This window comes from Paenibacillus sp. ALJ109b, from assembly GCF_010747435.1.
GTDB classification, from domain to species: Bacteria; Bacillota; Bacilli; order Paenibacillales; family Paenibacillaceae; genus Paenibacillus; species Paenibacillus taichungensis.
The window spans coordinates 1-57671 of sequence record NZ_JAAIFP010000038.1 but is presented as its reverse complement, the minus strand read 5'-3'; the positions used below and the strand labels follow the sequence as shown (position 1 = coordinate 57671).

Genomic DNA, 57671 nt, shown 5'->3' with positions numbered 1-57671 from the left:
ATCCGCATAGTTACTCCAGATCCATTCCGTAGGGAACAAGGACTCCGCAGTTACGAAGATGGTACGACTTTCTTTGAATGAGCTGAAAAGCATCCATAGAACGGGATAAAGCATCAGGAGGGCCAAAGCTGCAACGAACAGGTGATAGATGGGCCATTTCACATTTCTCCAAACCATCGTTACTTCCCTCCTTCGGATTCATAAAACACCCAGAACTTGGATGTCAGGAACACCGCTACTGTGAGTATACCGATCATAATAAGCATGATCCAGGCCATGGCCGAAGCATAACCCATGTTGTTAAACATAAACGCCTGACGGAACAGATACAGCGAGTAAAGCATCGTACCGTCCATTGGACCGCCCTCGCCTTTAGAGATGATATATGCAGGTACGAAGGTCATAAATGCACCGATCGTTTGCATAATCAGGTTGAACAGAATGATTGGACTGAGCAATGGTAAGGTGATACCAAAAAATTTACGTACCGGGTTGGCACCATCCACACCTGCTGCTTCGTACATCTCGGGAGAGATATTTTTCAGACCGGCGAGGAAAATAAGCATGGAAGATCCAAACTGCCAAACAGACAGCGAAATCAACATAACCAGAGACGCATTCGGGTCACCAAACCAGCTGATAGGCCCGATTCCGATTGCTGTTAATGCACTGTTGATGACACCCTCATTACTGAAAAGGTTACGCCACATAATCGACACGGCCACACTACCACCGATAATGGACGGCAGGTAGTACAAGGTACGATACGTTCCGACCATACGGGATCCCGTATTCAGGATCATGGCTACGAAAAGCGCGAAGACCAGCCTTAGAGGGACACCAATAAACACATACAGGAACGTTACTTTAACCGAATTCCAGTACTTCGGATCATCAAAGAACATTTTGGTGTAGTTGTCCAGCCCGATCCACCGCGGAGAGGTGAACAGGTTATAACTCGTAAACGACATGTATAGGGATACAAACATCGGAATCAGCGTAAAGCCCAGAAAACCGATGATGAAAGGACTAATAAAAGCATACCCGGTTAGGTTTCTGCGCAACGACGAATATTGCCTCAATGGAACGAACCTCCTTTATTGATCTGCTTGCTTACCACAGCCTTACTTCGGGCTACTGGACGGGGAAAGGCCCTCGCGTTATGCGAGTAGCCCTGTTCCCGTCCATCCCGTTAATGGGATGAGCAAGCGATCATTCAACTGTTATTTATTGTTGGCAAGAACCGCCTCGGCATTTTTGCGGAATGTCGCTGCTGCTTGTTCTGGTGTAACCTTACCAAAGTTCAGTTCCTCTACGACATCCGCAAGAGATGCGATTACTTCAGGTGAACCAACTGGTGGAGGCGGGCTCATTGGCGAAGCCTTAGGCTCCATGGCCGCTACGAATTCAAATACCTGCTTCGTTGCATCACTCAGCTCAGGAGCGATAGCTTCCTTGATTTTGCCCGAGATCGGCACACCGCGCTCGCCTTTGATCAGTTTGTTAGCTTCCACATCGTTCACCCAAAAATCGATGAATTTCGCCGCTTCTTCCTTCACTTTTGAATTCGAAGTAACAGCCCAGTACATACTTGGTTGCATGTAAAGTCCTTTTTCCATGTCAGGTCCAGGCATAGGAGCGAATTCCAGTGGACGATTGGCAACCTGTTGTACGGCTACGAATTGGTTGGACCATTGCCAAATACCAACTCCTTTTTCCTTGACCAAATCGGATTCCTCGATGATACCTTTGGTTTGGTTAGCCAGATCCGGTGAAGGCGCTGCGCCCTGCTCGATCATCCGGCGCATGAGTCCGAAGAACTCCACGAATAGTTTGTCGTCATCATAGCCAAGACCCGTTCCTTCAGCATTGTAGAGGGACAATCCTTTGGTACGCAAGAAATAGTGGAAGAAGATATCCGGCGCTACTCCCCCGTCCAAAAAGAGTCCTTTGGCAGCCGTTTGTTTGCCAAGCTCTTCATACGATTCCCAAGTCATATTTTCGGGAATGGCATCCACACCCGCTTTTTTGAGCAGAGCCGGATCATACTGGAAACCCAGTACGTTAACACCAGCAGGTACTCCATATTGTTTGCTGTTGATAACGCCTGTGCTGATTACGTTCTCAGATACATCGTCCACTTTAATCTGGTTTCCGAGGTACGGGGACAGATCTTCGAGCTGTCCATTCTGTGCATATTGGCTAATGTAGGAAATATCCATCTGAACAATGTCCGGCAGTTGATTCGCTGCAGCTTGTGGAGCGAGCTTTTTCCAGTAGTCATCGAATGAAGCGTATTCCACATCAATTTTGACGTTCGGGTTTTTCTCTTTGTACAAGTCAATGACCTTCTGTGTATATTCGTGACGTGCATCCGATCCCCACCACGCGATACGAAGTGTTACCGAACCATCCCCAGATGATTCGCCCGATCCTCCGCTGCTGCTGCATGCCGTTGTTAATACCAGCAATGCCGCCATCATCAGGAATATTGCCTTCTTCACCATGCCAATCTCCCCTTTTATGTTGAAATGGTTGTGTGAACGAGTTATCTCCCACTTTCTGATAACGCTTTCACGAACTTTATATTGTCATTTTCGCAAATGTCGGACCATAGTTGAATACACAAAACCGTCTTGTTGGTTCAAAAAACAGAGGAGGACAACTGCACCTCTATCGGCACTGTTAGTCCCCCTCATATATCGAATACATGATCGTCAGTCAATTGTTATAAGCCAGTTCTGCGGAATTCGGTAGGTGTCATACCGGTCCACTTCTTGAACACCTGACTGAAATATTGTGAGTTCCCCCCAAAACCAAACAATTCGGCAAGCTCAAAAACCTTCACATCTCCACCTCTGCGAATATGGTCGCAGGCACGCTCAATGCGCAAACGATTCACATAATTGGAGAAGTTTTCTCCCGTCACTTTCTTGAAAATCTTGCCGAGATAATCCGGATTCATATATAACATCTGATGGGCGACCCCGTTAAGTGATAGATCAGCTTCGCCATAATGGCGATCCACGATATCCATCATCTTCTCTACGGCAGAAGATTGACGACTAATATGATTTTTGTAATAACCGGAGGTTAACCGGGCTGCGCTGCTGGCAACAAAAGATTTTAAGCCAGACAATGTGTCGATATGGGGCAGCTCTGCCATACGCTGGGTAAATTCCGTCGCCTCTTCAGGAGGACAGACATGAATCATTGCTGAGTACAACTGCACTACATACGAACGAGTAATCCCGATTTCAAGCTGCTGACCTGACAAAAGGTCGAACAGGCGATCCACTTCAGCTGCAGCTTCTTCGGTATTGCCTGACTTAATCAACTGGCACAACTGCTCTGCATCTTTTTCAACATGTACACCATCACATTCCCCGGCCAGCTCCAGATCACTATTGGTAATCAGTTTGCCTTCACCGATAAAAAAGCGATGATTCAGGCATTGCAGTGCCTCACGGAACAGACGTCGGGACTGGATCATTCGATCTGCTTCGCTTAGGGCAGCCGTAACTTCCAATTTATATAATCTGGTGAAAGCAGCCCGCACTTCCTCAATGCTCTCCTTCAGACCAACCGGATCGGCAGAGTCCCCCAGCAAAATTAACAGTTTACCTTCAATGGTAGTGCTTAGCAGAACATGGGGCAGCAGATCACTGGCAATATTTTTGATTGCAAATAAATGACTATAATCATGTTCATCTGCAATCCGGAACAGCAGCAGCCGAACTTCGTTATCCTCCAGCTCCAGGTTAAACAGCTCCTGATAATACTCCAAATCGACCGGACCATAGGTTTGGTTCGTCATAAACTCCAGCAGGAACTGCTCCTTGACATGTGGCAGCACCCGCTGCAGCCGCTGTTTCATCTCTCCGGCGACATGTTCCTTTACCTGGGCATCCTGGTGTTCTTGAAGCAACTCGGACAAGGCATCGTGAATCTGGTTCTCGTTACACGGTTTAAGCAGATAATGTTTCACTCCATATTGCATGGCCCGGCGAGCGTATTCGAACTCTTTGTAGCCAGACAACATGATAAAGCGAAGTCCAGGGTAAGCTTCGGAAGCTTTTTCAATGAGTCCAAGACCATCCAGGCCCGGCATTGAAATATCTGTAATGATAATATCCGGTCTGGAATGACCTATTTTATCCAATGCTTCAATCCCGTTTCTCGCAGTATCCACCAGTTCCGTTCCCGCTGCAGCCCAATCCACAACTTGCGAAATCCCCTCCAGAATGACACGTTCATCATCTACGAGCATCACTTTGTACATCGTCATCGTCCTCTCTAATCCAAGGTATTCTGATCGATACTACGGTCCCTGATCCGGGATTGCTGCTCATGATCATTTCGCCTTCTTCGCCGAAGGTCAATCTGATCCGTTCTTTGATGTTCGACAGTCCGATCCCCTGTCCCCTCGTCTGTACACGTCCCTCTTGCAATTGCTCCAGAAATTCGGGAGTCATACCCGGACCATCGTCCTCTACCTCAATTACAACGTTGTCTCCGTCTGCTCTCGCCCGAATCCGAATACGGCAAGGTTCTATGCTTGGCTCCAATGCATAATGAATGGCGTTCTCTACCAATGGCTGCAGGGTTAACTTTGGAATACGTGCAGTTCCCACTTCAGGCGCAATATCCATGTCAAAATCAAGTCTTTCCTCGAATCGGGTGTGCTGGATCGTCACATAACTGCGGACAATATCCAGTTCCCTTTCCAAAGTAATCCACTTCTCGGACATGTTCACTGAGCTTCGCAGCAGAAATCCGAGAGCCTCAACCATTTCAGAGATTTGATGCTGCTTCTGCACTTTGGCAAGCCAGTTGATTGATTCCAGTGTGTTATATAGAAAATGTGGATTAATCTGAGCCTGAAGCGCTTTCAATTCAGTCTCTCGGATCACGAGCTGCTTCGCATAATTCTCGTCAATGAGTTCGCGTATACGCTGTACCATCATCTTGAACGTGCGATGTAACAATCCCACCTCGTTCTGCGAAGATGCCGGGACATTGCCTAGCGCTGCTTCCTCCAGCTTATCCAGATCGCCTTTTTCAATATTGCGCATTTTCTTGATCAACTGGGCGATGGGCTGTGTAATGCTGCGGGAAAACTTGGCTCCAAATATAAGCGCCGCCAGGAATATCATGATAAAAATGACGGTCACCAGCTGTTTGACAAACTGGATCTGCTTAAACATTTGGTCAAAGGGCGTCATGTACAGATAAACCCAATTGGTATACGGAGAATTCGCACGGGCGACAAAATTCCTTCCCTGCTCAAACATGGCTATCCCATAAGGCTGAGTGCGCTTCAGTTCAGACTCAATTTCAGATTTACTGACCGTCGACTCTGTTGGGTAGATTACTTCACGCCCATCTGTAATTAATAGCTGTGAATCCTCTGCCGGGTGCTGCATCTGGTCCTGAACAATTCGATCCAGTCGTACACGAATAACCAGAGTGCCCAGCTTCTCCAGCGTGAATGCTCCACCGGTAAAAGACTTTACCTGTCTAACCGACAGTAATCTTGCTTGTTGGTCCCCGCCTGTGTACCAGGCATTGGAGCCTGAATTTTGCTGTCCCAAAGCAACCAATTCTTTTTGCTTCTTCTCGGAGATCCCTTCACGGTTTCCAGCTGCCATAATGTTATTATCATTATCGATAAAGATCATGGAATAGACGTATTTCTCTGAACCTGCATATGCCACCAATCTGTTGGTAATTTTTTTGCGCAAGCCATTTTTCTCATATCCTGATTCAGCCTTATCCAACTGAAGTAGGTATTGCTGAAGAGGCTCGTCAGACATGACCTTGAAGGATAGATTGGAGATCTCACGCAGTTGGTTCTCGATACCCACCGAAGACATATTAAGCACCTGTGAAGATTTCTCATAGATTTGTCGGTCATAAATACCGAACACATACCCCAAGACAGATACATAGAACGTGAAGCTGATCATCATCAGTAATCCAATGAGGAGAATGGTTTTATGATGAATTGGTAATTTCGTGAAAGCATTTTTAATTCTACTCATCCAAAGCGCTCCTTTGGCTCGCGAAGGGTGCTGTCATTCGAAACTGTTTTCGATCTACTGTAAGTTATTTTCATATTTACACATCCATGGTCAGATGACAAGTCATATTTATGCAACATTTTAGGTTGTTTCCGAAGATTGGGCTCATTGGTTTGGAATGAAAATAGACAGAAAAACAGCCAGGTTCCCTGAAAGGATCAAGGAATCTGGCTGTTCGATATCATGCTAAATAGTGTATAAAAGTACTACTTATCGTTATGGATTTACAAATACCGTTTTTAACTTGGCTACATACTGGACATCAAAGCCAAGACCCTCAGCTACCATGGCGAGAGGTACATACGTTTTGGATTCTGTACCCACTTTGTTCAGGAATGCAGGTGTATCCACAGCTAGGGATGCACCATTCACCTGAACAGCCGTTGCACCAATTTTCACGGCAACCTTCCGATCTCCGTATGTAATCGTTGCGGTTGAGGTTTTGTTATCCCATACCGTGGTTGCGCCAACGGCGTTCACGATATCCTGGATCGCCACAAAGTTTTTGCCATTGCGGTTGATTGGTTTGTACGGCGTATCCAGCGTTTTACCACTGACGATGATATTCATTGGTTGGCCTGCAACAGGAGCCGTCAGCTTGGTGTAATCGCCCCAGATTGTTTCTGCGAATACTTTGGCAATCGCTTCATATCCGAACTGATTCGGGTGGAAATCGCGGTCTTTAATCATGTGAGTCATCGTGCCTTCACCGCCAACAAACTCCTTGGCGACATGAGCCACTTTTACATCAATCCCTTTAGCGGAAAATTCAGTCGCAATTCCATCAATGGTCGCAGTAAACCCTTGGGAAGCTTCCATCAGTTTCGCATAGAGCGCTTTGCCAGCTACTTCAGGCATGGGTTGGTACTGGTCTGCGATTACGATTTTGGCATTAGGATTAATCTCATGAATATCATTGATAACTGCGCTAACATTGGCTGTATAAGAGGATAGCAATTCCTTCACTTTGGCTTCCAGTTCTGCATCACTCAACTTGTCTGCTGAACCGAGCAACTCGGATACATCGTTCCCTCCAATTGTGATGGCAACGAGATTAGCTCCAGCTACACTCTCCCGGATGGCAGCAATATTGGCTCCAACTTGTGCCGCTCTTGGAGCAGGAAGGCTCGGCTGAATAGCTTCGGAAGTGAGCGCTTTCCCTTCTTTAATCGCATCTGCAAAGTTTTTCAAACCACTGCTCTTCAATCCGGCAATACCATAGTTGTCCACCTGAGTACGTCCGTGAAGCAGACCTTGCTCCTGCAACCGTTCTACATAACCGTATGGCAGTTCTTTCAGGTTCGGCTCATACCCTACGGTGATGGAATCCCCCAATGTGACGAGGCGGAATTCCTTGGTTACCGCTACCGCATCTTTCTGTAAAGGCAACGATGATGTTACGCTTCCCGCTGGTAACGTATTGCTATCCGCAGCATGAGCAGACTGTGCGGATGATGCCAAAATCAACATCCCTGCCAGCATACTTGCCGTTAATCCCGCGGCGGTACTTCTCCATATACGTCTACGCTTCATTCTTGGAACACTCCTTTTTTCTCGTATCTATATAATAAGATATAATTACATATTACACTGTTCACTCCGATGACAGAAGTTCGTGTAACTCTATTCTAACATTATTAAAGGGGTGCTGTCGTCTGCACTCCATATCCACACGAAAAACAGACTCCCCTAATAATTAGGTAAGTCTGTTATCCGTTGAGTATAAGCAAGATGTCCACTTGTTAAGACTTTGATTTATTCGCGTCTCCTGAATCAGAACCATACGGGTCGGTATCCGGTTTGTTCCCGGCAGAACGTTCTAGGTATCGATCGTAGCGATCGTCCACCTCACGTGCCATGTCCCGGTACTTCAACGTTTCTTCGACAATCGGGTCCCGTTCTGTCTGAATGCGCACCTCGTACTTGGGAGGAATCAGCTGACGTTCACGTTTGTCAGCATCGCCGGACTCCTCCATGTCCCCTTCAGTCAGCATATCACTCAAACGTCGTTCCAGTTCTTTGGATTCATCCATTGTTGTTCGCTCCTTAAGTAAATTTTTACTCCAAACCAGTTGCGTTTGCTTCCTTCAGCACACCTGTCAGTGCATCATGAATCTTGCCGTTGCTGGCAACCACATGACTCACGGACAGTTGGTAAGGGGTTCCCACGGTATCGGTAACCTTGCCGCCGGATTCCTCAACCAGCAGTGCACCTGCGGCGATATCCCATGGCTTCAAACCAACTTCGGTATAAGCGCTGAGGCGCCCCGCTGCAACATATGCCAAGTGCAGGGCGGCAGAACCACCTGCACGCAGACTGCGTACTTGCGGTGCAAGCGCCTGAACAGCGACCATATTGATCGGCAACGCGTAGGTTGTATCCGCTGGGAAACCAACCGCGATCAGGCTCTGTGCCAGCTCCTGTTCACCCGATACAAGCATCCGGTTTCCGTGCACGTAAGCGCCTTTTCCTTTTTCCGCAACAAACATCTCGTCACGGGAAGGATCGTAGATTACCCCCACAATCACCTCACCGTTATGGGCCAAGGCAATGGATACGGAGTAGAACGGAAAACCGTGTACAAAGTTCGTCGTTCCGTCCACCGGGTCCACAATCCAGAGAAACTCTTCTTCCTCAGCTTCTTTCAGTGCCTTCGCTGATGCTTCCGGTCCCGGTTCCACGCCTTCTTCACCCAGAATGGCATGATGGGGAAAATGCGTCAGAATCAGGCGGCGGATCATCTGTTCCGCACCTTTATCGACTTCAGTAACAAGATCCTGCGGCGAATACTTGGTTCCGGGCTCCCCCACAGTTCCGAGACGGCTCTTGATCCACTCTCCAGCTTTGGAAGCTGCATTAATGGCGACGGCAGTATAGCTTTTGCTTGTCACGACATAAGGTGTTTTTTCCTTCTCATTCAAAGCGTTCACTCTACTTTCTATATCAATCTACGAAAAATTAAAATACTTGTTAAAAGTATACGCCCCGAGGGTCGTAAAGTTTCTCGTTGCCCAGGCCCCTTTTGGCGCTACGGATGAATGATAACCGTTGACTCGTCCACCCACTCCACACCCTCTTCGTGATAGAATGCTAGTTTCTGCATCAACTGCACCAGAGCTTCATCCTTGCGTTTGGCCTCAATCATCACATCAAGAGCGGGCGTATCTGCTGCAATATGACGTAAAAAAGTGAGCAATGGTTCCACCTCAACACCATCAGCATGTCCTCGCAGGTCCTTCTCACTCTTTGGACTGGAGACGTGAATTTTGGGCGGTAACGGCTTGTCTGAGAGTGAATCCGCTTGAGCAAGCGGGGACTCCCACGTCTTCAATATATCCGGCCAGAGATCCCACGGCTGTTCGCCTTCATTGTTCACCCATTGATGGTGGATATCCAGCACCATGGGCAGCCCCATACGTTGACATACCGAAAGGGTTTCGGGTGCATTGAACGTTTTGTCATCATTTTCGAGCGTCATCCGTTCCTGAATATCCCGATCCAACTTCAGAAAATTTTCTTCAAAACGCAGCGCTGCACTAGGCTTGTCCCCGTATGCACCACCAATATGTATATTGTTCTTGGCAGTAGCATTCAGCCCCATGGCATCCAGCATACGTACATGATGACGAAGGTCGCGCATGGAGTTGCGCAGCACTTCCTCCCGAGGCGTACTGAGGACCGTAAAATGATCCGGGTGGAAAGACACACGCATCTCGTTCTCCTTCACAAAATCGCCAATCGCGGCAAAATCCTGCTTAAGTGCGGGAAACGGGTCCCAATCACTGAGATCCTCATGTGTTGCCAGCGGAATTAATTTGGAAGAGAAACGATATACATGAATATGGCTTCCTTTGTTGTGTCTGAGCAAGCGTAATGTATTATGCAAATTCTCGGCCGCAATCCGTTCAAGCTTGCGAATTGCCGCTTCCCTATCATCAATTTTCTTAAAGCTGGACATAGTCATCGTCCGGGAAGGTGAAGCATTCTCCACAAGCACAGACATTGCCACATAGCCAAAACGTACGAGCATGAGTTTCTTCCTCTCTATTAGGGCGGGATTCCTTCCCGGCATATGAAGCCGGCAGTCTTCCCTTCACTTTATATAACCAAGTTTTACCCTAAAAGAGTGACCATAATCGTGATTTGGACAAATCCGTCCATTCGTTCGGGTACACATGTAACAAACTACCCCTGTGCCTGTTCACCAAAGAACATCTCGTCCGCGAGAGCAGTCTGAATGCGTGATTCTTCCTCGTTCAGTTTACGGATCAATTGCATCTCCACTTCGGTCACTTCTTGACCCTGAAAGTTAATCTCAGCAATGGAGACTACGATTTTCACGATGGCTACGGCCACGTTATCCGGTGTGTAAGCAATGACTTTCTGTCCGGTAGGAAATACACGAAAACCTTGTTTGACCATTTTGCCACGGCCATATTCAAGCAATTCAAACAGCTCTTGTTCATTCTTGAACTTGCACACGGAATTGAATTCGGTCTGAAATCCCATTCATACCCCTCCTTATAATGTCGTCCTTAGGCTACGCCTGTACGCCGTTCTCGTAGTTCAGCGCCTGCTTGCGGTTGTAGCGTTCCAAAGCCAGCTCAATCATACGATCCAGCAGTTCGGCATACGATACGCCCGTCTCACGCCACAAGAGCGGGTACATGCTGTATGGTGTGAAACCAGGCATGGTGTTCACTTCATTAATAAGCAATGCCCCATCCGATTTGCGGATGAAGAAGTCTGCACGGGAAATCCCATTGCCTTCAATCGCACGGAATGCCTGCAATGCGGCCTCACGGATGCGATCTGCGGCTTCAGGGTCTAGCGGAGCAGGGATTAGCATCTGAGACTGTCCATCGATGTATTTGGCTGCATAGTCATAATATTCACCGGAAGATACGATTTCTCCTGGTACGGAAGCCATCGGTTCGTCATTACCGAGCACACTGACTTCAACTTCTCGTGCCTCTACAAACTCCTCAATGACCACCTTTGTATCGTAACGGAGAGCGAACTCCACGGCTTTCTTCAGTACATCCCGATTACGCGCCTTCGAGATGCCTACGCTGGAACCGAGATTGGCCGGTTTAATGAAACACGGATAGCCCAGTTGATCTTCCACCTGTAAGATCATTTCATGTTCGGTCTGCTTCCATTGAGTTGCGTTAAAATACGTGAAGGCACATTGGTCGATTCCGGCCTGCGCGAACAGTTTCTTCATGACCACTTTGTCCATGCCGCCTGCCGAAGCGAGTACACCTGCGCCAACATAAGGCATATCCGCCATCTCGAACATCCCTTGAATCGTGCCATCCTCACCAAACGTACCGTGCAGCAGCGGGAACATGACGTCCATCGCCTCTTCTCCACCATATAAACGGCCGAACAGCGCATTCAGCGCTTCCTGAGTTCCACCCGCCGCCTGCTCCAGCTTCAAATCTTCAATCTGCGCGAATGGCGTGTGCATGACGGATCCTTTTTTCCACGTCCCCTGCTTGGAGATATAAAAAGGAACCAGTTCATACTTCTCATAATCAAATGCGTTCGTTACAGCAAACGCCGTTTGCAGCGACACCTCATGCTCGCCTGACTTTCCGCCGTAAACGACGCCTACTGTTAATTTATCCATACTCATGCGTAACCTCCGATTATCTGTGCAATGATACTGCCATGTCTAACATGTTCAGCACCACTTTTTATTCTGTTATCTAGACTTATTTTACACGGAACCGGATGTCCACGTCACCGAATCCCGTAAAATCTTTGACCATCAAAACTCATCTGCAATGTGAAAAAGCCGGTACACCGTCCGCTCGTTCCAAGCGTAAGAATCCCGGTAATCCCAAAAACGGTGGCGACTGCTGACTGTATGTGCGTTCACAAGCGGCATACCTCCCGCATCAAAAGCGGTCACAACGGTACTGTGCTGAAACCTGCCGTCCCCGTCCCAGTCGTAAAGGATTACATCTCCAAGCATTAACTGCTCTGGACGATCCACTTCGGTTGCAGACAATCCCCAGCTGCTGCCGGATAAATAACGCTCTAGACTATTGGACACGGCCCAACTGTAACTCCACATTTCAGAGCCATTTACATAGCCTTTGTACCACCATCCTGCTTCTCTTTTACCAGTATAGTGGATGGGTGCTTCCCCTGCAAAGAGACATTGGGACACATAATTGGTGCAATCTACTTCGAATTCCTCAAATGCCGGGTTTCCCGCATTCCACCACCGGTCCGCGTAGGCGACAGCCAGATCTCTGCGGTACAGCTGCTGCCTCGATCTCCTCCCCTGTCCCAATACTTCTCGGTTAAGCAGTGGCCGATTCATCGCCTGTACAAAATCGGCTTGTTGAAAAGGACGACCCTCTCCTACCGGACGACGCTCCGGCACTTCACGTTCTACACGTGCAATGGTCCAAACTCCACCTTGCCTAAGAAAGGTCAGTCGTTCCCGTTCAATCCGGTCTTCCCGATGGGTCAAACCATTCTTCTCATAGAACAGCCTGCTGTACAATTGTACATCGACAATCGATTCATCTGCCCCATCCATAAGTGTCCGCACAAGCTTGGCGCTGGTCTCACTGCGAAGAGGCACGGCCCGCCGCTTGCGGTACCATTGGTCCAGTCTGGCCATCCGCTCTCCCCGTTCCATCACAAATTCCGGATCGGTGACAATCCGTTCGCTTGTCTGTGGACGGTAGTCGATCTCACAGCGATTATACTGGTTCACGTAGGTATATAAGGCGCTCTTCCATTCGCGTTCCAAGCCTGTGTCCCCCTTTGGCATGAGTTCTGTCCGGAATGATCCAATGCATGAAAACTCTTTTTTATTTATATGAGAGAATTTCGGTTGTATGTGTCTGGTTCTGTTTTGAAGCCTTATTATGGGGGATAATGCGTACGGAAGAGATCGCGTCCGTTCTCATTAATTGAGAACGCATTCAATCTCTCAATAGCTTGGCTGGACAGGCAAAAAGCCCTTTACGTACGGAGCTGAAAACGTTATACTTAAAACTAAAGTTACGATTATGAAATTACGTTTCACCTAATGAAACTATCGAACAAGGACACGGAACGATGAAGGCCTGTTCTTCACCTAAATGAACGTTTTCTTCATCTCACCGACACATTTTAAGGAGGTACATGTATGTCAGCCAAGAATCATTTCTCCGCGGCCCGCAGTCTTGAGGTCGGAGGCAAGTCTTATCGCTACTACAGTTTAGATGCTCTTCAGGAAGGCGGCTACGGCGACCTTTCCAAGCTTCCTTTCTCCATTAAAGTGCTGCTCGAAGCAGCTATTCGTCAATTCGACGGACGTGCTATTACCGAAGAACATGTAAAACAACTGACCGGCTGGGCAGAAGGCCGTGACAATAACAAAGAAATTCCATTTATCCCTGCACGTATCGTTCTGCAGGATTTCACCGGTGTACCCGTGGTCGTTGACCTTGCTGCAATGCGCGATACCGTGAAAAAAGCAGGCGGCGATCCAAAACAGATCAACCCACTCGTACCTGTCGATCTCGTTATCGACCACTCCGTTATGGTTGATGCATTCGGAACGAACGATGCACTCGACTACAACATCAAGGTTGAGTTCGAGCGTAACGAAGAGCGTTACCGTTTCTTGCGCTGGGCGCAAACGGCATTCAACAACTTCCGTGCAGTTCCACCATCCACAGGGATTGTTCACCAAGTTAACCTGGAGTACCTGGCTTCCGTGGCTGCAACCAAAACCATTGATGGCGAAACTGTTGTATTCCCGGATTCCCTCGTAGGAACGGACTCCCACACTACCATGATCAACGGACTCGGCGTTGTTGGTTGGGGTGTTGGCGGGATCGAGGCTGAAGCAGGTATGCTGGGCCAACCGCTTTATTTTGTTACACCGGACGTTATCGGTTTCAAATTGACAGGCAGCCTGAGCGAAGGCGCAACGGCAACGGATCTGGCACTCACAGTTACCCAAATGCTGCGTAAAAAAGGCGTTGTCGGTAAATTTGTCGAGTTCTACGGACCGGGTCTTGGCAACATCAGCCTGGCTGACCGTGCAACGGTAGCCAACATGGCACCAGAGTACGGCGCAACAATTGGTTTCTTCCCTGTTGATAGCGAAACACTGAACTATATGCGTAATACCGGCCGTACCGATGAACAGGTGGATCTGGTTGAAGCTTATTACAAAGCTCAAAACATGTTCCGTACTGCGGATACGGTTGATCCTGAGTTTACAGACGTGATCGAACTGGATCTGGCATCCGTTGTTCCAAGTCTTGCCGGACCAAAACGTCCACAGGATCGCATCGAGCTGACTCAAATGAAAGAAGGCTTCAACAGCATTATCCGCACGCCGATCGACAAAGGTGGCTATGGTCTGAGCGACGAGAAAATCGCTGAGAAAGTGCCTGTGAAACACCCTAACGGTTCCACTAGCGAACTGAGTGCTGGTGCTGTCGTTATCGCGGCAATCACTAGCTGCACCAACACATCCAACCCTAGCGTTATGGTCGGAGCGGGTCTGCTTGCGAAAAAAGCTGTTGAACGTGGTCTGACTAAACCTGGCTACGTGAAAAGCAGCTTGACTCCAGGTTCCCTCGTTGTTACCGAGTATCTGGAAAAAGCAGGTCTGATCGAATATCTCGACAAACTCGGATTTAACGTTGCCGGCTATGGTTGCGCAACTTGCATCGGTAACTCTGGCCCACTGCCAGACGAAGTAAGTGAAGCAATTGCCGAGAATGATATGACGGTAGCGGCTGTATTGTCCGGTAACCGTAACTTTGAAGGTCGTGTGCACGCGCAGGTCAAAGCCAACTATCTGGCTTCTCCGCCACTCGTTGTGGCGTATGCTCTCGCGGGTACCGTTAATATTGATTTTGCAACCGATCCAATCGGTTATGATACCAACAACGAACCTGTATTCCTGAAAGACCTCTGGCCTAGCTCCGAGGAAATCAAGGATACCATCGCTAGCTCGCTGAATGCACAGATGTTCCGCAACAAATACGAGAACGTATTTACAGCTAACGAACGTTGGAATACGATTCCTGTACCGGAAGGCGAATTGTATGAGTGGGATCCAAACTCCACGTACATTCAGAATCCACCATTCTTCCAGGAGCTTGGCGACAAGTTGACTGATATCGCAGATATTCGTTCCGCACGTGTTATGGCATTGCTTGCTGACTCCGTAACAACGGATCACATCTCGCCAGCGGGTAATATCGCACCATCCAGTCCAGCTGGGCTGTACCTGAAAGAACACGGCGTAGAACGCAAAGACTTCAACTCTTACGGCTCCCGTCGTGGTAACCATGAAGTTATGATGCGTGGTACGTTTGCCAACATTCGTATTCGTAACCAAGTGGCTCCAGGTACTGAGGGTGGTATTACGAAATACCTGCCAACAGACGAAGAAATGTCCATCTACGATGCTTCCATGAAGTATCAGGACGAAGGACAGAACCTGATCGTTATCGCTGGTAAAGAGTATGGTACAGGAAGCTCGCGTGACTGGGCGGCAAAAGGAACATTCCTGCTTGGCGTCAAAGCCGTTATCGCAGAAAGCTTCGAGCGTATTCACCGCAGTAACCTGGTGGGCATGGGCGTAATGCCATTGCAATTCCAGGAAGGTCATGGCTGGTCCAGCCTCGGTCTGAATGGTCGTGAAACGTATGACATCACAGGTCTGAGCAATGATGTGAAACCAGGACAAGAACTGACGGTTACCGTAACTCGTGAGGACGGCACCAAGTTCGACTTCCCTGTTATCGCTCGTCTGGACAGCATGGTTGATGTGGACTACTACCATAACGGTGGTATCCTGCAAACCGTATTGCGTCAAATGATGAAAAAATAATTTTAATCGCATTGATATTTAATGCAATTAAGTTATACAAAAAGCTCCCCGCCACGTGCGTCTGCACGGTGACGGGGAGCTTTTTTTGATTAATATGACAAAGGCTGTATTGCACTACTAGACTTCTCTTCAATGTCCAATGTAATGTGATGCTTGATCCAGTGATTGCAGTGTGGCCATGACCACAAACAGACAGGACATTATGATCAGTGAGTACCCAATCCATCTGGAGGTAATTTGATTGTTGTTGGCTCCATCCTCTGACGAAGAATGAGTAACATAACGTGGACGAACGATAAATACCATTCCTGTGCCAATCATTAGAACAACCAAAAAAATCATCAAATGCTTTCCCTCCTTACACCCGACTCTGATTGGAATTATACTCTTTTTTCGCAGTGCTTGCTGTTCCTCCCACAATCATACGTTTCAGACCGATAAGCATGGTATATAGAACATAACCAACCATTCCACCAACAGTGTTCAACATAAGATCATCCACGTCGAATATGCCCATGCCCGTCAATAGCTGTGTCGCTTCAAAGGCAAAACTTAAGAGCAAGGAAAGTACGAGTACCTTGGCCCCTGACAACAGCTTGTTCCCCATCAACACTGGAATGAAAATACCCAGTGGGATAAAGGCCATGACATTGCCTAACAGATGAATCGCGGTACCTGGACGATGTAACGACAGGCTATGCCAGTCTCTCGAGATTTCCTGAAATGGAGTCAGGTTAACGGTTCGCGTATGAATCAGATCCGGCTGCTGCGCGATCGCCATAAGTTGAACCCTCACGATGTTCCAATCCACCGTGTGTCCCTTGAATAATATCAGCTTGGTTAGCAGATACAGATAGACGATCAATGCCGCGACCGATATCATCTTCATGTTGAACTCTTTTGGTTTCATATATGAACCTCCACGTATTTCTTGTTGTTTATTCCTCCACCGTTACGACAACTCCCTTCATGTTGTCTCCCGATATCTCATATTGACCATGCTCAGGTATTTTAATGGTCTCATCTTTGGATGCATCGTAATAACGTATAAAATAGTGCTCGCCCCCGACTTCAGCGGAAATGCTCTTTTTCTGCTGCAGCAGCTCCAAATATTGCTCCAGCACCAGATGATTATGATACATAATGGCGCTGTGCGGCAATCCCACATAGCGGAAATGCCATGGTTCGAATTGGATGCCGGTGATGTCCACTTTATCCTTCGGGTAACGCAAGATGAATCCGAATTTCCATGCATTCTTTTCAAGCCAGGCTCCTTCTGGTGCTTCACTCATAGCAGCCAGCGTAGAGCCAATATCCATGGACAAGCCCAGGTTATGTTCACTATGACCCGCGGGAAGCGCATAGTCCGATCCCTTTTCCTCATAAAGCTGCTCCTGCTTCGTAAAGTCCCGATAGCCACTGCTAATAATGAAGTATCGTACGTCATCTTTTCCAGCTGCTTCAACCATCTTCTGGAACGCTTGCGCTACGTACTTTGACAACATAATATTCTGATCCAGCAATCCGTATCCCCGGACCAGTTCATGTTGTTCAGCCAGATTAACAATATCGGTTCTAATCCCCTCCGCATGAACGGGATACTCCGAGTTGACGAGCAATAGATTCCCTTTATGTACTTTATTCTGCATATCCACATGAATTGTTTTGGTATATCCTGCACGAATTTCACCCGTATCCTGAACTTCCAGATTCGCCTCTTCCTTCTGTTCAAACAGTGCGGGTGACTTGGAAAAGATATATCCCAGTACAATGATACATATCAAAAATCCCCACTTTTTCATTCCATGCTCCTCCTTTACCTCGTAATTCAAGGATAGAGAAAACTAGTTAAAAAAAAGCAGGGCAATTCTAAAGTTTTTCTTAAATTATATAAATTGAACTAAAGAATATTTACACTTACCACTCCGATGACAGAACAACCTTCCGATCACTGTTATCCCCAGATTTTTTTGGATTCCCTTATTCAAAGGGGAAAATCCGGGGATAAAGGCGAAGCGTATGCTTTCGATGCAGCTTTCTTTCAGAAAGCTTTTAGCTCCGCTTCTTCAGGTTATTTCTGTCCTCTCCGTTCTCGTGTAAATGTTTAGTTCAATTTATATAGCCTTTTACTTCATTCTAGTGCTGGCAACCGCACTTCAAATACGGTCCGTACGATATCACTTTGAGCCGAAATGGACCCATCATGCTGCTCCACAATATTTTTGGCGATAAACAGGCCTAGACCTGTTCCACCTTCCTGAGGTGTCCGCGCACGATCTCCGGTATAGTACATATCAAAAATATGAGGCAGATCATCCGGATGAATATGTCCCCCGTAGTTCATGATCTGAATGATAACCTGTCCTGCATCACGGTGCCCATGGATATCCACATAAAGACCATCCGTTCCGTGTCGCGCTGCATTAATCAACAGGTTCTCAAACACGCGCGCAAGCACCTCACCATCGCCGGAAATGGTTAACTCGGAATCGATATGCAGTCGGGTGACCAGGTGGTTCTTTTCAAAAACAGGGTACAGCTCTTCGTTCATCTGCCTTAGCAGTTCACTAAGATCAAGTTTCTTTTTCTCAATCGACAACATACCATAATTCATCCGTGTAATCTCAAATAAATCATCGATCAGTTTCTCAAGACGCTGGGATTTGGCAAAAGCAATCGCTGTAAAGTGTCTGACCTGCTCCTCCGTCAGCTGATCATCCTTCATCAACAGATCCAGATAACCCAATACTGATGTTAGCGGGGTACGCAAATCATGCGCCAGGTTCACAACCAGTTGGTCCTTACTGCTCTCCGCAAAATCTCCCCGTTCTACCGCTTCCCTCAGTTTCAGACTCGCCAGATTGATATCCTCAGCAATCGCGCCCAGCTCGTCCTTCGTCGAAATTTGCACACGGTGCTGGAAATCACCACTTGCGAGTTGCCGGATACCTGTGGAGATATTTTTGAAGTAGGTAACATATGGCTTGGTAAACCAGAAGAAAAATAGGATGGCAAGCGGTATAAACAAGATGAGGAAAAAGTAAATATCCCCTATACTCCTCATAAAGTGACGATATTCCGCTAACTGATCTTCCGCACGCACACCAGTGTAATAGTATTGCATCAATTTATATACTCCAAAGGTAATCGCGCCAGATGCCAGCATGCTTAAACCAAGCAACAGAATCATGGTCGTTCGAAAACTTCTGCGTTTATTCATTAAACGTGTACCCCACACCCCAGATCGTTTTGATAAACTTGTTCTTACCCACATCTTCGCCCAGCTTCTTGCGCAGGGTCCGAATATGAACCATCACGGTATTGCCGCTCTCATAATAAGCCTCTCCCCACACTTGTTCAAAGATGCTCTCCGCACTGAACACCTGTTTGGGATGACTTGCGAGCAGATACAGGATGTCAAACTCCTTCGGTGTTAACTCTACTGGCTTGCCATAAAGGGTGACACTATGTTGATCTGGCGAAATAATGAGCCCGCCTTTCTCCAGAATGGAGCGCTGAATCGGTACAGACTGGCTGAATTGAAGTGAACGGCGCAGCTGGGAATTGACCCGCGCAACCAGTTCCATCGGGTTAAATGGTTTCGTCATGTAATCGTCTGCGCCCAGCACGAGCCCGGTGATTTTATCCATATCTGAGGTTTTGGCGCTTAGAAAAATGATAGGCAGGTGATACTGCTCCCGAATTTTGCGGGTCACCTCATATCCGTCCATACCAGGCATCATAATATCCAAAATGGCCAAATCTATTGCTTGTGTCTGAACGGCTTGGACCGCCGCTTTCCCATCAAATGCCTTGATGATGTGATATCCTTCTTTTTGCAAGTGCAATGCAACCAGATCAGCGATCTCAACTTCATCATCTGCGATCAAAATCGTAATACGTTTCATTGCTTATTCCACTCCTATATGTGATGCTCAACAATATAACATATCTGAATCCAACTTATAAATGATTGAAGGGAATCCAATATATGAAACTCGACCGTTTATTAGCCATTGTTGTGCTGTTAATCAATCGTGGCCGGGTGCAGGCCAAGGATCTGGCTGATACGTTTGAAGTATCCATCCGCACCATCTACCGGGATATAGACACGCTGGGCCAGGCGGGTATTCCTGTCGTCACCTATCAGGGCGCAAGCGGTGGTATTGGCCTGGCAGAGGGCTACCGGCTTGACCGAAATGTACTGACCGACAAGGATCTGGCCTCCATAGTCACTGCGCTGCGCAGTGTCTCCACCTCCCATACGAATGTAGCACGGGATCTGTTAATGGAGAAACTCAGCAGTATCGTGCCTGAAGCCAAAAATGAGGATTTCCAGGCCAATACCAGCCGCTTCATTGTGGATTATTCGATGTGGACCCATCCCGAAGCGCTGCAAATGAAACTTCAACTCATTGAACAGGGCATGGATCAACTGCGGCCTATTACATTTACCTATTGTAGTGCAGAAGGTACTCAAACTCATAGAACGACCGACCCACATACTCTTGTGCTCAAAAAGCATTCCTGGTACCTCTATGCATTCTGTCACGAACGCAACAATTTCCGCATGTTCAAGCTGGTCCGCATGCGTGACGTCGTCCTTGCCCAAGGAAGCTTCGAACGCAAGCCGATCAACCTGCAGGACAGGCCCTGGCAGCAGGAATGGGCAACTCCGGATAATAAAGTGGCACTGAGCCTGAGATTCCATGCTCGTATCCGTCACATCGCAGAGGAATGGTTTGGCATAGAGAACGTCGTTTCTGATGGTGAGGGGTATTATATGAGCCAAGTCGCATTCCCGGAGGACAACTGGTTGTATGGGTTCATTCTTGGATTTGGCGCGGATGTCGAAGTGCTGGAGCCTCTGCATATTCGGGAAGAGATTCTTAGAATTGCTGAACAAATTGTACAAAATTATAAAGCCCCACCCCTAACCTGACAGACAGGTGTCCAGTTCCTCACGTTATACTTCTACTATATTCAAGTTGTACATAACGAGGAGGAATTGATGATGAACGTCACAGTATGCCAAAGCTGCGGAATGCCACTTACTACCCCTGCTCAATTCGGAACAGAAACGGATGGTACTACAACCCGCGAATACTGTATCTATTGTTATAAAGAAGGCCAGTTCGAGCAGTCCGATATTACGCTGGAGGGCATGATTGAAATGTGCACCGCCATTCTGAACCAGGAAGGTATGGACGAGGAATCAGCAAGGGCGATGCTGCGCAACCAGCTTCCTTTTTTGAAAAGATGGAATGCCTCCGGCTCAGAACGGAACGTAACATTTGGGGCAGAAAATTCGGATGAGCCCGTTGACCTTAATCAAGGAACTCGCGACAATCGGCTTTCCACAGAGCCCATTCGGTACGTCACACTGCCAGGAAAGCGCCTTGCAGGTGTGTCCGCCAGAACAACCAATTCCATTGAGATGAGTGGCAAAGGCTGTATTCAGGGACTCTGGAACAGCTACTTCGCCTCAGATTATCAGCCTGCCCCTGAAGCGAACCGCTATGGCTGTTACGCTGATTATACAGATGGCATAAATGGAGAATACACCATATTGGTGGGTCATGAGGTGGGTCCGGATGAAGCGTTGCCTGAGGGAGTGAGTTCCGTTGACCTGCCGCCTGCAACATATGCGGTATTCACCTCCAGAAAGGGCCCGATGGGCGAGGTCGTAGGTGAGGCCTGGGGTGCGGTGTGGGCTTGGAACAATCGGGGGGAGCGCACGTTTACTGGAGATTTCGAGTTGTATGATGAACGAAGCCTCGATCCTGAGAACGTACAAGTGGACTTGTATATCGCTGTTCGCCAAGAAAAACAAGAAAAAAAGTGATTATGGTCATTTCTTAATTCCAATTGGACCGTTTCGATCTATATCTCAGCAATGGAATACCGCTCCCGGATTTATGCAAAATGCTGTTAGGCTGTCAGGTTTTCCTGACGGCTTTTTTGGCGTTTCCCCTTTGTCTGTCCGTTCAAAATTGCCCTAATATGCACCCGACAACCGACCATGGTACCAAGTTAGCTAGCTTGCGCCGTACCTATACAACCAGACAATATGTCTTAATTTCGACACAATTGGCATTCCGAAAACTGGGTCTATTCACTTAACAACCGCTTCTATCCTCCCATACGAAACCTCACATATGCGGTCCTTTTCTCCTGAATTTACTTAAAAACGTTTACATCTCCTGAATACGGGGTAAAATCACTACAATCCAATTGGAATTACACCTTAAAGTTGCCTGTTTCGTCTAACAAGTCACATATACCTACTTGCGTAACAGAGACGATAACCCGTCGGAATACATAACCTAATAATAATCACATATGCATATTCGAAAATGCATTAAAGGAGGAACCAAGATGATCCGCATGCCTATTCAGCAAATGATCCCGTACCACCATCAATATCCGCGCAACACGGCGACCACTGCTCCCAAAAAGGAGAATGAGAACACTCAAGGTCTATCCTTTCATGAAATTTTGCAACAAAAAATGGCTAAAAAGAATGCTACCCCTTCTATGCGATAAATGAAAAGACGAGCGAATTGAGAAACGCTTACGTGGTTTGCGCCGTTCCTCTGCGAAGTTGTAGATGAACGGTTATTCGCGTTTTCACGATAAATGTTGTTACCTCAATATTTTAAATATGTACAGTCTATTGTCACATCCCTATAATGGGTTAAATATCTGCGGAACTTATATGAGACATAATCCATTTCAGGGGGCAAGTATGATGATGACCATTGGCTGTTTTCACGCTCACTATTCCAATATTTCACTGATTGAAGAAGCTCTCGCTCCTTATGAGGTTGAACTTGTACATTATGTCGATCCGGGGCTGGATCGCCTCAAACATGATGCTGATTTCACCGAGGCAGTTACGCATGAGAAAGTATCACAAACGCTGCAATGGATCGCACATTGTCATGCAGATGCCATCCTCGTCACCTGTACTCTGTTTGCGGCCGTACTTGAGAAGGAGGCACAGCATGTTCCCATCCCCGTGATTGGAATTGATGATCCATTACTTCGGGAAATGCAGCAGAATCCTGGCGAGTACATTCTAGCGTTTACCAACCCAGCAACTATTGAGGGAACGATGGCGCGGGTGAATCTGGCTTTGCAGCAAGATGATGAGGATGAGCAGCGACACGAGGCCGTGACCATAAAGACTGAAGCAATACTGATCCCGGGCACATTCGAGTTAATTATGCGAGGCGATAAGGAAGGCTATCTTGCATCGGTGAGCACCGGACTACAGCAACTTGCTGAGCAGTATCCAGATAACACGGTAGTCGCCGCTCAACTGTCGATGGCTCCCGCAGCAGTACGGGTCACATCAGATACAGGCATGGCGATCTATAGCCCGCTGGCATCGCTTGCAGCTTATTTCGAGAAGAAGTTGAACATAGTTCGGCGTTGAGTGTTTGAATCCGAGATGTAAGCCATTCAAATCATCTACGTCTACAATTAACGGGAGGAATAAGCGTGCGTTTTCTTTATGTTGTTATATTATTTGTAGTTGGATTTGCCTGTTCGGCATTTTTACATGGAAGTAATCTCAAACTCAGTGATGCACTGTTATTTGTTATTGCGGGGATTTTATATAAAATGTGGAACAAGAAAAATCAAGAATCTCATCCTGATGAGAACTGAACGTTTTTCAGATGATGTACACATACAAGAACTCAGAAAAAGGGCCGTTCCTCTCCGCGATCACGGAGAGGAACGGCTTTTTACCATGTCAGGCTGCCCAGATTGCGCTGTAACGGCGCCTAAGAGCGTGTCCGGTATTCCTCAGCCTTTTCCTGCATACCCGCTGCCACGGCCTCATTTTCGGACAAACCTTTGTCTGCGGCAAAAGCACGAATATCCTGCGTAATGCGCATGCTGCAAAATTTCGGCCCGCACATGGAGCAGAAATGAGCTTCCTTGGCCCCTTCCGCCGGCAACGTCTCATCGTGGTAGGATAGCGCACGTTCCGGGTCCAGCGAAAGGTTGAACTGATCGCGCCAGCGGAACTCAAAACGTGCTTTGGACAGCGCATCGTCCCGTCGCTGGGCACGCGGGTGACCTTTCGCCAGATCAGCGGCATGAGCAGCGATCTTGTAGGCGATAACGCCTTCCCGCACATCATCCTTATTGGGCAGGCCCAGATGTTCTTTTGGCGTAACATAACAGAGCATCGACGTGCCGAACCAACCGATCATTGCTGCTCCAATTGCCGAGGTAATATGGTCATATCCTGGTGCAATATCGGTCGTCAGCGGTCCCAGCGTATAGAACGGCGCCTCTTTACATATCTCCATTTGCAGATCGACATTCTCCTTGATCTTGTGCATCGGCACATGCCCCGGACCTTCAATCATCACCTGCACATCATGCTTCCAGGCGATTTGTGTTAGTTCTCCAAGCGTAGCCAGTTCCGCCATCTGGGCTTCATCATTGGCATCATAGATGCTTCCTGGGCGCAGTCCGTCTCCGAGCGAGAATGCCACGTCATACCTCTTCATAATCTCGCAGATTTCTTCAAAATGGGTATACAGAAAATTCTCCTGATGATGCGCAAGGCACCATGCTGCCATGATGGACCCGCCCCGTGACACAATGCCCGTCATACGTTTGGCGGTCAGCGGAATATATCGCAGCAGCACGCCTGCATGGATCGTAAAGTAGTCCACACCCTGCTCTGCCTGCTCAATGAGCGTGTCACGATACAACTCCCAGGTCAGTGCTTCAGCTTCTCCATTGACCTTCTCCAGCGCCTGATAGAGCGGTACTGTTCCAATCGGCACAGGTGAATTGCGGATGATCCATTCCCGGGTCGTATGAATGTCTTTGCCTGTGGACAGATCCATCACGGTATCCGATCCCCAGCGTACCGCCCAGGTCATCTTCTCCACCTCTTCCTCGATGGAGGAGGATACGGCAGAGTTACCGATGTTCGCATTGATCTTCACATGAAAATGACGCCCGATCAACATCGGCTCACTCTCCGGGTGATTAATATTCGACGGCAGTATGGCCCTGCCACTCGCTAGCTCCTGCCGCACAAATTCCGGTTCCACACCCTCACGAATGGCGGCGAATTCCATCTCCGGCGTGATCATTCCCTGCCGTGCATAGTGCATCTGGGTCACGCAGCGCCCTGCCTGTCCCCGTAACGGTTTACCACGCAAGCCCGGATACTTCTCGGCTCCAGTTCGCTTCCCTCCAGCTTTCAATCCGTTATCCTCCGGTTTTACCGTTCGTCCCTGGTAGGCTTCAACATCTTCACGCTCCGTAATCCAGCGGGTACGCAGCGCTGGCAGCCCTGCCCGGATATCGGCATGAAATTCGGGATCGGTCATCGGTCCGCTCGTATCGTAGACACGCAGCGGTTCGTTATGCTCCACTCCTTGAGGAGTATTGGTGTCATGAAGGGCAATTTCACGCTCCGGTACTGCAATGTCCGGTCGTGAGCCATGAATGTAAACTTTGCGGCTGCCCGGGAAGGGCTGAACCCGCCCTGCCGTACCTTTTTCCTTTGCCAACTGCTGATCCTGCTTGTCCTGTCCCATCGTTCGATTTCCTGTACTCATCGCTCTTGTCTCCTCCTCATTGGTGTTTGCCTGGGTTGAAATGCTTGCGCACGGATCCAAACCATCCACAACATAGAAAAAGAAAGAGCGACCATACAACACAAAATAGAGACATACAATTCAAGTAATACAGACATTCGAGGCAAAAGATATCGGAACCCGATGCTCGCCAATGCTCCCAGCTCTTTATCCAAAAGCAGCTCTGACACCAGCTTTCGCCTGTTTACTGTATAAAAAAAGCCGGTTCCCAAGGGAACCGGCTTATCTCCATCACCAATAACACACCTTATAGAGACTCCTTAGTGGAGCCTATCCATAGGTCAAATTATATGGTGTTCGTGATCGTATCGCCGATTACTTCCCTACGCTGGTATGATCCAGATCAGGTGCAAAGGGTCCGGAATCTCATGCGATTCCGTCTCAGTCCGGACAATTCGGACTCCCCCAGTAACGTTAACAAGTTGCAGCATCTAGGCCGCAGATTCATATTCAATTATCCTGACCCCGTTGGGCCATCCATTACAGAGTAGCGCAACCGAATCATAAAAACAACCTTTAAATTCCAGAAAATAAGATCAGGATAACATAAGTCCCATCTGTGTCGCAGCTTCCTTCAGCACAGGTGCATATTCATGCAGCGTCTCCTGTGAGAGACGACTAACTGGCCCGGATACTGACAGAGCAGCAGCGATGTTGCCTTTCCGATCCATAATGGGTACAGATACAGCGGCGGCTCCCGGTTCACGTTCCTCATAACTTGTTGCGTAGCCATATTCCAGAATGTCTTTCATCTGTGCCAAATATACTTTGGGATCGATAAATACCGGCCATTCCGGTCCATTCATCAGATCTTCGCGGTCCTCTTCGGTGGCAAAAGCCATCAGCACTTTGCTGGAGGCTCCCACGGATAACGGAAGTCTGACGCCCACCGGAGCTACACGACGAATCGCCTGATCACTCTGCACGGCTTGAATTCGAATCCGCTCACTGCCGTCACGCAGATATAAGCTCACGGTTTCGCCCAGTCGATCTCTCAGCCGCTCCATCGCAGGAAGGAGCAAAATGGCAGGATCATCGCTGCGAGACATATGGGCAGACAGTTCCCAGATGCGTATGCCAAGTCGATACTTCTCGGTGGCCGCATCCCGGATCACGAACCCTTTGTCCTCCAAAGTAGCCATTAGACGATGGACTGTACTTTTGTGCAGACCGATCTGGCTGGCAATTTCCGTGAGTCCCAGATCACTGCGGGTTGTAAAACACAATAATATATCCAGCGCCCGTTCTACAGCCCGGACGGTTAACTTTCGGTCTTCCATGGCAAGTTGCCCTCCTCATGTTTCATCACATGAAACTTGGTTACATAAATTATATGAGAAACGGTCTCATCTGTAAACCAAAAAGCGCCAATTGGAATAGGGATATTTGTAAATATTTTCTTTTTATAAATTAGAATCCCCTGCATTTTGCACCCTAAGGAAATGTTACCCATATATCTTCAGAACTATATAACAATTGCGTAACAAATGGTCTCAATCAATTGACTTTGACTATATTGGAACATACGATAAAGATATATTAAATTAAGATTTTGCTTCATAAGTAGTCAGAAAAATCATTTATCCGCTCTGTTCGTCTCGTTGTTATCTTCATTTGATTTTTAAAGGAGGGGCAATCATGTATCCGACATCCCAGAGCGAAGCCCCGCTGCAAACGAAAGTGTCAGATCTGCCTTCTTCGTTATCACCGAGGCTGATCCGGTTCAAACATATTGTCGTGGCGTTGTTGCTCTCCGTTGTATTTTTTCTGCTCTTTTGTTTCATTGCACTGCACGGTTATATTGCTTGGGTATTATCCAATCCAACTGTAGCGCCTGTATTCTCCAATCCCATGCAGGCGAAGAACATGAAGTATCAAGACATCACGTTCCCGGCAGCAGACGGCAGTCGAACAATGCAGGGTTGGTATATTCCGGCTGATGATAATGCAAACAAAACCATCATATTCAGCCATGGATATGGTGCGAATCGTGAAGAAACCTGGGTGCCGATGTATGACCTGGCCCATTATGCTCACCAACTCGGCTTCAATGTGGTGATGTTCGATTACGGTTTCGCTTCACAGGTGAACAAAGCTGTCGCCACAGGCGGCAAAGCCGAGTCCCAGCAGCTGCTTGGTGCTATCCAGTTTGCGAAGCAGCGCGGAGCGCAGGAGCTTGTCGTATGGGGATTCTCCATGGGTGCAGGTACAGCCCTGCAGACTGGGCTGATTACCAAAGATGTGGATGCTATGATTCTGGACAGCACGTTCCTGCTCGAGCCGGATACGCTGTATCACAACATCCATAACCAGATTGATCTTCCGCGGCAGCCTACGCTGGAGATTATGAACCTGCTGTTCCCGATTCTGAACGGGACCGGATTGCAGCAGATTCCGTATCAAGAAGTGAAAAAAGAAGATTATCCTTTCCCGATTTTCTTCATCCATGGTACAGAGGATGAGAAAGCTCCTTACCCCATTGCAGAGCTGCTTGCCGGCAACCAAACCAATTCAAATTCCGATGAATGGATTGTGGACGGGGCGCATCATGAGCTGATCTTCCGGGAGCATCCGAAGGAATATCTGCGCCGTGTCTCCACATTCCTGAGTCATGTGACCAAGACGAGCAGCGATGATGTGGAAAATACCAATACCGGAGAATCGTGAAAATCCGATAATTCAAGGGCCCCTATGGGGCTCTTTTTTTGTGTACATAGGACAACATGCCTGAAGAATATACTTTTGGGATGTAATTAAAGACAGCCTACCTTGTACATTACAAAATTGAACGAACCGGGGAAGCAAAATTCATTTCTGCTGCTGGATCTGAATTCAAATTCATCTGAACGGAGGTTTACCGCTTATGAATTGGTATGAATATGGGCATCTGCTTCCTCTGCGGATACTCGAAGAAATCCGTTTCTGGAAAGAGCAAGAGAAGGAACATACGATTGTCATTCGTGCCTTGGTTCCTGATCTTGAACCCTCTTATGTCAAATGGCTTGCGGAGTGGGAGGCAATCTTTGAGAACAGCGAACGAGTCGCAAATCAGCTGTTGAAGCAAATATTGCCGGGAACCCAGCCGCCTGCTCCTTACATCATCCGCTGCATTGAACAGCTCGTGGCTGCGGCCTGCACACAATCGCGTGAGTTTATTAGACAGCTATACGTCCTGCTGGAGCAAAGTACTGCTGTTCAGCAAGTGCCGATTGCCAAAGTGGTTATTCTGCATTTTATACGTGAATCCGAGTATTTCCTGGGGGTACTTGAAACGCTGAAACAATCTGGAGCTTTGCGGGATTTGGAGTCTGATCCCAACGTACAAGTTGCTTCAGCGCCCGTGTCCGAACAGCCCTATCGTGAAGCTGTAGAAGAATCGTCCAATGCTGCGGGAAAAATCAATAACTCCACTCCAGCGGTACAGGCACAATCTTCAGCGACTGTACAGTCTCCCGATGCAAATGCAGAAGACACAACCAATTCTACAGCTGCGCCGGTCAAGGAGAAACCCGTGCCTATTGGAGGGCACACACTGCCACCCCTACCCTACGCCTACAATGCGCTGGAACCACATATCGACGAGATGACGATGCGCATACACCATGACAAACACCATCAATCCTACGTGGACGGACTGAACACCGCGGAGAAAAAGCTGGCAGAATCGCGGAAAAAGAATAATTTTGAACTCGTCAAACATTGGGAACGTGAACTCGCGTTTAATGGTGCAGGCCATTACCTGCATACGATCTTCTGGACGATCATGAACCCTAAAGGCGGAGGCAAGCCTTCCGGTATGCTCGCAGAGCAGATCAAGCGGGATTTTGGCAGCTTTGAAGCGTTCAAGAATCAATTCACCGAAGCCGCCAACAAAGTGGAAGGCAGCGGCTGGGCCATGCTGGTATGGAGCCCGCGGGCGCATAGATTGGAAATTTTACAGGCCGAGAAACACCAGAATTTATCTCAGTCCGACATCGTGCCTCTCCTGCCGCTTGATGTATGGGAACATGCCTACTATCTGAAACACCAGAATGAACGCAAAAAATATATCGAGGACTGGTGGAAGGTTGTGTACTGGCCAGCTGTGGCGGAACGTTACGAAACTGCTCGCAAGTTATTATGGCCGCCTTATTAGGATTCTCGGGCTAAGCATAGCATCGGGGAGTACTCTGGTGCGCATTGAATCCATGGTGCTATATATTGATGTAAAAAAGAGATATCTCCAGCCGAATGACTGAAAGATATCTCTTTGTGTTTGAATACAACTATTTACTTGCGGATAGAAGCTGCCTCAATCGCTTCATAAGCCCAATGTGTGGCAGGTACATCCGACCAATGTCCTGCCGCATTCGTTTCAGCTTGAAGACCGATCAGCTTATTCAGCATTGTAACAGCTTCAGCGCGGGTTATCGGCTGACTTGGACGGAACGTGCCATCCTTGTATCCGGTAACTACTCCCGCCGAACTTAATTGTTCTACTGCTTGTTGCGCCCAATGCTCGTTCACATCGGTGAATGCTGTCGGCGCAGTAGTCATCTGAGCAGATGTTAATAACGGCTGTAACACGACGGCCATTTCCGCGCGGGTAATCGCTTGATCCGGCTTAAAGCTGCCATCTGTATAGCCTTGAACAGAACCGGATTGGGCTGCTGCTGATATAGCCGCTTGTGCCCAGTGGCTGGATGTAACATCTGTAGATTCATGACTTCCCTCAAGAGTAGATGCTCCCAGAATACGTGTGATTATTGTTGCCATTTCCGCACGAGTTACATTACGCTCTGGTCGGAAACTGCCATCCGTATACCCCTGAATATAAGGGTGTGCTTTCAATGTGTTGTCTGTCCAGTCTTTGACCTTAACAATGGAGAATGTACTGAATTTGTTTACTTCAATCTCGACGCCTTGCTGATTATCAACGTTTAGGGTAACCGTTTTGCCGTGTACAAGCTCCTTCGTTCCATCACTATGCTCAATATATACACCTAGCTCCTCAGACTTCACACCTGCAACCTGATTAGCATCTAAAGGCAATATGAGCGTAACAGGTCTGCTCTGTAGATTCGTTTCGATCATCATTGGACGTCCAATGATCTGGATATCCGTTGTGCCTACGAATTGGATGATCGACTCATTCGCCTGTGCTCTCTTTTGGATCTCTGAACGTTGGGATTCCTTCTTCACCGGTACAAGACGGAAATAAATATCATCTGTGTGTCCGTTCAAGGAACTCGCCGGAATGGTAATCTTCACATTGGGATTGGAAATAACCAGCTCCACTCCTTGCTCTGCCAGCATTGCTGACGATTGTGGAGAGAAGTTCATATCCCACTGTGATACTTCATCTTTTGCGTCAGGAATCAAGACAACCGCTGTACGGGAGCCTGTCTGTTTCAACTGGTCGATAATGGTTTGCGTTTTGCTCTGATCAAGAAAAAGTTCATCCTTAACCGTACCATCTGTTCCTCGAGTACGTTTAATCTCCAATGAAGCGATCGTTGAAGCTTTATCCCCATTCGCTACATCCACTTTAATTACTTCTTTCTGTGGAGCTTGTGGAGTTGTTGGCGTTACAGGAGTTGGAGTAATAACTCCCCCAGCTCCCCCATTACCTGGCGTTTCTGGATTGGATGGGGTTATATTAATCTTCACTGAATTAGAAATTCCATATTCGGATACGCCATCTTCATATACAGCTCTAACAGCGAAAATATATTTTTCGCCTTCTCTAAGATCATTAATTTCCCAACTACTATTCAAAATATTAGAAGTAACAAGTACCCATTGTGAAGGGTCTACTGGTGCTGATGAACCTTCGTACATATAGACCGAAGCTAATCCGTTCATGATTGGATCCCAAGTTAACGTAACCTTTTTCTCACCTTTTGTTGCCACTATATGCTGTGGTACAGGAAAGTTCGGTTCTGGGTCTGGATCTGGATCTGGATTAGATCCACCACCATTATTATTATCTTCTTGCGGGATCACAACGTTAGATGCAATATAATCTGAATTTTCTTCACCGGAAGCATACGATCTAACTGCAAATACATAGGACTGTCCATTCGTCAGATCACTGATATGTCCATCACTGTAACTGTCCGTCACATCCGTCCACAGATCGGGATCCTCAGGCGCTGCTGTTCCTTGGGACATATACACGCGATAATCTAATTCTGGCTCTGTAGTCCATTCAATGGCGACCTGACCATCACCAGGTGTAGCCACTACGTTTTGTGGAAGAGGAGTTGAGTTTGCAAGTGTTGAATATCCCCGATCTCCCATGTTCTTAAGCTGACCATTCTTATCTTCTACCGCCAGGAACACTCGATACGAAGTGTTCTCGTCCAGTCCTGTGAACAAGAACGATTTCTCTTCATTGGCTTCTAGATCAACATAAGTTAGATTAGCTAAGGCATGTAATTTAGTATCTTCGTCAGACTGTCCTACGATTTCCTCATCATACAATTGATTGTCAAAATAAAATCTACCAGCTTCATTAAGCTTCACTTTAACTTTAGATGTGGACTGAGTAACTGTTCCATTCATAGGATATGGATACAGATAATCTATTGTAGGATCGGGCAGTGGTGGAGTCGGTGCATACATAAGCTTGGATGAACGCAAGATCGGATACCCATCATTGATCCTGTTACGAGTTGTCCAAACTCCATCGAAATCCCATCCATTGAAATTAGATCGTTGTTTCATCTGCTCAGTAGTAAGACCCGTTGCATAATTAGAACCATTCTGCTGGTTCGTACTACTCTTGGCTAAATCATAGTAGTTATTAGTAAAGATAACTTGATTCTCTGGATCATTCAAATTACCAATGACTGACCCTATCGTCTGATCATCAATGGGTGATGATGAATTATCAAACATAACGTTTACAGAGGCCGCCACATAATTATTAAGTACATTTATTTGAGAGGTGTTACTCGAGCGACGTACTTTATTCACTTCACCAAACAAGCCGCCAACACCTTCAGCAGAAAAGTCATTATTCCCTGAAGCATCAGATCTAACAGAACCGACCACATAATTGTCTGCAATGGTATGGCTTAATTCAAAATTAAGTTGACCAACTAATCCCCCTATTAGGTAGTCACCTGTCACCTGTCCTGAAACATAGCTTTGACGGATGAAATTATCATTCGACTCCCCAATAAGTCCACCTATAGAATCATAACCACTCACTGTGCCTTCTGCTGCATTTCCAACGATTGTGCCTTTATTGCTTTCACCCAAAAGCCCACCGAAGGATTCACCATACTCATCTAAGCCACTTACCGTGACACTAGTGCTATTATTCAGGTACTCACTTTCGTCCGAGTATCCTGAGATGCCCCCTACTCTTATATTCCCTCGTATATTTCCGCTGATATGCACGCCTTCAATGCGTGACTCTCTAATTTCTCCTGCAAGCCCACCTACCATCGCATCACCTGTAAAGGATACATTATTTAATATAAGATTTTTAACCTCAGCACTTTGTAATCCGTAGAATAACCCCACAGATTTCTGGGTATCATCTGTTGTTCTCAAACCAGAAATTGAATAACCATTTCCATCGAACCTGCCTGTAAAAGGCATAAGCTCATCTTCTATCATGTCAGCAATTGGAGTCCAAGATCCTCCGTTCAAAAACGTGCTCATGGCTGCTTCAGAAATATCATTCTTCAGCTTGTAATTACCGTTTAAGTCTTCTCTTACACAATAGAGCTCTTCAGGCGTACTAATGAGCTTCCATTCAACATCATCAGAATCTTTTTCCGTCAAATCATAGCAACTCTTGGCCTGTACGACACCTTGTTGAAACACAACTGGCAGCATACCGAAGACCATAAGGAACGATAATATCACGACCCCTATTCGTCTCAGGAGCCTGGCGCGCTTCTGGTGATCCTTTTTTCGCATGTTCGAATCTTCCCTTCTCTATCTGTTGTAGGAAGATTATAACTATCAGCTCTGAACGGATTCTGAACATTTATCGGCATTTTTCGTGAAAATATGCCTTTTCTCGCATTTTCGCAAAACCACTTTCAAATAAGCATGTTTCTTCCCGTGCAATTTGTTGTTCAGCGGGGCGCGCCTGAATCGAATAATCCAAATGCAGATAAAAAAAAGCAAGCCTCTATACTAGAGACTTGCTTATCATTTGAGACCCACTATGCAGAGCGTTTACCTTAAGAAGCGCAACCCTCACAGGCAACATAGTTGTCGCCAACCTGTTTGCTAATTGCGATCAGATCGCCCAGCTTGATATCTTCTTCACCTGTAAATTCAAGATCAGCGATGCGCGCAACGATCAGGGCAGCCGCTTCTTCCTTGCTTGTAGCCATTTGGCTAAATTCAGACTTTTCGCCTGTTGAAATGACCTCATATAAGTACGTATATCTTAAAGTTTCCATGTAGACACTCTCCTTCCGAAATCACATCATATCATCTCTATTACCCAATTCCAAGTCCAAGCTTCTGAACCTAATCGTAACGCAGTTTCATCTGCTCAGCCGTTCGCCTAACGGCTTCCCGATCCACGCTCAACACACGGCTCGTCTCCGCCAAGGGAAAACGCTGACGCAGTGTACGCACCAGCGAGGCTGTATACGCCGCAGCAGAAGGGACACCTACCAGTTCCTGCAAACTCGCCATCGTTCCGGGCCGAACATCCGGATAGCCTTCGCTGGCACCGTCTGCTGCATCCTGATAGAACTTACGCACGTCTGCTGCCAATTGGTCGCCTTGTCCTTCCACGATGATAAAGGCAGTAATGATATAAGCCTTGGCCTGTCTGCGCTGGGCAATACCACAGAATTTCAGTCCACCCACACTGACATCATAATCGCCAGGACAGAAAGCGCCTTCGATCTCCCCCGTACGTGCCTGACTCGACCACGGTGTTAGCGATTCAGCAATCAGTGAGGCCATCTCCCGAAAATCATCGTGTATATTGATGGCTCGTCCAGGGTTGGGCAAAATTAAAGATACGTTAACCACCCCTGGATTCAGGGGAACTGCTGCTCCACCGGATGGACGAACGCAGACCGCTGTTCCCTGGCTTCTAATGCGTTCCATCGCTTCTACCGCCTGTGGTAGCCTCCGATCCCGCAGCCCTGCTACAAAGGCATCTGGATGCCGCCATATATGAGCAACGGGCAACTGACCCTCTCCCACCCGGCGGCACATGACTTCTTCCCAAGCAAATGCTTCAAGCACACTGCTCCCGTGCCGCAGCAGCGGTGTCTCCCAAATCTGCAGACGCAATGAATGATCCAGCTGCATCTGCTGCTTTGCTCCCGGCGATCCGGGTTGATCTGAATTGGACGATACACTCATATAAGATAGCCTCCGACTAAACTAATCTGGATGAATTGAAGTAATTACGTGATCCTTATGTAAACCACGAATGCAAAAGTAATATATAAATAAGCCGGTTCCCCAGGGAACACGGCTTATTTATGAAAGCTTCCTTTGGCACAAGCATCTATACTGCCATTTCAGATTCAGCAGAATGCCGACTAAAATGGAAACAACATGATGGTGCCAAAGGATCGGATGCTTCTGGCTTGTCCAACGAGTGGAATGAGCCGATCTTAATCTTTCATGAGCGACAGGAACTCGGCACGCTGTGCCGGATTGTCACGGAAAGAACCACGTACAGCAGATGTAACCGTCTTACTGCCCGGCTTCTTCACGCCGCGGGAACACATGCACAAGTGCTCGCCTTCCACGACAACCATGACACCGTTGGGCTCTACCGCTTCAGTCAGAATATCGGCAATCTGTGAGGTAATGCGCTCTTGAACCTGCAGGCGTCGGGTAACTGCCTCCACCAGACGGGCCATTTTGCTCAATCCCACAATTTTGCCACTCGGTACATATCCAATGTGCACCTTACCGAAGAAAGGCGCCATATGGTGTTCACATTGGCTGTAATAGACAATGTCCTTCACAATGACCAGTTCTTCATGATTCTCGTCAAACGTCACACCAAGTACATCGCGCGGGTCCACTTCATACCCGCCAAAAATCTCTTCATACATCCGGGTTACGCGTGCAGGCGTTTCTAGCAGCCCTTCCCGCGTACTATCCTCACCGATCAATTGCAAGATCTGCTCAATGTGATACTCGATCTTCTCCCGATTGTCGGATACTTTTGAATTCAAATAATCTTTAACGCCAGCCACTGCCGAACGCCTCCTTTCGAACCACATGCTGCAAGCAGCTATTCACTTCAGCATTATGCAAAATGCTGGCTCACAGCTATTATTTTCGGCGGCCCGAGTTTTTACGCGCAGGATGTTGTTGCGGCTGAGGCATCTTAGCGCCAGGCTGCTGGTTCTTCATCATCTGCTGGGCGCGCTGCATTTGCTTGCCGTTCAGGTTATAACCCATTTGCTTCGCCATCTTCTGGAGCATGTCGGGATCGCTTTGCATTTTCTCAAGCTGTTTCCGCAAGTAGTATACCCCAATGAAAAATCCTCCGACCAGACCAACAATCAATGTAATAATCGGTATTGCTATTTCCATCTCTTAGACACCTCTGTATGCAATCTAAAAAGCCTGATGATCCGTGTCAGCACATGATGTTATACGCTCACGATGCAAACATGACACGCACCGGATTTCCTGAAAGTTATCATAGCATTTCCGCACGCCTTGAGCAAACGGATTTTCCAGCTATACGCTGAATTTAACATCCAGAAAACAGATCGAAAACATTCAGTAAATCTCTCAAGAACATCCGTATAAGTTACATCAGTACCGCCTCTATGAAAACGGTTGTATGCTTAGCCAGATCCACTTCAATCACATCCAGATCATAACGTGTACTGCCACGTGCCACCCGAATGACTGGCCTACCAGGCAGACCCCGGTGCTGACGCACAATGACTCCGGTCTCTTTGGTAGACAATCGAACTGCTGTTCCATTCGGATAAACGGACACACTCCGGTTGAATTCGATCAGAATGTCACGATCCAGCTTTGTGCCAGACATCGCCATCATCTCTTCACAGGCTTCATGTGGCAGCATAATTCTACCCGAAAGGCCATTGATCAGATTATCATACGTGTTAGCTGCACTGACGATTTTAGCGAAAAGATGAATGTCTTTTCCCTGGATGCCCCTCGGCAGTCCCGTACCATCCATATGCTCATGATGCTGCAGAGCCGTATGTGCCACAAGCAGATTGAACTCCCGTTTGGACTTGATCAACTCGAACCCTTTCCACGTGTGATGCAGGGAAGAGTTTGCTGCAGAACCGCTGCCCGGTGGCTCCCCCACTTTGCCGATGTCATGCAATAGAGCTCCGACGGCCAGATCCTTGAGCTGCACATAGTTAAGCCCCAGATTCAGACCAATGACAGAAGACAGCAAACATACATTCATTGCGTGAACATACTGTGCGTTATCTTTGGTCCGAATATCTGTGAGCTGAACAAGCAGTTCACGCCCGTTCAGAACATCGTTCAACAATTTATCTATGCTGATGGCGACCTTCTTCGGACTCCAGTCTTTCCCGGAACGGATAGAATCGAGCGTAACACTCATTTCATTAATTACTGCCTTTTTCGTGGCTTCATCCAGAATGTCTTCTGTATCCACATCTTTATACGCTTCATCCTGGATGTACAGCATGGTCACGCCAATACGCTTCAGCGTATTAACCATAAATACGGTGAGCTGGACTCCGGCAGACAGCAACACCGTGCCGTTGCCGGAATATATGGTTTTGCCCAGAAGCTCCCCCGCCTCCACGCTCTCCACGTTAACATACTTCATGAACGTCCCCCGCTCTTACGATTGCTGCTCCAATGTGAGCAATTGCTCTTTGGTTTGCAGCCCGCCTACATAACCCACCAGGGTTCCATCTTTACCGCTGATGCGGTGACAGGGAATAATAATCGGAATCGGATTTTTACTAATAGCATCCAGAACTGCTCGAACAGCTTTGGGTCTGCCGATGATTTCCGCAACCTGTTGGTGTGTTGAGGCCTCTCCATAAGATATATCGGACAGGACTTGCCATACTTGTAGCTGGAATGGTGTTCCAAACAAATCGAGCTTCAGTTCAAACGCTTTTCGTTCTCCTGCAAAATACTGCTTCAACTGTTGTGCAGCTTCACTCAGCTTCTCTTCATTTTTCTCATATCGATATTCGCCAATCCATGTACGGGCCCATTGTTGCAGATGCGCCTCGCGCACATGGAATGCACCAAAATCAATGTGACACAGGCCCTTATCCGTGGCACAGAGCGTTAGTGTACCGATCGGCGTCAGCACCTCATCATAATATACCGGCGTACCATGCAGACCTGTTACGGCTGATGGTTTCCATGCTGCAGCTTCTGGTTTGGCAGGCTCTGTCGTCTGCCCGTTTTCCTGTTCGGCTGTCTTATTCTGTTCCTTCTGATCCTCAGGCTTATCGTTGCTCTTTGGCTCTGCCTGAGGCTTATCGGGTATGGTCTCGGACGAACTCAGTCGTTCCTTGGCCTTCTGCAGCATGCTTAGCACGTTCCCATCTTGTTCGTTAGCGGCAGCTTCCCCAATGGCTCTCATTGCTTCTTCTCCTCCAATTCTGCTCAGCGCCCAAGCTGCAGTTCCCCGCAGCTCGGGACGCGGATCACGCTTCAGTACCTCCGTTAGTTTCGGTACAGCGGTTTTGTCTTTGAAATTGCCGAGGGCAATTACGGCGTTGCGCTGGATTGGCTTCTTGCCCCGCCAAGCGGCGGAACTTTGGCCGAAGCGCTCTTTGAATTCACGGTTACCGATGTCAAGCAGCGGTATCAGCAAAGGTTTTACAATCTCCGGATCGGGATGAAACTCGGGATGGTGGTCCCAGTTTTTACCCCGATTCTTCGGGCAAACAATCTGACAGGTATCACAACCGTACAGACGATTTCCAATTTTGAGCATAAACTCTTCATCCACGAAGCCTTTCGTCTGGGTCACAAACGAAATGCAGCGCTGTGCATTCAGTTGTCCCGGCCCGACCAATGCCCCTGTTGGACAGGCATCAATACACTTCGTACATTCTCCACAATCCTCGGTCACCGGGTTATCTGGCTGAAACGGGATATTCGTGACTAGTTCGCCGAGAAAGATCCATGAACCGAACTTGGGCGATATAATGGCACAGTTCTTGGCACTGAATCCAATCCCCGCACGCTGGGAAACAGCACGGTCCACCAATGCCCCCGTGTCTACCATACTTTCAATCATGGCTTCAGGTACGCGTTCACGTATAAAATGAACCAGCTTGTCCATTGCTGCACGCAGGACTTGGTGATAATCCTGTCCCCAGGCGGAACGAGCCAGAATACCGCGGTAAGCACCCGGCTCCGACTTCGGCGGATTGACCATCTTCGATGGATAAGCCACGGCTATCGCAATGAGCGAAGCAGGCTCGCCATCTTTCAATTCGGGACGCACCCTTTTCTCAATATCAGGCTCCTCAAATCCGGACTCGAATCCTTTCGCCCGATGTTGCTCCAGAATGGATTTCAAGGTCACGAATGGTTCTGCCGAAGCAAATCCTATATCATCAATACCCATCTCGGGAGCAGCTGCCTTAATCTCTTGTTTTAGCTTCTCCCATACAGCTGCTGCCTTTGCTGCTCCGGTCTGTACACTCGTCATATCTATTCCCTCTCTTCTTCCACGCTAATTCCGTAAATAGTGAACGCCCGCCTCAGGTGGGAGGACAGGCGCTGATTTCGATATACAAGTCGGACATACCGGAGCTAGAAAGAAACCGAGTCTATATCGTTTAACGCAAAATGCAGCGTGAAGTTGTTGTCCTTGTCCTGCTAACATTTTACAGTTTTTTAATTTCTGAGAACGGCCAAAAAATAAACTCCGCCCTGCCTACAATTTCACTGGAAGTAATGCTGCCAAACACACGGCTATCCTTGCTCTTGCCTTCATGACGGTTATCTCCCATCACAAAGTAATGATCCGCTTCCAGCGTAATCGGTCCAAAATCAGGGTCCTGAACCTCCGTATCCGTGTACGTTTCGGCTTGCTGCTCCCCATTCACGAATAAATGATGGTCCCTTACTTCAACTGTGTCTCCAGGAAGTCCGACAATCCGTTTGACCAGAAAATCTTTTTTCTCCACACCCTCGCTTGGATCACGAAGCACAATAACATCTGATCGGGACGGTGTCCCAAAATCATATACAATTTTATTTACAAACAGACGATCCCGCTCAACCAGCGTCGGCTGCATCGATTGACCTTTGACCATCGAAAGATTGAATACAAACAGGTTCAACAGCATCATGATTACAAAAGCAATCACTATGGTTTTCAACCAGTCCCAAAGCTCTGCACCCCAGGATTTCCCCGGTGGATCAGGCACTCCCGGACCATTTCGTTCCTTGGAAGCTACATGCTCCGTTGAAAGATTATTGGAGTTCAAAGAGACACCTCGTTTATCCATTTTGTGAAGAAAAACGTTGATCGACATACTTTCAAGGAAGACAGATTGTATATAGTGTACGTTTTTCTTAAAAATATCAGGAAGCTGCCGTTCCGCGTTTATATGTTCTGATATTACCAAAATTGAGTGATCATAATCCTTTTAATTCTACTTCATTTGCAAGGGTGAAACAATTGGTTATGAGCCCCAGCACAGCTTGAAGGGTGAATAACAACGTGATTAAAACAGTTAAACCAGGGATTAATTTAAATGGAATGGCGTTCAGAAGTGGCGAAAAAAGGGGAATAATCGGTGAAAAGCACCCATATAAATAGAAAGGCATATCCCTCACGTTGTTACACGTTGAAAGATACGCCTAATATGAAATGAAAATCTGTTATATTTCTTTTTTAACCCTGCAAACTAAGCTTTGGACAAAATACTGAGTTTCTGGAAAGCGCTCATAATCTGATTGGCACCGTAACCCATTGCTTCATAAAGAGGCATGGCTACTTTGTTGTGCTCATCACCCGCCACCCATATTTGACTGACTTTACGCTGCTGGAACCTTTGTTCCATGGCCTCGACAAGTTTTTTGCCGACTCCGCGGCGACGATAGTCTGGATGGACCGCAATACGATAGATGCATCCCTGGTTGTGGTCAATCGTACCGATCAAAGCGCCGACGAGGTCTCCCTCTTCTTCCGCAACCATGATCAGGTCAGAATCCCATGACAATTGACGGGCAAACGGGCCCATCGTGTTCTCATAACACTCTTCCGATAGTGCAACCTGGAGAAGCTCTGTCATCTGGCTTGCATCACTCAACTGAAAGGAACGAACGTGCATGTCTTAAATCTCCCTTTTCGTTAGCTTAGATGAGGTTTTACAAAAAGGGGCTCCCCTTTTTACCAAAAACCCAATGTTCATATAATGACAAAAAACGAGAAAATACCGCTTCTTCGTCAATTAAACCATACTTTACGCCATAAAACACGCATTTTCTTTTGAAAGCGCTTAATTGTAACCGTTTACATACGAATATTAAACTTTTCCTCTATTTAAAGCCCTAAAATCACATAAATAGTTTCATAATGGGTAAAATATGTTTGTTATCTCTGGCCCATGAATGGATTAACGTCTGGGGGGACTTAATAAACAAAAATGTTGCTTAATTAGCCCGAATGCGGTTTAATATTAGTGACAAGGGTATTATTACATAGGTACCTGAGCAATTTGCATAAATCCTGTGAGCGACTTTCACTCAGCAAGATATAGATCGAAGTGAACCTATTCGTCTAGAACTTGTCCCGGAAGCGATTCGAATTGAATTATGCAAAATGCTGACCTTAACAAAAATTCAAAAATCTCAGGAGGTATTTCATTATGACTTTTCAATTACCAGCACTTCCTTACGCTAACGACGCACTGGAACCACATATTGATGCGCAAACGATGGAAATTCACCACGATCGCCATCACAATACTTACGTAACGAACTTGAACGCAGCTCTGGAAAGCGCTCCTGAACTGCAAGGTAAAAGCTTGGAAGATCTGATTGCTAACCTTGACAGCGTACCTGAAGGTATCCGCACAGCGGTTCGCAACAATGGTGGCGGACATGCTAACCACAGCCTGTTCTGGGAAATCATCGGACCTAACGGCGGCGGCGCTCCAACTGGCGACATCGCAGCAGCAATCGATAGCGAACTGGGTGGCTTCGACAAATTCAAAGAAGATTTCGCTAAAGCAGCTACAACTCGTTTCGGTTCAGGTTGGGCTTGGCTCGTAGTTGGTAAAGATGGCAAATTGTCCATCACTAGCACACCTAACCAAGACAGCCCTCTCTTCGAAGGTCTGACTCCGGTTCTGGGTCTGGATGTATGGGAGCACGCTTACTACCTGAAATATCAAAACAAACGCCCTGACTACATCGGTGCTTTCTGGAATGTAATCAACTGGGATGAAGTAAACAAACGTTACGCTGCAGCGAAATAAGACTGCCAGCATAATTAAAGAGCCTGATTCGGTCAACGCGACCGGATCAGGCTCTTTTTTGTGTGCTTTTGTTTGTTGCACGTTGGTTGATTTAATATTGTTATGGCAAGCACCCATTACTCACTAACATCGTCATATGCCCCTGCAAAATAACTGCTGATGAGCTTCAGGAAAATGTTGGGGAATGCCATTTTGTCCATATCTTCCGGACCAATCCAGCGATAGATTAGGCCATCGCCTTTGCCACTCATTACATCATGCGCCGGGTCACTTGCTGCAAATGCTGTCAGCGGCTCCCCCTGCTCATCAAGCGAGCCTGAGATATTGGCTGCATCGATGATGCCTGGCTCCGATACTTGGGCTGGAGCAGTGGTTTCCTTGGCAGCCGCCTGTGCATCGTAGGCGGCTCTGGCTTCCGCAGCGATCAGCGGAAGCTCGTTACTATGGTCCTGCTCGGTGCACTTGTACACCTGCAGGCTCCAGACAATGTGGCTGAACACATGCTCCGCATGGGTAGCCAGCCCTTCCGGGCGGGCAGCGAAGCCTTCCGCCCACAGACTGCCGGCCAGCAAAGCCATGGCCGGCTCATCTGCCAGCGGTCCCGCCTTCTTGCCGGCTGTGGCGGGCGCCGCCAGCACATGCGGCAGCTCCCACATGCGGGCCAATAAGCCCGTCGCTGGGCGCTGGCGCACAAGCACACGGCCGCGATGAGCACCGCGGCCCTCCACAATGGCGACCAGCCGCTGCTCAGGGCGCGGCGGCTTCGCCTTGGTCTTGACCGGCAGTGTGAGCTCCCGTCCGGCGATGCGGCCGGAACATTGCTCCATGACCGGGCAAGTCAGGCAGTGCGGCGCTTTGGGTGTGCACACCAGCGCGCCAAGTTCCATCAGCGCCTGATTGAAATCACGCGCACGCCCTTCCGGAATGAGCTCTCCCGCGAGCTCTTCCATCAACACCCGGGTGCTGCCCTTCATAATGTCCTCATCAATGAGGAAGTATCGGGACAGGACCCGCATCACATTGCCATCCACCGCTGGCTGCGGCTGGTTGAAGGCAATGCTGAGAATGGCCCCGGCTGTATACGGGCCCACCCCTTTTAACGCAAAGACAGCTTGCTTGTCCTGCGGCATCTCCCCACCGTGCAGCTCCATGACTTGTCTGGCAGCCGCCTGAAGATTGCGGGCACGCGAATAATATCCGAGTCCCTCCCAATTTTTCAAGACCTCTTCTTCCGGTGCTTCAGCCAGAGCCTGTACGGTCGGAAAATTCCCGATAAAACGGTTGAAATACGGAATTACCGTATCCACCCGAGTCTGTTGCAGCATAATTTCCGATACCCACGTAAAATAAGGATTGTTGTGGCGACGCCACGGCAAATCCCGTCTGTTGACCATATACCAATCCAGCAAATTCACGCTGAAATGTCGTTTCTGTTCCAATAAACCCATATTTCCGTCCTCTCCTGTTACCATGCTTACGTTCTTCACACGTTCTCCCACATTGTTACTATTCAGATCTGGGTAACGTCTTCCCCTTCTGCTCTACTATAGCAAAGGCCGCAGCCAGCTCCGTCTGGTGCGTAATACTCAAATGAATATCATACTGTTTGCCGTATGGCAGTTGCAGTCTTCCCCATGCTTCATCAGAAAGTGTGGCAACGGGACGTCCTTTTGCATCAGGCAGCACTTCAATGTCGGTAAAACTCATCATGCTTCCAATGCCGCAGCCAAATGCCTTGGACACCGCTTCCTTTGCTGCGAATCGACCGGATACAAACTCTACCATCCGTTTTCCACGATGATCCGCAATCTCTCGCTCTGCATGCGTTAAAATTCGCTTCATAAACGCTTCCGCGTGGCGACCGGACAACAGCTTGCGCATCCGTCCAATCTCCAGTACATCGTTTCCAATGCCATATATCATCAACGCTTCACCCGCTTAACCTTTTATGCTGTAAACGATCTCTATTCGGTCATCTGATCGGTAACTTATCCGAACACGTATTCTATTGTAGCAGGAGGCGCGCACGGATGCGAGTACCTTCGTCCACATTACCATTTATGTTAAAATATGAATCAGAAAAAGATGAAACTTTAGGAGGAATAAGATATGTCCACAGCATTTGAACTGCCTGTTGGCGGAGATGCCATCATTCGCGGAAATATATTCACTGCACGGCAACCCGCTCAAGGAATCATTATCCTGGCTCACGGTTACAAAGGCTTCAAAGACTGGGGCATGTTCCCCTACACCGCATCCCAGCTAAGCGAGAACTATCACGTCCTGACCTTCAACTTCTCTCACAACGGAGTTGGAGAAGATCTGGAGCAATTTTCTGAACTTGAAAAGTTTGCAGTCAATACGTACAGCCGGGAGCTTGCCGACTTGGCAACACTGCTTGTTTATGTGTCCACACAGCCAGAACTTAACGAACTGCCGGTATTTCTACTTGGACATAGCCGCGGTGCAGGCGTAAGCCTCGTGTATGCACTGGATCATCCCGAACAGATTGCAGGCGTACTCTCCTGGAACGGCGTAACCAACTTGGATCTCTTTACCCCTGAACAAAAAGAAGAAATGCGCACACATGGCCGCAGCCATGTCACGAACGGGCGAACCGGCCAGCAGATGCCTCTGGACGTGTCCATTCTGGAAGACCTGGACAAGCATAAGGATCGTTACGCCATCATTGATCGCTTGGCTTCTTCCCCTCTGCGTGTGGCACTTATTCAGGGAACAGAAGACGGCAAACGGCTGCGTGACGGCTCGGCCTCACTGGTTCAAGCTCGCCCGGATATCCCGTGGCACCAGATTCCTGGAGGAAATCATACCTTTAATACTGTGCATCCATTCAAGGAATCGACGCCGCAGCTTGAGCAGGCGATCGCCGAAACACGTCGCCAGATCTCAACTTGGCTTATCTAATCTTGCATAACAAAAAGAGTCGCTGCCTTATGCAGTGACTCTTTGCTGTTCATATGCTTGCATTGTCCATATCATGGCATGCTTGCATCCATATTAGATGCCAGGAATGGCATTACGTTTGTGATGGGTACGTGTGTAGAATGCTTCAAGACGCTCTTGTGCAGCCGGATCAATCTGTTTACCTTCCAGATAGTCACTGTTCGCTTCATACGAAATGCCCAGTTCATCTTCATCGGTCTGGCCTTCCCAGAGTCCTGCTGATGGAGCCTTGTCCAAAATGGCCTGCGGCACGTTCAAATACGCGGCCAGCTGACGCACTTGACGTTTGTTCAGGGTGCTCAGTGGTGTAATATCCACGGCCCCGTCGCCCCATTTGGTGTAAAAGCCCGTGATGGCTTCCGAAGCATGGTCTGTTCCGACAACCAACAGGTTTTCTTCAAAAGATAGAGCATATTGCATCACCATACGGGTTCTCGCTTTCACGTTCCCTTTGCCTTGGTGAGTCATATGACGCGGGCTGCCCATGGATTTGAAACCTTGCTCCACTTCCAGTGCGATCTCATTCACTGCATCTTCGATGTTGGTTTCTACGACATGCTTCAGGTCATAGGCTTTTGCCACAGCATAGCTATGGTCAATATCCGATTGCTCACCGTAAGGCTGGAATACACCCAGCGTTTTGTATTCCTTATTCTCTTCTGCTGTAAGCTCGTCCGTTGCTTTTTTGCATAGCGCCGCAGCTACAGCACTGTCAATCCCGCCACTGATTGCGATTAGCAATCCTTTGGAATTGGCATTTTTCACATAAGTTTTGAGAAAGTCAACGCGCTTGCGCACTTCCTCTTCTTCATTAATGCTTGGTTTAACCTTCAATTCAGCGATGATCTGTTGTTGCAAACTCATCGTTCACACACCCCGTTTCTAAATTAATGAAATTTGATGTCCATTTTGAAAGGTCCGAATGGTTCAATAACCCTATTTGCTCAAAATGAAACGCCCCGGCATCGGTCATCCGAAAGGCGGGGCGTTGCTTGAGCTAATTAACGGCAGTAACGGTCAAACACACTTGTGAGCTCAGCCGCAATCTCCTCCGCAGAACGGTCTTCCACTTGATGACGCTCAATAAAGTGAACGAGTTCTCCGTCTTTCATCAGAGCGATGGAAGGTGAAGATGGAGGATACGGTGCAAAGTATTCACGTGCTTTCGCTGTAGCTTCTTTGTCCTGACCAGCAAATACCGTGTACAGGTGGTCAGGTGTAATATCATGCTGAAGTGCTTGGGATACACCTGGGCGGCATTGACCTGCGGCACATCCGCAGACCGAGTTAATAACAACCAGAGCGGTACCTTTGGCATCCGGCAAACTTGCTTCAACTTCTTCTGGAGTACGCAACTCCTGAATTCCCAAACGAGTCAGATCATCCCGCATCGGTTGAACCATATCTTTCATGTATTGATCAAATGACATAGACATTCGGTTTCACTCCTTAAACATGTGAGTTCTATTATTTAAAAAATTAAATGCTTTTGTGCTATTCCTATTATACATCCCTAATCAATGAAAGCAAGGTTCAAACACCGCCTGCGGAAAGGCTTCTCCTTCAATATTATGTCTCATTCCTTGGTAAAACATGCTTAAGTTCAGCGTTGAAATGAAACCTTGAAAGTTGTACCCTGACCTTCCTCCGATTCAACGGTAATGGTTCCGTTATGACGTTCGACAATGCTCAGACACATGGATAATCCCAGTCCGGTTCCTTTGGCCTTGGTCGTAAAAAAAGGTTCGAACAGCTTCTCCTGCTTCACTCTAGGTAAGCCAGAGCCTGTATCTCGCACACACAGCTCCACGGTGTCATCCACTAACCGGGTCTCAAGTGTAAGTACCCCTTTTTCATTCATGGCTTCCATCCCATTACGAGCCAGATTAAGTACCACTTGTTTAATTTCCTTTGAATTCAGATGCAGCTTCGGCACATTGTGATCCAGCATAAATTCAATACTTTGACCTCGCAGATTTGCATCCGCCCATAACAGAGGACTTAGTTCATGGATGATATCATGCAGCTGGGATTCTTCCTTCTCGGCAATTCGATTCTGAGCCAATGACAGAAAATCATTAATTATGCTGTTCGCCCGGTCAAGCTCCTCCAGAACGATCCGGTAATAGTGATCCAGGGACTCCGGACTTTTTTCCTGCATTAATTGAAGAAAACCACGTACAACCGCCATCGGGTTTCTAACCTCATGAGTAATACTTGCGGCCATTTGTCCTACAAGACTAAGACGATCCACATTATCGAGCTCACTTCGCAGCATTTCAAGCTCAGTAATATCCTGAATGATCAACATGGCTCCGATAGCTTCTCTTGGCAGTTCTGCTGAGTACGCGTAGATGGGAACGGTCCTGGATTGAAATACGTTTGAACCGTAACGCACCGTAAGTCCACTCACTTCTCCATGAACAATGGCTTTACGAATACTGCTCTCCATTTTGTCTGCCTGGGCTTGTTCGACAAACTGACTCGCAGGTTGCCCAATCAAATCCGGTGTTGTCGTGCAAGGCAATTGATCCCGCGCCGTTTGCTCCATCGTATCGTTGACGAACTGCACGGTCCCCTCTTTATCTACGGTTGCGATAGATAAAGGAACAGCATTCAGAATTTGGTTAAGCTTTTCCGTTTCGGCTATGTATCTATGATGAACTTCGGACAAATGTTGCTCAAGCCCCCGGTGATGTTGCATCTGTTCAATCCAGAGCATACTAAGACTTCCAGCAAGAACTGCACCGATTGTATATCCCAGCGCTAGTAATACCCACTGTACTATTGAGAATGTTGGTTGGCTTTCCATCGATGGAATATACAGTACATTGGACACAACCAGCTCTGCCGTAATTAAGGCGATAACTGTCCCCATTTTGCGTGAACGTGTATAATGCTTGAATCGTTTGGCTGACAACCATACAATAGGATAGAGAAGAATGCCCGTTTGAAGTAGAAATCCGTACAGATTATAGGGATGCGCAAAGAGAAAATAGAAGAGTATCTGGAGAAGAGACAGCGTTAGGCCTATGCGAGGCCTGCAATACAATATGACGAGCGTCAGGGGCACAATGCCCAAGGAGATAGGGACTGATACCGGGTTCCCATAGTGGGCAATAAGCAGACATAGCAACATGCTCACCACACTGGTCGCGGCAAAACTGGTCTGTACCATCCTATGATATCCTGCCTTGGCGACTGCTTGCCTGGAGAGCCCCAAGTGCAATAATGGAATCAGGAATACCGCAGCTCCTGCAAGCAGTATTTGTAAAAGAATGTCCTTCAACGCAACCACAATGCCATCTCCCTCCTCTGCCTGCACATTCCCTCATGTATTTCTGATTAAAACATAGGCGACAGTATATTACAATATATCCCTTAAGACAGCATAATAGAACTGCTAATACATTTGTATTGTTTCATAAACAGGCAGGAGTAGACAGGGTTTTCGGAAAACAGACAAAATCAATGAAAAAAGAGGGTAATAACGCATGTATGATGTCATTGTAATTGGCGGTGGATCTGCGGGCCTCATGGCCTGTGTCGCCGCTGCTGAGCATGGAGCCTCGGTGCTACTGCTGGATAAAGGAGATCAACTCGGCCGTAAACTCGGGATCTCTGGCGGCGGTCGCTGCAATGTGACCAATGCCAAGGAGACGGATGAACTAATCCGGCATATTCCGGGCAATGGACGTTTTTTATATAGTTCATTTCAGAATCTGGACAATCAGGGAATTATGCGTTTTTTCGAAAATCTCGGTATTGCCCTGAAAGAGGAAGATAACGGGAGAATGTTCCCGGTAACCGATAAAGCCAAGACGGTCGTTGATGCGTTGGTAGGCAAAATTGTTTCCCTTGGGGTAGAGATTCGCACCAAACAGCCGGTTAAGGAATTAATTCAGAATGGTCAACACGTGCAGGGCGTGAAGTTAGCTTCTGGCACAACGGTACTTGCACGCTCTGTTATTATCGCTACCGGGGGCAAATCAGTCCCTCAAACCGGATCAACCGGAGATGGCTACCCATGGGCTGAAGCGGCTGGACATACGATTACAGAGCTATATCCGACAGAAGTGCCAATTGTGTCTGGTGAGAGCTGGATTCAATCCAAAGAACTGCAAGGCTTGTCCTTACGGGATGTCGGGTTATCTGTGCTAGATGCCAAAGGCAAATCAGTTATCTCCCATCGTGGAGATATGATCTTCACCCATTTCGGTGTATCAGGACCGATCGCGCTTCGTTGCAGCCAGTTTATTCGTAAGGTGCAAATGAAATCTGGGAATCCTCAGGTCACGATGAGTATTGATCTGTTCCCGGATCTGTCCCCCGGTGCTTTGGAAGCCCAGGTTCAGCAGGTGCTGGAGCAAGAATCCCGAAAGGCCGTCAAAAACATACTCAAAACATGGGTTCCTGAGCGCATGATTCCATTGATGATGAAGCGTTCAGAGATCAGCGAAGACCTCACTTTCCACCATTTCCCCAAAGGTATGTTAAATACATTAGTGGGGTTAATGAAGGATTTTACCTTCCGCGTAGACGGAACTCGTTCTCTCAAAGAAGCCTTTGTTACTGGTGGGGGAATCCACTTAAAGGAAATATACCCCAAAACAATGGAATCCAAGCTGCTGCCGGGACTATTCTTTTGCGGTGAAGTTTTGGATATTCATGGCTACACGGGAGGCTATAATATTACCGCTGCCTTCTCTACGGGGTACACAGCCGGCATGCATGCTGCAGAGTATAAAAACGCTCGCTCATGACTTGAACATAGGGTGTTCATGGACCAATTCACGTTCTTCATCACGTATGGTTATTAAGAGCATGAAAAAACCTCGATATCCCGCTATCGGCGGGGTATCGAGGTTTTTTTGAGATGTATGCAATCCAGAATCACTGTCACCAACAAGGCAAGCCGCATCGTTGCCCCTGTTGCATCTACGCCTTCACACTGCCCGAGAAACCATCCACTGAATCATCGAATGTCGGATCTTCATCCCGGTTAGACATCTCCTGTTCGGGATTGCTCCCTTGGCCGCCGCTCGCATAACCTTCATTCCAATCTTCATTTACGAGATGAGCCGGAATGGATATATTCTGAAACTGATCCATTCCATCTGTTTCGGAGAGAAATACCGCACTTCCTCCGTGTGACTGTACGATTTCCACAGCAGATTGCGTATCTTGGCGATCTGTAGGAATGTACAATTCAAGCGGTCCCGACTGGTATGGCTTATACCCCAGTTCCTCCAGTGTTGCCTGCGCCGCCAGCAGCGCTGCATTGTCTGCGAAATGCACCTGAAGTTCACTATCATCCATCATAATTTTCTTCCTCCTTGCGAGAGCTGATCCCTTACCTTCAAAATCATAAGATCTGTCTCCTATAGCATGGTCAGTTACTTCATCTGATATGCTACTGTATAAGGAAGAATATCAACTAAGCGGATCGGATGTACCGAATCCAGCCTGTTATAGACAGCACGAACAGCCCAAATGCTACGACAGCCGCAGCCGTCACGATACCTTCCAACCAGCCTAGCCAAGCTGCCCCCAGTGAAAACCCCATTAAAATCCCCAGCGGAACAAACAACATCCGTACCATGGTCACACCTGCACGATTTAACGCCTCCGAATCATAGGATACGAGCTGAACATACTCCGAGGTTGCAAAGACCTCCCAGGAGCGATAAAAAAGTACGCTCAACATGATGACCAACAAGCCACACACGATTATGTTGACCGGGAAAGGCGGCAAAGCAACGGCAGCAATGGAAAGGCCGCCAAGCTGCAAGTACAATTTCATGGTCGATGAGTTACGAAAAAATGCTTTGAATGCCGTCTCGGCTGTCCGATTAGAGATCGTTCGATGACGCAGCAACTTGCGCTGCTTGCGGAATATGATCGTCCGGGTGCGAGGCGCTTTCGGCTTGTTCACAGATCGACTCAGTAAAAGGGCTGTGAACTTTAGCCTTTCTCTTAAATCTTCACGCACATCGCCCTCAAAGGTTCCCTTCATCTCCAGCCTCATTCGGCCAACCAAAATCAGAAGAAGGATTGCAGCCACAATGCCTGCAAGCAGTGTCCAGATGTGTCCATGCATCCAGGATGTTACCCCAATCGTGATAATGCCCATGGCAACTGCTAAAGGGATCATGCGAATCCAGCGTCTCCATCCGGTATAACGTACTTTCGTCATATGGAGTACAATGACCTGGAATGAAGCTACTGCGCCAAACCAAATCGCTATTAGTGCGATATGGATAAATGACATGTCATACACACGGGACCATAGCGGTGAGGTCAACGCCGTAATTACAATCATTTTACCCAAATGCTGCAAACTAGCCCGATATATCCCCTGTCTCATCAATGTACGCATCCACAGCGACCTTGATTTCAGGAACAACACATCCGCTTCCTCTACAAATATAAGAATTCCACCTGTAAGCATAATGATATCGATCAGCCCTGTCAGTGTAGGCAGCGTTATTCCGGTCGCCCAGGAGGGCAGCGGTTTGGACCATAAACTCACGTACCATCCGCTGAGATACAACAGACCCGGAATAAGCAGGTATACCCATACCGTCCAGTCTACTACTAGTTTCAGGTTTTTTAACTGTTCATTGAAGTGCTCCTTGCGTCTGCGTCTATATAAACCAAGTGGCGTGTATGCTCGAGAGGTCTCCATCTCTTCTCCCCCCTTCCCGGTCAGGATGTCAGTGTGTCAAAACAATCAAACAACGAGGCGTCCGGCAAATCTGCGGCTGCACGGATTTCGTCCAGTGTTCCTTCGGCAGCAGAGCGCCCGGAATGGATGAGTATAAACCGATCACAGATTCGCTCAGCGGTATCTAGTACATGCGTTGACATAAGAACACCCGCACCACGGCGGCGCTCATCGTCCAGCAACTTCAGAAAATCCTTGGTTGCGCGCGGGTCCAGCCCGATGAAAGGCTCGTCCACAATGTATACATCCGGCGAGGACAGGAAGCCGATCATCAGCATCATTTTCTGCCGCATCCCCTTGGAGAAACTGGCCGGAAGATCATTGCGAACGTGGTCCATGCCGAAACGAACCAACATCTCCTCCGCCCTAGCAACAAAGACCTCTTCCTCCATCTCATAGGCAGCTGCTGCCAGATCGAGATGTTCCCACAGGGTCATGTATTCGTAAAAAACAGGTTGTTCCGGGATATAGGCATAACGTCCGTCTCCCCCAATGGTTACTTCATACTTTGCATGTTCAAGCAGACCAAGTAATGTTTTGATGGTCGTGCTTTTGCCAGCCCCATTCGGTCCGATAATACCCACCAGTTCCCCTGGCGCCACGTGTAATCCGATGTTCCTAATCGTGGATTGCCCCGCCTCATATCCTGCTTCCGTAATATGTACGTCCAGTATGGACTCCTGTGCAGCTGTATCTTCGTTTTCCATATTATTCACTCCCTGTCCTGTCAGGTGCTTGTTCGGTTCTTTATTGATATTGTAATCGAGTTCGTGGGGAATTGTTTGATCATTTTGAGCTTTTGTATAATGATTTTACATTTGCAATTCATGTTATAATGTTATAACGTACCAACATTTATACTTACTTACGTATTCATTTCTTAAGTTGGATCATACTATAGGAGGAACATACTATGAATGGTGGGGCCCAAATGAAAGAGGACAATATTAAGAAGAAAATTTTATCTCGTAAGATAGGTAAAATGGGTAATAGCTTAGGCGTTAGCTTGCCAAAGGTTTTGATTGATAAGCTCAATGTGTCACAAGGTGATGAGATTGAATTTATTGAGAACAGTCAAGGTGAGATTATACTCAAAAAAGTTAGACAGTTGAAAATACCTGAAAATGTGAGACCTGAAGTACTGGAAGCTTTTTTTGATGTTTTTGAAGAGGATGAGGGCATCCTCCAAGATTTAAGAGATCGTTAATCATGGTCACATTCCTTTCAATAGAAGAAGTGGTAGCCGCTCATTATTTTATGATGAAGAGGATGAATGACACAGCACAAGCTGGAGTGAAGAACTATTCTTTATTGGACTCTGCTGTAAATAGACCCCAACAGACTTTGTTTGGAGAAGATGCCTATCCCTCTATATTCGATAAAGCTAGTGCTTTATTAGAGTCCTTAGTTAAAAATCACTGCTTTCATAATGGGAACAAACGGACAGCTTATCTCGTGACCAAATCGTTTTTGATGTTGAATGGTTACCATCTCCAAATGAAACGTCAATATGCAGTAGAGTTCATGGTCAATATTGCAGAGGGCAAGCACTCATTTGAAAGCATAGCGAATATATTAAAGTACCATTCAGTCGTGCGGTAACATAATTTTATAATAAACGAAAAAAAGCAGGGGTTCCGGAGCCCCTGCTTCTTTATATTACAGTGAAAATCTCATACTACCGATTTGACTCCACCACAGTTGAAGTTTCGCTTTCTGCATCTGCATTTACATTCAGACCCAGATCCAGCTCTCCATGGCTTTCGCTCTCAAAGTTGCTGCTATCGTTACGGTCGCGGTCATTCACGCTGTTATTGCGTTCGGTTTGAGTCCATGTTGCGCTCTCGCCTTCTGCCTTCGCGTTCAGACCCAGATCCAGTGCGCCACGGCTTTCGCTCTCAGAGCTGTTGCTATCGTTACGCTCACGGTCATTCACGTTGTTATTGCGTTCAGTTTGAGTCATCGTCGCACTCTCGCCTTCTGCCTTCGCGTTCAGACCCAGATCCAGTGCGCCACGGCTTTCGCTCGCATAGCTGGTGCTTTCGTTACGATCGCGGCGGTCATTTACGCTGTCGTTGCGTTCAGTTTGAGCCCATGTTGCGCTCTCGCCCTCTGCCTTCGCGTTCAGACCCAGATCCAGTGCGCCACGGCTTTCGCTCTCAGAGCTACTGCTTTCGTTACGATTGCGGTCATTTACGCTGTTGTTGCGTTCAGTTTGAGCCCATGTTGCGCTCTCGCCTTCTGCCTTCGCGTTCAGACCCAGATCCAGCGCTCCACGACTTTCGCTCTCAGAGCTACTGCTTTCGTTACGATTGCGGTCGTTCACGCTGTTGTTACGTTCGGATTGAGTCATCGTCACACTCTCACCTTCTGCCTTCGCGTTTAGACCCAGATCCAGCGCTCCGCGGCTTTCGCTCTCAGAGCTACTGTTCACGTTCCGATGTTCGCCGCTTCCTGAATAGTCGCTCATCGTCGTACCTTCTCCCGACACATTGGCATTGAGACCAAGGCCCAGATTACCAGAACTACTGCGTTCAGCAGTATGATCGGAAGAACGTTCATTGTATCGGTTCATGCTCTCTGTGGATAGGTCGGCATTCAAACCGAGATCCAGATTCAATGCTCCAGATGCACTGGACGAACCTCCGTAGCTACCATTGTTACCATAACCTGCGTCATGGTGTCCTGATAGAAGAGATCCCAGCTCCAGTCGCAAACCTGCATTCAAATCCAGATTTCCGCTGCTGTTATTGCTATAGCTATCTGCGTAAGTTGCTTGCGAAGCTCCCAGCAATCCAGCGACCAACGTACCCGACAATACCGACAATTTTACCCAACGATTCACTTTTTTCATGATAATATACACTCCTTCTCCATTTTGGTTGAATTAACGCCATTGTGTTTGAGAGAAAGAGGTATATTGCGGCGGCCGCCCTGGCGGCGCTTGCGACCATTGACTGAAACCATCCAGACGTTCCATCCTGAAAGCAAAACGGTAATCTGGTGTAGCCAGTCCGGAAGTTGCTCCTGGAAGTGCGACGGCTGGAGCGGTTGATCCTCCACCAGTTACACCCGAGGAACCAGAGCTTCCACCTGCGGCAGCATTCGCTGCTCCAGGAGAAGTTGCCGTAACAGACCAATCCGTTAAGCGTTCTGTACGCGGCTGCAATGGTGACGCCTTATTGGAATCATCCTTTTGCAAATTAACATCTTTGTTATTCTTCACTGAATCAGTGACGGCCGGTATAACTAAAGGCTGATCCAACAGGAATTGCTCCTCATCTGGCAATACTGCATTTGAATTGGAATCCTGCTCCAGATTGGATTTTTCTACAGGCACTGCCTGTGAAGTAGCAGGCTGTTGTGAACGTACTTCCGATTGCGGAGTGACGTCAATCACGTTGCCCGTAACCTGCACAGCAGTCTGGCCATCTTCATCATCCTGCGATGAAACCTGATCTACTGGCTCCGTCTTGCCGATTGTAGGCTTTTCAACGCTCGGCGTATTAACGACCGAAGACTGTTCCAGCGTAACCGTTGGTTTTTCAGGATTCACACTCAGTATCTCTACCGTTCCCTTATCCGGATTGATATCTGCGGATATATCCACTACAGGAATATTCGCTTCTACCGAAGGAAGCTGAACCTCACCTTTCGTCAGATCCACACGGGATGAAGAGACATTAACCGAAGTAACTTCAGGTACATCCACCTTCACGGAAGGCAATTCAACCCTGCCCTGCCGAAGATCTGTTTTCACAGCAGACGTCTCTGCCTTGATCACCTCGGGTACCTCTGCGGTAACACCAGGCAAGGAAGCTGTCCCTTCGTTCAGGTTTACCTCGCTGCTCGATACATCCGCTTTTAATATCGGTGTATCCGCCTTTACAGACGGCAGTTCAATGGTCCCTTGCTTCGCATCAATATCGATCTCTGATGTTCCTGCCGATCCAAGCGGCGTATCTACCTTCAGTTCAGATACACTCAGCTTGCCTGTCGATTCATTCGCTTTGATCGACGGAACTTCAACATCCAGTAATGGTGTGGATACAGATACCGACGGAGTCAGGTTCAACCCACCATCCGAATCTCGTGAAAACAAATTCAGCGATAAGCCACTGGACTTGTTAGCTGAAGATTCCTGAGGATCATCTGCATACACATGCGACGATCCCAGTCCTATAATCAGCGTCCACGCGAGTATAGCCAGTGGTATGCTTCCAAGACGGATAATCGATTTTGGTAACTTTACATTCAAGTTGCTTCACCCCCTTTCCGCTATTGCGTTGGTGGGACAAGGCATATGAGTTTTCCCCTGGGAATAATTAGAATACAGGGAATTCTGCCTGATCCTCATTAAACGTGAAGGCGTTTACTCAAACGTTTTTTTAATTAATTAGTTAAAATTTACATGAAATTCTACCAAGAATTTTCCCATTTCCACCTCTGAAACTAAATCATTTGCAAACTCATTTCACTCACCTGTAATCATGGAGTTTGCTGTAAGACTCCCGTCCATATCGTTCTTTTTTTGCCTGCGAATCATTACATAAATCACGCCAAGCAACGTCAGCAAAATGCCTGAACTGATAAAAGCCGGAATAACTCCGAATGAGGTCACCAAAAATCCACCTACCACCGGACCCATGATGTTACTGGCTGTCATGATGCTGCCAACCGTTCCAAACACACGCCCTGTCATGGATTCAGGCGTTTGCTCCTGAAGTAGAATTTGAAACGGAACAATGGCAAACCCAACCCCCACACCCGCCAGGGCAAATAACGATATCAGCAGCAAATTGGCGCCAAGACCAGCATGCGGCCATACTCCTACGATCATTCCTACTCCACCAATGACAAGACCCATCAATGATGTTCCAAGCCCCATCTTGATTACATGCCCTGCCTTTTTCCACTTCTGAACACTCATCGCTGCAATTAACGTTCCAACACCGCTAGCTGCGACACACCATCCGAGCAGATCACTTGAAATACCGGGAAGCTGCCTGAACAGGACTACTGTCTGGGAATCCGCAAATTGCAGAAACAGAAGGGCTGAAGCAAGCAGGACCAGCGAGGTTCCCACATGAGGAAGAGATGCGAGCATGCGGATGCCTTCCATTGTATCTTTCAAAAACGTAGTTTTTTTACCTGCTTGATCAACACCTGCTCTCTCTTCCCTTACTTGTTCTACGTTCTGATTCACAGATTGGATCACCCGTGTTCCAGGAATCCATAGCAAAATAATGCCTGAGATCAGAAAGGACGCGGAATCCAACACGAAACACCAGGTGATTCCAAAAGCAGCCACCAACAACCCACCAAGGGCCGGACCGATGATTTTGGACATCTGTTCAATCACCGAGCTGATGGACACCGCCTGCCCCAATTGCTCCTGCGGCACAATCTCCTTAAGCTTGCCGTTCTTGGCCGGTGAGAACATCACATCGAACAAAGACTTGAGAATAAGCAATACATACACATGCCAGATTTGATCCGCAAAAATAAGCCCTCCAACGATGACAATTCGCGCACCGTCTGCACCGATCATCAGCCACTTACGATTGACCCGGTCCGCCAGCGCCCCTGCAAATGGACCTGTAAGTAAGACAGGCAATGCTGCACACAGCGTGGTGAACGTAATCTCCCACGGCGTAGCATTCCAGCGAATGCCCACCAGCGTAAGGATCGCCAGCAGATGCAGCCAGTCTCCCAAATTGGAGATAGCCTGCGCAGCCATCAAAGTGATAAAAGATCGATTGTGCTTCAGGGGTCTTCGTTCCTGCGTCGTTACTCCATTTGTCATCATTCTTCTCCTCCGCCCTCAACCCATTCAAGATATGAATTTATTATAGAGAGCAGGCTGAGCTCCCACCTCCTGCCAGAGACGGAGAGGACGCGGCGCCTTCAGGATGATTTTCCCCTTTGAGAAAGGGAATCCAAAAAATCTGGGGATAACAGCGATC

At 47.7% G+C, this 57671-nt stretch carries 51 protein-coding genes, 1 pseudogene and 1 riboswitch (1 of these 53 running past the window's edge); of the genes and pseudogenes, 13 read left to right on the top strand and 39 right to left on the bottom strand.

All coding sequences use genetic code 11. The features are described 5' to 3' along the window. From G3352_RS29385 to G3352_RS29330, 12 genes are all read right to left on the bottom strand, one after another. Positions 1 to 177, bottom strand: the 5' end (the start) of a protein-coding gene (locus G3352_RS29385) for a carbohydrate ABC transporter permease (RefSeq protein ID WP_024633028.1). It extends 663 nt beyond the left edge of the window; only the first 177 of its 840 coding nucleotides appear in the window; it begins with the start codon at positions 175 to 177; the stop codon falls past the left edge of the window. Positions 178 to 179: 2 nt separating this feature from the next. Beyond that, the gene (locus G3352_RS29380) at positions 180 to 1082 is read right to left on the bottom strand and encodes a carbohydrate ABC transporter permease (RefSeq protein WP_076292266.1); all 903 of its coding nucleotides are present in this window, start codon (positions 1080 to 1082) and stop codon (positions 180 to 182) included. A 141-nt stretch (positions 1083 to 1223) separates the two neighbouring features. Continuing rightward, the gene (locus G3352_RS29375; protein ID WP_099858739.1) at positions 1224 to 2507 is read right to left on the bottom strand and encodes an ABC transporter substrate-binding protein; all 1284 of its coding nucleotides are present in this window, start codon (positions 2505 to 2507) and stop codon (positions 1224 to 1226) included. A 221-nt stretch (positions 2508 to 2728) separates the two neighbouring features. After that, a complete protein-coding gene (locus tag G3352_RS29370; RefSeq protein ID WP_163761531.1) occupies positions 2729 to 4282 on the bottom strand; it encodes a response regulator transcription factor in 1554 nt (517 codons plus the stop codon). Further along, positions 4257 to 6044, bottom strand: coding sequence for a sensor histidine kinase (locus tag G3352_RS29365; RefSeq protein ID WP_163761530.1), 1788 nt, complete (start codon positions 6042 to 6044; stop codon positions 4257 to 4259). Before G3352_RS29365 ends, G3352_RS29370 begins: the two co-directional genes overlap by 26 nt. A 255-nt stretch (positions 6045 to 6299) precedes the next feature. After that, positions 6300 to 7616: an SGNH/GDSL hydrolase family protein gene (locus G3352_RS29360; protein ID WP_163761529.1), complete on the bottom strand. Its 1317-nt coding sequence runs from the start codon at positions 7614 to 7616 to the stop codon at positions 6300 to 6302. Between the two features lie 209 nt (positions 7617 to 7825). Next, positions 7826 to 8116 (bottom strand): hypothetical protein, encoded by a 291-nt coding sequence (locus G3352_RS29355; protein WP_163761528.1) that lies wholly within the window; start codon positions 8114 to 8116, stop codon positions 7826 to 7828. 25 nt (positions 8117 to 8141) lie between these two features. Continuing rightward, the gene (locus G3352_RS29350; RefSeq protein WP_205525119.1) at positions 8142 to 9005 is read right to left on the bottom strand and encodes an inositol monophosphatase family protein; all 864 of its coding nucleotides are present in this window, start codon (positions 9003 to 9005) and stop codon (positions 8142 to 8144) included. Positions 9006 to 9112: 107 nt separating this feature from the next. Beyond that, positions 9113 to 10114 carry a UV DNA damage repair endonuclease UvsE gene (gene uvsE, locus G3352_RS29345; protein WP_163761526.1) on the bottom strand — a complete coding sequence of 334 codons (1002 nt, stop codon included), beginning with the start codon at positions 10112 to 10114 and terminating at the stop codon, positions 9113 to 9115. A 155-nt stretch (positions 10115 to 10269) separates the two neighbouring features. Then, positions 10270 to 10593: a hypothetical protein gene (locus G3352_RS29340; RefSeq protein ID WP_053779624.1), complete on the bottom strand. Its 324-nt coding sequence runs from the start codon at positions 10591 to 10593 to the stop codon at positions 10270 to 10272. 31 nt (positions 10594 to 10624) lie between these two features. Beyond that, complete coding sequence (locus G3352_RS29335) at positions 10625 to 11725, bottom strand: D-alanine--D-alanine ligase (RefSeq protein ID WP_163761525.1); 1101 nt, start codon at positions 11723 to 11725, stop codon at positions 10625 to 10627. Between the two features lie 135 nt (positions 11726 to 11860). Continuing rightward, a complete protein-coding gene (locus G3352_RS29330; protein ID WP_076290476.1) occupies positions 11861 to 12880 on the bottom strand; it encodes an amidase domain-containing protein in 1020 nt (339 codons plus the stop codon). Between the two features lie 360 nt (positions 12881 to 13240). Between G3352_RS29330 and acnA the strand changes: the two genes are divergently transcribed. Next, the gene (gene acnA, locus G3352_RS29325; RefSeq protein ID WP_163761524.1) at positions 13241 to 15952 is read left to right on the top strand and encodes an aconitate hydratase AcnA; all 2712 of its coding nucleotides are present in this window, start codon (positions 13241 to 13243) and stop codon (positions 15950 to 15952) included. 129 nt (positions 15953 to 16081) lie between these two features. Here the strand turns inward: acnA and G3352_RS29320 are convergent, their stop codons facing one another. The 5 genes and pseudogenes from G3352_RS29320 to G3352_RS29300 all read right to left on the bottom strand — a co-directional run bounded on the left by G3352_RS29320 (position 16082) and on the right by G3352_RS29300 (position 19860). Continuing rightward, positions 16082 to 16297: a hypothetical protein gene (locus G3352_RS29320; protein ID WP_163761523.1), complete on the bottom strand. Its 216-nt coding sequence runs from the start codon at positions 16295 to 16297 to the stop codon at positions 16082 to 16084. Positions 16298 to 16310: 13 nt separating this feature from the next. Beyond that, on the bottom strand, positions 16311 to 16862 hold the full coding sequence (locus G3352_RS29315; protein WP_163761522.1) for a VanZ family protein: 552 nt from the start codon (positions 16860 to 16862) through the stop codon (positions 16311 to 16313). A 231-nt stretch (positions 16863 to 17093) separates the two neighbouring features. Further along, positions 17094 to 17421: pseudogene (locus G3352_RS31765) on the bottom strand (M15 family metallopeptidase); the annotation flags it as partial. Between the two features lie 662 nt (positions 17422 to 18083). Further along, positions 18084 to 19172 carry a HAMP domain-containing sensor histidine kinase gene (locus G3352_RS29305; RefSeq protein WP_163761520.1) on the bottom strand — a complete coding sequence of 363 codons (1089 nt, stop codon included), beginning with the start codon at positions 19170 to 19172 and terminating at the stop codon, positions 18084 to 18086. Next, entirely contained in the window at positions 19165 to 19860 is a 696-nt protein-coding gene (locus G3352_RS29300) for a response regulator transcription factor (protein ID WP_076290482.1), read from the bottom strand. Before G3352_RS29300 ends, G3352_RS29305 begins: the two co-directional genes overlap by 8 nt. A gap of 83 nt (positions 19861 to 19943) precedes the next feature. Here G3352_RS29300 and G3352_RS29295 point away from each other — a divergent pair, with 83 nt between their 5' ends. The 5 genes from G3352_RS29295 to G3352_RS29275 all read left to right on the top strand — a co-directional run bounded on the left by G3352_RS29295 (position 19944) and on the right by G3352_RS29275 (position 23626). Further along, a complete protein-coding gene (locus G3352_RS29295; RefSeq protein ID WP_163761519.1) occupies positions 19944 to 20894 on the top strand; it encodes a helix-turn-helix transcriptional regulator in 951 nt (316 codons plus the stop codon). 69 nt (positions 20895 to 20963) lie between these two features. Beyond that, positions 20964 to 21797: a zinc ribbon domain-containing protein gene (locus G3352_RS29290; RefSeq protein ID WP_345940823.1), complete on the top strand. Its 834-nt coding sequence runs from the start codon at positions 20964 to 20966 to the stop codon at positions 21795 to 21797. Positions 21798 to 22330: 533 nt separating this feature from the next. After that, positions 22331 to 22498 (top strand): hypothetical protein, encoded by a 168-nt coding sequence (locus tag G3352_RS29285; RefSeq protein ID WP_163761517.1) that lies wholly within the window; start codon positions 22331 to 22333, stop codon positions 22496 to 22498. Positions 22499 to 22700: 202 nt separating this feature from the next. Next, positions 22701 to 23393 carry a hypothetical protein gene (locus tag G3352_RS29280; protein ID WP_205525118.1) on the top strand — a complete coding sequence of 231 codons (693 nt, stop codon included), beginning with the start codon at positions 22701 to 22703 and terminating at the stop codon, positions 23391 to 23393. 65 nt (positions 23394 to 23458) lie between these two features. Further along, positions 23459 to 23626, top strand: a complete 168-nt coding sequence (locus tag G3352_RS29275) for a hypothetical protein (protein WP_163761515.1) — start codon at positions 23459 to 23461, stop codon at positions 23624 to 23626. A 119-nt stretch (positions 23627 to 23745) separates the two neighbouring features. Here G3352_RS29275 and thiC read toward each other — a convergent pair whose 3' ends face one another. Together thiC and G3352_RS29265 are read right to left on the bottom strand one after the other, a co-directional pair. Beyond that, positions 23746 to 25530, bottom strand: coding sequence for a phosphomethylpyrimidine synthase ThiC (gene thiC / locus G3352_RS29270; RefSeq protein WP_240343283.1), 1785 nt, complete (start codon positions 25528 to 25530; stop codon positions 23746 to 23748). A gap of 363 nt (positions 25531 to 25893) precedes the next feature. Continuing rightward, a riboswitch (TPP riboswitch) is annotated at positions 25894 to 26007 on the bottom strand. 119 nt (positions 26008 to 26126) lie between these two features. After that, positions 26127 to 26870 (bottom strand): IclR family transcriptional regulator, encoded by a 744-nt coding sequence (locus tag G3352_RS29265; protein ID WP_063568040.1) that lies wholly within the window; start codon positions 26868 to 26870, stop codon positions 26127 to 26129. Positions 26871 to 27228: 358 nt separating this feature from the next. On the opposite strand from G3352_RS29265, the gene G3352_RS29260 reads away from it, so the two are divergent. Together G3352_RS29260 and G3352_RS29255 are read left to right on the top strand one after the other, a co-directional pair. After that, complete coding sequence (locus G3352_RS29260) at positions 27229 to 28257, top strand: alpha/beta hydrolase (protein ID WP_076290486.1); 1029 nt, start codon at positions 27229 to 27231, stop codon at positions 28255 to 28257. 196 nt (positions 28258 to 28453) lie between these two features. Then, a complete protein-coding gene (locus tag G3352_RS29255) occupies positions 28454 to 29725 on the top strand; it encodes a Fe-Mn family superoxide dismutase (protein WP_163761514.1) in 1272 nt (423 codons plus the stop codon). A 134-nt stretch (positions 29726 to 29859) separates the two neighbouring features. On the opposite strand, the gene G3352_RS29250 is transcribed toward G3352_RS29255, so the two are convergent. From G3352_RS29250 to G3352_RS29210, 9 genes are all read right to left on the bottom strand, one after another. Beyond that, positions 29860 to 33507 carry an S-layer homology domain-containing protein gene (locus G3352_RS29250; protein WP_163761513.1) on the bottom strand — a complete coding sequence of 1216 codons (3648 nt, stop codon included), beginning with the start codon at positions 33505 to 33507 and terminating at the stop codon, positions 29860 to 29862. 269 nt (positions 33508 to 33776) lie between these two features. Further along, complete coding sequence (locus G3352_RS29245) at positions 33777 to 34001, bottom strand: hypothetical protein (protein ID WP_053779639.1); 225 nt, start codon at positions 33999 to 34001, stop codon at positions 33777 to 33779. A gap of 70 nt (positions 34002 to 34071) precedes the next feature. Then, on the bottom strand, positions 34072 to 34926 hold the full coding sequence (locus G3352_RS29240) for a lipoate--protein ligase family protein (protein WP_163761512.1): 855 nt from the start codon (positions 34924 to 34926) through the stop codon (positions 34072 to 34074). Positions 34927 to 35183: 257 nt separating this feature from the next. Next, a complete protein-coding gene (folE, locus tag G3352_RS29235; RefSeq protein WP_063568443.1) occupies positions 35184 to 35777 on the bottom strand; it encodes a GTP cyclohydrolase I FolE in 594 nt (197 codons plus the stop codon). Between the two features lie 79 nt (positions 35778 to 35856). Next, positions 35857 to 36120: a YneF family protein gene (locus G3352_RS29230; protein ID WP_076290490.1), complete on the bottom strand. Its 264-nt coding sequence runs from the start codon at positions 36118 to 36120 to the stop codon at positions 35857 to 35859. A gap of 223 nt (positions 36121 to 36343) precedes the next feature. Beyond that, positions 36344 to 37375 carry an HD-GYP domain-containing protein gene (locus tag G3352_RS29225; RefSeq protein ID WP_163761511.1) on the bottom strand — a complete coding sequence of 344 codons (1032 nt, stop codon included), beginning with the start codon at positions 37373 to 37375 and terminating at the stop codon, positions 36344 to 36346. Between the two features lie 15 nt (positions 37376 to 37390). Further along, on the bottom strand, positions 37391 to 39232 hold the full coding sequence (gene queG, locus G3352_RS29220) for a tRNA epoxyqueuosine(34) reductase QueG (protein ID WP_163761510.1): 1842 nt from the start codon (positions 39230 to 39232) through the stop codon (positions 37391 to 37393). A 178-nt stretch (positions 39233 to 39410) separates the two neighbouring features. After that, entirely contained in the window at positions 39411 to 40016 is a 606-nt protein-coding gene (gene lepB, locus G3352_RS29215; RefSeq protein ID WP_240343281.1) for a signal peptidase I, read from the bottom strand. Between the two features lie 423 nt (positions 40017 to 40439). Beyond that, positions 40440 to 40865 carry a GNAT family N-acetyltransferase gene (locus tag G3352_RS29210; protein ID WP_024632996.1) on the bottom strand — a complete coding sequence of 142 codons (426 nt, stop codon included), beginning with the start codon at positions 40863 to 40865 and terminating at the stop codon, positions 40440 to 40442. Between the two features lie 537 nt (positions 40866 to 41402). On the opposite strand from G3352_RS29210, the gene G3352_RS29205 reads away from it, so the two are divergent. After that, positions 41403 to 42014, top strand: a complete 612-nt coding sequence (locus G3352_RS29205; RefSeq protein ID WP_024632995.1) for a superoxide dismutase — start codon at positions 41403 to 41405, stop codon at positions 42012 to 42014. Positions 42015 to 42130: 116 nt separating this feature from the next. Here the strand turns inward: G3352_RS29205 and mutY are convergent, their stop codons facing one another. Then, entirely contained in the window at positions 42131 to 43462 is a 1332-nt protein-coding gene (gene mutY, locus G3352_RS29200; protein ID WP_163761561.1) for an A/G-specific adenine glycosylase, read from the bottom strand. 58 nt (positions 43463 to 43520) lie between these two features. Continuing rightward, a complete protein-coding gene (acpS, locus tag G3352_RS29195) occupies positions 43521 to 43937 on the bottom strand; it encodes a holo-ACP synthase (protein ID WP_163761509.1) in 417 nt (138 codons plus the stop codon). A 186-nt stretch (positions 43938 to 44123) separates the two neighbouring features. Between acpS and G3352_RS29190 the strand changes: the two genes are divergently transcribed. Continuing rightward, positions 44124 to 44939, top strand: a complete 816-nt coding sequence (locus G3352_RS29190; RefSeq protein ID WP_163761508.1) for an alpha/beta hydrolase family protein — start codon at positions 44124 to 44126, stop codon at positions 44937 to 44939. A gap of 93 nt (positions 44940 to 45032) precedes the next feature. Here the strand turns inward: G3352_RS29190 and nadE are convergent, their stop codons facing one another. The 3 genes from nadE to G3352_RS31640 form a co-directional block, all read right to left on the bottom strand. Next, on the bottom strand, positions 45033 to 45842 hold the full coding sequence (nadE, locus tag G3352_RS29185; RefSeq protein WP_163761507.1) for an ammonia-dependent NAD(+) synthetase: 810 nt from the start codon (positions 45840 to 45842) through the stop codon (positions 45033 to 45035). Between the two features lie 137 nt (positions 45843 to 45979). Beyond that, positions 45980 to 46414, bottom strand: a complete 435-nt coding sequence (locus G3352_RS29180; protein WP_053779648.1) for a BrxA/BrxB family bacilliredoxin — start codon at positions 46412 to 46414, stop codon at positions 45980 to 45982. Between the two features lie 167 nt (positions 46415 to 46581). Then, the gene (locus tag G3352_RS31640; protein ID WP_163761506.1) at positions 46582 to 48303 is read right to left on the bottom strand and encodes an ATP-binding protein; all 1722 of its coding nucleotides are present in this window, start codon (positions 48301 to 48303) and stop codon (positions 46582 to 46584) included. A gap of 169 nt (positions 48304 to 48472) precedes the next feature. Here G3352_RS31640 and G3352_RS29170 point away from each other — a divergent pair, with 169 nt between their 5' ends. Then, on the top strand, positions 48473 to 49741 hold the full coding sequence (locus G3352_RS29170; protein WP_163761505.1) for a BaiN/RdsA family NAD(P)/FAD-dependent oxidoreductase: 1269 nt from the start codon (positions 48473 to 48475) through the stop codon (positions 49739 to 49741). A 175-nt stretch (positions 49742 to 49916) separates the two neighbouring features. On the opposite strand, the gene G3352_RS29165 is transcribed toward G3352_RS29170, so the two are convergent. The 3 genes from G3352_RS29165 to G3352_RS29155 form a co-directional block, all read right to left on the bottom strand. Further along, a complete protein-coding gene (locus G3352_RS29165; RefSeq protein ID WP_163761504.1) occupies positions 49917 to 50300 on the bottom strand; it encodes a hypothetical protein in 384 nt (127 codons plus the stop codon). A gap of 115 nt (positions 50301 to 50415) precedes the next feature. Further along, the gene (locus G3352_RS29160; RefSeq protein WP_163761503.1) at positions 50416 to 51666 is read right to left on the bottom strand and encodes an ABC transporter permease; all 1251 of its coding nucleotides are present in this window, start codon (positions 51664 to 51666) and stop codon (positions 50416 to 50418) included. A 20-nt stretch (positions 51667 to 51686) separates the two neighbouring features. Then, positions 51687 to 52412, bottom strand: a complete 726-nt coding sequence (locus G3352_RS29155; RefSeq protein WP_163761502.1) for an ABC transporter ATP-binding protein — start codon at positions 52410 to 52412, stop codon at positions 51687 to 51689. Between the two features lie 206 nt (positions 52413 to 52618). On the opposite strand from G3352_RS29155, the gene G3352_RS29150 reads away from it, so the two are divergent. Both G3352_RS29150 and G3352_RS29145 read left to right on the top strand, forming a co-directional pair. Then, on the top strand, positions 52619 to 52912 hold the full coding sequence (locus tag G3352_RS29150) for an AbrB/MazE/SpoVT family DNA-binding domain-containing protein (protein WP_163761501.1): 294 nt from the start codon (positions 52619 to 52621) through the stop codon (positions 52910 to 52912). A gap of 2 nt (positions 52913 to 52914) precedes the next feature. Continuing rightward, positions 52915 to 53307 (top strand): type II toxin-antitoxin system death-on-curing family toxin, encoded by a 393-nt coding sequence (locus tag G3352_RS29145; protein WP_163761500.1) that lies wholly within the window; start codon positions 52915 to 52917, stop codon positions 53305 to 53307. A 76-nt stretch (positions 53308 to 53383) separates the two neighbouring features. Here G3352_RS29145 and G3352_RS29140 read toward each other — a convergent pair whose 3' ends face one another. The 3 genes from G3352_RS29140 to G3352_RS29130 all read right to left on the bottom strand — a co-directional run bounded on the left by G3352_RS29140 (position 53384) and on the right by G3352_RS29130 (position 57514). After that, positions 53384 to 54559 (bottom strand): hypothetical protein, encoded by a 1176-nt coding sequence (locus G3352_RS29140; RefSeq protein WP_163761499.1) that lies wholly within the window; start codon positions 54557 to 54559, stop codon positions 53384 to 53386. Positions 54560 to 54592: 33 nt separating this feature from the next. Further along, complete coding sequence (locus tag G3352_RS29135) at positions 54593 to 55963, bottom strand: hypothetical protein (protein WP_163761498.1); 1371 nt, start codon at positions 55961 to 55963, stop codon at positions 54593 to 54595. Between the two features lie 216 nt (positions 55964 to 56179). After that, the gene (locus G3352_RS29130; protein ID WP_240343280.1) at positions 56180 to 57514 is read right to left on the bottom strand and encodes an MFS transporter; all 1335 of its coding nucleotides are present in this window, start codon (positions 57512 to 57514) and stop codon (positions 56180 to 56182) included. Positions 57515 to 57671 lie beyond the last annotated feature (157 nt).

Bases quoted from the DNA above. Each gene is read 5' to 3' on its own strand.
- G3352_RS29375 (WP_099858739.1), bottom strand. From the start codon at position 2,507: ATGGTGAAGAAGGCAATATTCCTGATGATGGCGGCATTGCTGGTATTA.
- G3352_RS29370 (WP_163761531.1), bottom strand. From the start codon at position 4,282: ATGTACAAAGTGATGCTCGTAGATGATGAACGTGTCATTCTGGAGGGG.
- G3352_RS29365 (WP_163761530.1), bottom strand. From the start codon at position 6,044: ATGAGTAGAATTAAAAATGCTTTCACGAAATTACCAATTCATCATAAA.
- G3352_RS29360 (WP_163761529.1), bottom strand. From the start codon at position 7,616: ATGAAGCGTAGACGTATATGGAGAAGTACCGCCGCGGGATTAACGGCA.
- G3352_RS29355 (WP_163761528.1), bottom strand. From the start codon at position 8,116: ATGGATGAATCCAAAGAACTGGAACGACGTTTGAGTGATATGCTGACT.
- uvsE (WP_163761526.1), bottom strand. From the start codon at position 10,114: ATGCTCGTACGTTTTGGCTATGTGGCAATGTCTGTGCTTGTGGAGAAT.
- G3352_RS29340 (WP_053779624.1), bottom strand. From the start codon at position 10,593: ATGGGATTTCAGACCGAATTCAATTCCGTGTGCAAGTTCAAGAATGAA.
- G3352_RS29335 (WP_163761525.1), bottom strand. From the start codon at position 11,725: ATGAGTATGGATAAATTAACAGTAGGCGTCGTTTACGGCGGAAAGTCA.
- G3352_RS29330 (WP_076290476.1), bottom strand. From the start codon at position 12,880: ATGCCAAAGGGGGACACAGGCTTGGAACGCGAATGGAAGAGCGCCTTA.
- acnA (WP_163761524.1), top strand. From the start codon at position 13,241: ATGTCAGCCAAGAATCATTTCTCCGCGGCCCGCAGTCTTGAGGTCGGA.
- G3352_RS29315 (WP_163761522.1), bottom strand. From the start codon at position 16,862: ATGAAACCAAAAGAGTTCAACATGAAGATGATATCGGTCGCGGCATTG.
- G3352_RS29305 (WP_163761520.1), bottom strand. From the start codon at position 19,172: ATGAATAAACGCAGAAGTTTTCGAACGACCATGATTCTGTTGCTTGGT.
- G3352_RS29300 (WP_076290482.1), bottom strand. From the start codon at position 19,860: ATGAAACGTATTACGATTTTGATCGCAGATGATGAAGTTGAGATCGCT.
- G3352_RS29295 (WP_163761519.1), top strand. From the start codon at position 19,944: ATGAAACTCGACCGTTTATTAGCCATTGTTGTGCTGTTAATCAATCGT.
- G3352_RS29290 (WP_345940823.1), top strand. From the start codon at position 20,964: ATGATGAACGTCACAGTATGCCAAAGCTGCGGAATGCCACTTACTACC.
- G3352_RS29285 (WP_163761517.1), top strand. From the start codon at position 22,331: ATGATCCGCATGCCTATTCAGCAAATGATCCCGTACCACCATCAATAT.
- G3352_RS29280 (WP_205525118.1), top strand. From the start codon at position 22,701: ATGATGATGACCATTGGCTGTTTTCACGCTCACTATTCCAATATTTCA.
- thiC (WP_240343283.1), bottom strand. From the start codon at position 25,530: ATGGGACAGGACAAGCAGGATCAGCAGTTGGCAAAGGAAAAAGGTACG.
- G3352_RS29265 (WP_063568040.1), bottom strand. From the start codon at position 26,870: ATGGAAGACCGAAAGTTAACCGTCCGGGCTGTAGAACGGGCGCTGGAT.
- G3352_RS29260 (WP_076290486.1), top strand. From the start codon at position 27,229: ATGTATCCGACATCCCAGAGCGAAGCCCCGCTGCAAACGAAAGTGTCA.
- G3352_RS29255 (WP_163761514.1), top strand. From the start codon at position 28,454: ATGAATTGGTATGAATATGGGCATCTGCTTCCTCTGCGGATACTCGAA.
- G3352_RS29250 (WP_163761513.1), bottom strand. From the start codon at position 33,507: ATGCGAAAAAAGGATCACCAGAAGCGCGCCAGGCTCCTGAGACGAATA.
- G3352_RS29245 (WP_053779639.1), bottom strand. From the start codon at position 34,001: ATGGAAACTTTAAGATATACGTACTTATATGAGGTCATTTCAACAGGC.
- G3352_RS29240 (WP_163761512.1), bottom strand. From the start codon at position 34,926: ATGAGTGTATCGTCCAATTCAGATCAACCCGGATCGCCGGGAGCAAAG.
- G3352_RS29230 (WP_076290490.1), bottom strand. From the start codon at position 36,120: ATGGAAATAGCAATACCGATTATTACATTGATTGTTGGTCTGGTCGGA.
- G3352_RS29225 (WP_163761511.1), bottom strand. From the start codon at position 37,375: ATGAAGTATGTTAACGTGGAGAGCGTGGAGGCGGGGGAGCTTCTGGGC.
- queG (WP_163761510.1), bottom strand. From the start codon at position 39,232: ATGACGAGTGTACAGACCGGAGCAGCAAAGGCAGCAGCTGTATGGGAG.
- G3352_RS29210 (WP_024632996.1), bottom strand. From the start codon at position 40,865: ATGCACGTTCGTTCCTTTCAGTTGAGTGATGCAAGCCAGATGACAGAG.
- G3352_RS29205 (WP_024632995.1), top strand. From the start codon at position 41,403: ATGACTTTTCAATTACCAGCACTTCCTTACGCTAACGACGCACTGGAA.
- mutY (WP_163761561.1), bottom strand. From the start codon at position 43,462: ATGGGTTTATTGGAACAGAAACGACATTTCAGCGTGAATTTGCTGGAT.
- acpS (WP_163761509.1), bottom strand. From the start codon at position 43,937: ATGATATATGGCATTGGAAACGATGTACTGGAGATTGGACGGATGCGC.
- G3352_RS29190 (WP_163761508.1), top strand. From the start codon at position 44,124: ATGTCCACAGCATTTGAACTGCCTGTTGGCGGAGATGCCATCATTCGC.
- nadE (WP_163761507.1), bottom strand. From the start codon at position 45,842: ATGAGTTTGCAACAACAGATCATCGCTGAATTGAAGGTTAAACCAAGC.
- G3352_RS29180 (WP_053779648.1), bottom strand. From the start codon at position 46,414: ATGTCTATGTCATTTGATCAATACATGAAAGATATGGTTCAACCGATG.
- G3352_RS29170 (WP_163761505.1), top strand. From the start codon at position 48,473: ATGTATGATGTCATTGTAATTGGCGGTGGATCTGCGGGCCTCATGGCC.
- G3352_RS29165 (WP_163761504.1), bottom strand. From the start codon at position 50,300: ATGATGGATGATAGTGAACTTCAGGTGCATTTCGCAGACAATGCAGCG.
- G3352_RS29160 (WP_163761503.1), bottom strand. From the start codon at position 51,666: ATGGAGACCTCTCGAGCATACACGCCACTTGGTTTATATAGACGCAGA.
- G3352_RS29155 (WP_163761502.1), bottom strand. From the start codon at position 52,412: ATGGAAAACGAAGATACAGCTGCACAGGAGTCCATACTGGACGTACAT.
- G3352_RS29150 (WP_163761501.1), top strand. From the start codon at position 52,619: ATGAATGGTGGGGCCCAAATGAAAGAGGACAATATTAAGAAGAAAATT.
- G3352_RS29145 (WP_163761500.1), top strand. From the start codon at position 52,915: ATGGTCACATTCCTTTCAATAGAAGAAGTGGTAGCCGCTCATTATTTT.
- G3352_RS29140 (WP_163761499.1), bottom strand. From the start codon at position 54,559: ATGAAAAAAGTGAATCGTTGGGTAAAATTGTCGGTATTGTCGGGTACG.
- G3352_RS29130 (WP_240343280.1), bottom strand. From the start codon at position 57,514: ATGATGACAAATGGAGTAACGACGCAGGAACGAAGACCCCTGAAGCAC.